Annotated in this window: 34 protein-coding genes and 1 pseudogene; 16 read left to right on the plus strand and 19 right to left on the minus strand. The window is 70.6% G+C overall.

Going from position 1 to position 41,272, the window contains the following annotated elements:
- Positions 1-46: 46 nt before the first annotated feature.
- From ACFC1R_RS32035 to ACFC1R_RS32055, 5 genes are all read right to left on the minus strand, one after another.
- Positions 47-943: an ABC transporter substrate-binding protein gene (locus ACFC1R_RS32035; RefSeq protein ID WP_375944646.1), complete on the minus strand. Its 897-nt coding sequence runs from the start codon at positions 941-943 to the stop codon at positions 47-49.
- A 371-nt stretch (positions 944-1,314) separates the two neighbouring features.
- Complete coding sequence (locus ACFC1R_RS32040) at positions 1,315-1,911, minus strand: AAA family ATPase (protein ID WP_375944648.1); 597 nt, start codon at positions 1,909-1,911, stop codon at positions 1,315-1,317.
- Between the two features lie 117 nt (positions 1,912-2,028).
- A complete protein-coding gene (locus ACFC1R_RS32045) occupies positions 2,029-2,925 on the minus strand; it encodes an acyl-CoA thioesterase (protein ID WP_375944650.1) in 897 nt (298 codons plus the stop codon).
- Positions 2,922-3,188, minus strand: a complete 267-nt coding sequence (locus ACFC1R_RS32050; RefSeq protein WP_375944652.1) for a hypothetical protein — start codon at positions 3,186-3,188, stop codon at positions 2,922-2,924. Before ACFC1R_RS32050 ends, ACFC1R_RS32045 begins: the two co-directional genes overlap by 4 nt.
- A 720-nt stretch (positions 3,189-3,908) precedes the next feature.
- Positions 3,909-5,360, minus strand: a complete 1,452-nt coding sequence (locus ACFC1R_RS32055; RefSeq protein WP_375944706.1) for an amidase — start codon at positions 5,358-5,360, stop codon at positions 3,909-3,911.
- 151 nt (positions 5,361-5,511) lie between these two features.
- On the opposite strand from ACFC1R_RS32055, the gene ACFC1R_RS32060 reads away from it, so the two are divergent.
- The gene (locus tag ACFC1R_RS32060; protein ID WP_375944654.1) at positions 5,512-6,120 is read left to right on the plus strand and encodes a TetR/AcrR family transcriptional regulator; all 609 of its coding nucleotides are present in this window, start codon (positions 5,512-5,514) and stop codon (positions 6,118-6,120) included.
- Here the strand turns inward: ACFC1R_RS32060 and ACFC1R_RS32065 are convergent.
- A complete protein-coding gene (locus ACFC1R_RS32065; RefSeq protein ID WP_375944656.1) occupies positions 6,062-6,700 on the minus strand; it encodes a transposase family protein in 639 nt (212 codons plus the stop codon). The genes ACFC1R_RS32060 and ACFC1R_RS32065 overlap by 59 nt on opposite strands.
- Here ACFC1R_RS32065 and ACFC1R_RS32070 point away from each other — a divergent pair.
- Both ACFC1R_RS32070 and ACFC1R_RS32075 read left to right on the plus strand, forming a co-directional pair.
- On the plus strand, positions 6,699-8,075 hold the full coding sequence (locus ACFC1R_RS32070; protein ID WP_375944658.1) for a phosphodiester glycosidase family protein: 1,377 nt from the start codon (positions 6,699-6,701) through the stop codon (positions 8,073-8,075). The genes ACFC1R_RS32065 and ACFC1R_RS32070 overlap by 2 nt on opposite strands.
- Before the next feature lie 944 nt (positions 8,076-9,019).
- Positions 9,020-9,583 carry a DoxX family protein gene (locus ACFC1R_RS32075; RefSeq protein ID WP_375944660.1) on the plus strand — a complete coding sequence of 188 codons (564 nt, stop codon included), beginning with the start codon at positions 9,020-9,022 and terminating at the stop codon, positions 9,581-9,583.
- 19 nt (positions 9,584-9,602) lie between these two features.
- Here ACFC1R_RS32075 and ACFC1R_RS32080 read toward each other — a convergent pair whose 3' ends face one another.
- A complete protein-coding gene (locus tag ACFC1R_RS32080; protein WP_375944662.1) occupies positions 9,603-11,471 on the minus strand; it encodes an ABC transporter ATP-binding protein in 1,869 nt (622 codons plus the stop codon).
- A gap of 383 nt (positions 11,472-11,854) precedes the next feature.
- Between ACFC1R_RS32080 and ACFC1R_RS32085 the strand changes: the two genes are divergently transcribed.
- The gene (locus ACFC1R_RS32085) at positions 11,855-12,409 is read left to right on the plus strand and encodes an RNA polymerase sigma factor (protein ID WP_375944664.1); all 555 of its coding nucleotides are present in this window, start codon (positions 11,855-11,857) and stop codon (positions 12,407-12,409) included.
- Positions 12,402-13,127 (plus strand): hypothetical protein, encoded by a 726-nt coding sequence (locus ACFC1R_RS32090; protein ID WP_375944666.1) that lies wholly within the window; start codon positions 12,402-12,404, stop codon positions 13,125-13,127. The genes ACFC1R_RS32085 and ACFC1R_RS32090 overlap by 8 nt, the downstream gene beginning before the upstream one ends.
- A gap of 54 nt (positions 13,128-13,181) precedes the next feature.
- Here ACFC1R_RS32090 and ACFC1R_RS32095 read toward each other — a convergent pair whose 3' ends face one another.
- On the minus strand, positions 13,182-13,337 hold the full coding sequence (locus tag ACFC1R_RS32095) for a DUF6131 family protein (protein ID WP_375944667.1): 156 nt from the start codon (positions 13,335-13,337) through the stop codon (positions 13,182-13,184).
- 148 nt (positions 13,338-13,485) lie between these two features.
- Between ACFC1R_RS32095 and ACFC1R_RS32100 the strand changes: the two genes are divergently transcribed.
- Entirely contained in the window at positions 13,486-13,719 is a 234-nt protein-coding gene (locus tag ACFC1R_RS32100) for a DUF6296 family protein (RefSeq protein WP_375944708.1), read from the plus strand.
- A gap of 152 nt (positions 13,720-13,871) precedes the next feature.
- Here ACFC1R_RS32100 and ACFC1R_RS32105 read toward each other — a convergent pair whose 3' ends face one another.
- Both ACFC1R_RS32105 and ACFC1R_RS32110 read right to left on the minus strand, forming a co-directional pair.
- A complete protein-coding gene (locus ACFC1R_RS32105; protein ID WP_375944669.1) occupies positions 13,872-14,216 on the minus strand; it encodes a DUF3040 domain-containing protein in 345 nt (114 codons plus the stop codon).
- Positions 14,217-14,286: 70 nt separating this feature from the next.
- Complete coding sequence (locus tag ACFC1R_RS32110) at positions 14,287-14,607, minus strand: hypothetical protein (RefSeq protein WP_375944671.1); 321 nt, start codon at positions 14,605-14,607, stop codon at positions 14,287-14,289.
- A gap of 163 nt (positions 14,608-14,770) precedes the next feature.
- On the opposite strand from ACFC1R_RS32110, the gene ACFC1R_RS32115 reads away from it, so the two are divergent.
- Positions 14,771-15,304 carry a ferritin-like domain-containing protein gene (locus tag ACFC1R_RS32115; RefSeq protein ID WP_375944673.1) on the plus strand — a complete coding sequence of 178 codons (534 nt, stop codon included), beginning with the start codon at positions 14,771-14,773 and terminating at the stop codon, positions 15,302-15,304.
- A 271-nt stretch (positions 15,305-15,575) separates the two neighbouring features.
- Here ACFC1R_RS32115 and ACFC1R_RS32120 read toward each other — a convergent pair whose 3' ends face one another.
- Positions 15,576-15,899, minus strand: a complete 324-nt coding sequence (locus ACFC1R_RS32120) for a plasmid stabilization protein (protein ID WP_375944675.1) — start codon at positions 15,897-15,899, stop codon at positions 15,576-15,578.
- A 365-nt stretch (positions 15,900-16,264) separates the two neighbouring features.
- On the opposite strand from ACFC1R_RS32120, the gene ACFC1R_RS32125 reads away from it, so the two are divergent.
- The 7 genes from ACFC1R_RS32125 to ACFC1R_RS32155 all read left to right on the plus strand — a co-directional run bounded on the left by ACFC1R_RS32125 (position 16,265) and on the right by ACFC1R_RS32155 (position 27,989).
- Positions 16,265-17,134 (plus strand): SigB/SigF/SigG family RNA polymerase sigma factor, encoded by an 870-nt coding sequence (locus ACFC1R_RS32125; protein WP_375944677.1) that lies wholly within the window; start codon positions 16,265-16,267, stop codon positions 17,132-17,134.
- A 241-nt stretch (positions 17,135-17,375) separates the two neighbouring features.
- Positions 17,376-19,859, plus strand: a complete 2,484-nt coding sequence (locus ACFC1R_RS32130; RefSeq protein ID WP_375944679.1) for a SpoIIE family protein phosphatase — start codon at positions 17,376-17,378, stop codon at positions 19,857-19,859.
- 227 nt (positions 19,860-20,086) lie between these two features.
- On the plus strand, positions 20,087-20,458 hold the full coding sequence (locus ACFC1R_RS32135) for an STAS domain-containing protein (RefSeq protein ID WP_375944681.1): 372 nt from the start codon (positions 20,087-20,089) through the stop codon (positions 20,456-20,458).
- Positions 20,458-20,892 (plus strand): ATP-binding protein, encoded by a 435-nt coding sequence (locus ACFC1R_RS32140; RefSeq protein ID WP_375944683.1) that lies wholly within the window; start codon positions 20,458-20,460, stop codon positions 20,890-20,892. Before ACFC1R_RS32135 ends, ACFC1R_RS32140 begins: the two co-directional genes overlap by 1 nt.
- Positions 20,893-21,084: 192 nt before the next feature.
- Positions 21,085-21,522, plus strand: coding sequence for a hypothetical protein (locus tag ACFC1R_RS32145; RefSeq protein ID WP_375944684.1), 438 nt, complete (start codon positions 21,085-21,087; stop codon positions 21,520-21,522).
- 187 nt (positions 21,523-21,709) lie between these two features.
- The gene (locus tag ACFC1R_RS32150) at positions 21,710-25,339 is read left to right on the plus strand and encodes a HAMP domain-containing protein (protein ID WP_375944686.1); all 3,630 of its coding nucleotides are present in this window, start codon (positions 21,710-21,712) and stop codon (positions 25,337-25,339) included.
- Between the two features lie 115 nt (positions 25,340-25,454).
- Positions 25,455-27,989, plus strand: a complete 2,535-nt coding sequence (locus tag ACFC1R_RS32155) for a SpoIIE family protein phosphatase (protein ID WP_375944688.1) — start codon at positions 25,455-25,457, stop codon at positions 27,987-27,989.
- A 136-nt stretch (positions 27,990-28,125) separates the two neighbouring features.
- Here ACFC1R_RS32155 and ACFC1R_RS32160 read toward each other — a convergent pair whose 3' ends face one another.
- The gene (locus tag ACFC1R_RS32160; RefSeq protein ID WP_375944690.1) at positions 28,126-28,500 is read right to left on the minus strand and encodes an immunity 22 family protein; all 375 of its coding nucleotides are present in this window, start codon (positions 28,498-28,500) and stop codon (positions 28,126-28,128) included.
- Positions 28,501-28,682: 182 nt separating this feature from the next.
- On the opposite strand from ACFC1R_RS32160, the gene ACFC1R_RS32165 reads away from it, so the two are divergent.
- Positions 28,683-29,330: a hypothetical protein gene (locus ACFC1R_RS32165; RefSeq protein WP_375944692.1), complete on the plus strand. Its 648-nt coding sequence runs from the start codon at positions 28,683-28,685 to the stop codon at positions 29,328-29,330.
- A 278-nt stretch (positions 29,331-29,608) separates the two neighbouring features.
- Here ACFC1R_RS32165 and ACFC1R_RS32170 read toward each other — a convergent pair whose 3' ends face one another.
- The 7 genes from ACFC1R_RS32170 to ACFC1R_RS32200 all read right to left on the minus strand — a co-directional run bounded on the left by ACFC1R_RS32170 (position 29,609) and on the right by ACFC1R_RS32200 (position 39,803).
- Positions 29,609-30,706, minus strand: a complete 1,098-nt coding sequence (locus ACFC1R_RS32170) for a hypothetical protein (protein ID WP_375944694.1) — start codon at positions 30,704-30,706, stop codon at positions 29,609-29,611.
- Positions 30,707-31,172: 466 nt separating this feature from the next.
- The gene (locus ACFC1R_RS32175) at positions 31,173-33,002 is read right to left on the minus strand and encodes a glycoside hydrolase family 15 protein (RefSeq protein ID WP_375944696.1); all 1,830 of its coding nucleotides are present in this window, start codon (positions 33,000-33,002) and stop codon (positions 31,173-31,175) included.
- Between the two features lie 224 nt (positions 33,003-33,226).
- Complete coding sequence (locus tag ACFC1R_RS32180) at positions 33,227-33,994, minus strand: SDR family NAD(P)-dependent oxidoreductase (RefSeq protein WP_375944698.1); 768 nt, start codon at positions 33,992-33,994, stop codon at positions 33,227-33,229.
- A gap of 561 nt (positions 33,995-34,555) precedes the next feature.
- Positions 34,556-35,251, minus strand: coding sequence for a type 1 glutamine amidotransferase domain-containing protein (locus tag ACFC1R_RS32185; protein WP_375944700.1), 696 nt, complete (start codon positions 35,249-35,251; stop codon positions 34,556-34,558).
- 352 nt (positions 35,252-35,603) lie between these two features.
- Positions 35,604-37,061, minus strand: coding sequence for a class II fumarate hydratase (gene fumC / locus ACFC1R_RS32190; RefSeq protein ID WP_375944702.1), 1,458 nt, complete (start codon positions 37,059-37,061; stop codon positions 35,604-35,606).
- Entirely contained in the window at positions 37,058-38,953 is a 1,896-nt protein-coding gene (locus tag ACFC1R_RS32195; RefSeq protein WP_375944710.1) for an NAD-dependent malic enzyme, read from the minus strand. The genes fumC and ACFC1R_RS32195 overlap by 4 nt, the downstream gene beginning before the upstream one ends.
- Positions 38,940-39,803 carry an SDR family oxidoreductase gene (locus ACFC1R_RS32200; protein ID WP_375944704.1) on the minus strand — a complete coding sequence of 288 codons (864 nt, stop codon included), beginning with the start codon at positions 39,801-39,803 and terminating at the stop codon, positions 38,940-38,942. Before ACFC1R_RS32200 ends, ACFC1R_RS32195 begins: the two co-directional genes overlap by 14 nt.
- A gap of 572 nt (positions 39,804-40,375) precedes the next feature.
- Here ACFC1R_RS32200 and ACFC1R_RS32205 point away from each other — a divergent pair.
- Positions 40,376-41,180, plus strand: a pseudogene (locus ACFC1R_RS32205) (IS5 family transposase).
- Positions 41,181-41,272: the final 92 nt, after the last annotated feature.

The raw sequence follows: 41,272 nt of genomic DNA on the forward strand, positions 1-41,272 counted from the left end.
GTCGGGCCTCCCCACGCCCGTTGCTGATGCCGCGTCAGGCGCTTTGTCACAGACCGCCGTTGACCACGGAGCTGGCCACCGCGCCGAAGCCGATGTTCCACTTGGCGAGGATCTTGTCGTACCGGCCGTCGCGGATCAGCTGGTCAAGTGCCTTGGCCAGCACGTACTGCAGGTCCGTGCTGTCCTTGTTCAGCGTGATCCCGTAGGGGCTCGACTGCACCGAGGTGCCGACCACCTCGAACTTCCCGGTGCTGTGGGAGGTGGTGTTGTACTCGGCCACCGGGAAGTCGTTGAGGTCGGCGACGGCCGTGCCGGCGGTCACCTCGGCCAGCGCCTGTTCGTCGCCCTTCACCTCGTGGATCTGCAGCTGCTTGTCGTTCTTGGCGCAGGCCCCGACCTGGCGCTGGGCGAGCTCGTCCTGGACGGTGCCCTGCTGGAGCGCGACGGTGTGGCCGCACAGGTCGTCCAACGAGCCGATCCCGGCCGGGTTGCCCTTCTTGACCAGGATCGAAGTCCCGGTCATGAAGTAGTCGATGAAGTCGACCCCGGCCGCGGAGGGCAGCCCGTGGTCGTCGGTCCCGTCCTGGCGCTGCTTGGTGTCGATCACGGCCGACATCGCCATGTCGACCTTCTTGTCCTGGACGGCAGGGATCACGCTCGCGAACGGCATGTCCTGGAACTCGACCTTCAGCCCGAGGTACTCGCCGAGCGCGGTGGCGAGTTCCGGGTCGAGACCGGCGGGTTCGCCGTCCTGGCCCCTGAAGTCGACCGGGGCGTAGTTGAGGTAGGAGGCGACCTTGAGGACGCCGGCCTTTCGGACGGCCTCCGGAATGCGGCTGCGCAGCTCCGAGGTGCTCGGACCGGCCCCGGCGGTGGGGCTCCCGCCGCAGCCGGACAGCAGCAGACCGCCGACGCCGACGGCCGCCAGGGTGCGTATGGGCATGACTGGTATGACGGTGTTTCTGGGCATGGTGATGCGTTTCCTGAGGGAGGGAAAGTGAGGGTGCGCCACCGGTGCTGCTGGGGTGCGCAGCGCGGACCTCGTCCCGTTGCCCTGGAGACCGTCGCGGGATGGGCGTACGGCCGGTCGGCTGAGGTCCGCCATCGGCAGGCGGGTCCGGCCATCCTTGCATCCCCTCGGCCGGACCGGGGGACCGGGAGGTCACTGTCCGCCCGGCCGTTCCACGGACTGAGACCGTGCTGTCCGCCCTGCCCTGCCTTGCTCTGCCCTGCTGCGCTTTGCCTCGCCTTGCTCTGCCCCGCCCTGCTGCGACTCGCCTCGTCCCGCCGCGGGTGGAGGGCCGGGGAGCCGGGTCAGCGCACGGCCTGTCCGATCCGCTGGGGGAGGGTGCCCCACGGGCGGCAGTCCACGACGGGCAGCGCATGCTCGACCGCCTGCTCGGCCAGCCACTGCGAATAGCGGACGCTGATGTCCGCCCGATCGCTCTGGATTCCGCTCCCGGGCTCGCGTTCGGCGTAGTTGGCGGTGACCTGTGCGGTGTCCTGCTCGTGGAGGAACACCGCCCGCACACGTCGGCCCGCCGCCGCGCCCTCCCGCATCGCCCTGGCCGCGGCGGCCGGGGTGAGGTAGTCACCCTCGACCACCGCGGGGACATCGACGGTCAGCCGGTTGCGGACCACGCCGAGCACGGCGAGCTCCAACGCGTTCGCGGTGGCGATCTGCAGTTCGAGCACCCGCGCGGTGTCGAGCGGAGAGGCGTCCGGAACGCCGTCGAAATGGTGCAGGCCGGGATGCTGCTCGGCGCTGGTGATGGTCTGGACGGCGCTGACCACGTCGTCGAACTCGACGACGAACGCCCCCGATTCCTGGGCCAGTTGCGCTGCCACCCGACTCTTGCCGACTCCCGAGGCTCCACCGAGAAGGAGCACGTCCCACTGCGTCGTGATCACCGTAGGACCGTATCGCACCGCCCGGGGACGCCCCCGGGCCGGCCAGCGGGATCGGCCGGCCCGGGGGCACGCTGCTGTTCGGCTCCGAGCATCGCTGTTCGGCTCCGAGCGCCTCGACTACGAGTACGGACTCTTCGACGGGCTGAGCGGCCGCTCCGCCCGCGCGGAGGGCAGCGCTCTGCCCCAGGGGCTCGGCGCATGGTCGCCGATCCGCCGGTAGTCGCGGTCGCGGTCGCGGTCGCGGTCGTGGAGCCGGGAGCGCTGCTGACCGTACTCGACCCCCGGGACGACCGGGACGGTCCCGGTGTGGAGGTCCTGAACGCGGTCCGCACTCAGGGGTTCGTGCTGCTGCTCCTGGCCGAGCCGGGCCTCGGCCTCGCCGTGCGGACCGGCCAGCACCGAGCAGCGGAGCCTGCCGCCGGGCTCGGCACCGACAGCGGCGGCCGCCGGTCTCTCCAGGTCCCGGACGTCCACCGGACCCTGCTCGCGGAGCGGCGCGACGGCATGCGGCGCGACGACATACGGGGTGACGGCGTGCGGGGCCACCGCGTGCGGGGTGACCGCGTGGGTGACGCCGTGCGCAGCAGCCGTCGGCATGTACTCGGACAGGAACTGGCGCTCCGACTGGCTCAGTCTGCGCGAGCGTCCGGAAGCCCGGTCGCGTGCGACCACGACCGTACGGGCCGTCATGTAGGTGAGCGGATCACGGCAGACATCCACCCGGACATGTGCGGAACTACGTCCGAGCCGTTCCACCGTCAGCCGGACCAGCAACGGCTCGGGCCGATGGTGCAGCTGTTCCAGGTAATCGATCTCATGGCGTGCGATCAGGAATCCGGCCGGGAAAAGCGATTCCCTGGCCGCTTTGGCGTGGTGGTGGAACAGGTCGTGAATTCCCTCCTGGATGTACGAGACCAGGCGGGCATTGTTGATGTGGCCGTTCTCGTCGACGTCACTCCACCGGGTGGGGCACCGCAGGACGTGTGGATTCGTATTCGTGTACGGTGTGCTCACTGCTTCTTCCGCCCGGAATTTCCCTTGCTGCCGACCGGAGAGGTCAGCAGCGCCCGCTCGAGCCGGGCGTGGTAGGCCGAGTGCTCGGCGGCCATCTCCCCTGCGGTCCAACCCTCTTCGGCCGCCTCGGCCGCGGTGCGGACGACCAGTGCGTCCAGGGCTCCGTCCACGGTCCGACAGAGCTCGGCCACGGCGGCGAACCGTTCCGGGACGCCTCCGCTCCCGGTCCTGACCCTGGCGGGGAACGCCGCGAGCGCGTCCACCGCGAACTGCAGACCGTCAGGGGAAGTCGAACCAATTCCCGGTCGGCAATTGTGCACGATGTCTCCCGAATTTATGAATAGTTGCTGCGGCTGGATCGGGGTGATTCACAGGCATCCCCCCGGACCCCGCCCTTACGGAAATGACGCTATCTCAATCCGGCGGCCTCCATGACGTTTTGTGCAAGGATTGGACAGATTGCCTACTTTTGGAGTAGTAGAATAGTTGTCGCGCTGACCGTTCGGCAGTCGGATCCGATGCGGTGGTCGATGCGTGGGCTGATTTTCTGGTTTTCTCGCGGGATTTCCCCTCGATCATTCGTCGAACGCGCGCCACGGCATTACGTCGTCCGTTCGAACATCCACACCTCGCGTCGACTCGCTCCAAGATCCCCCAGTGGACAACGCGGGAACGGCCCGCTGGTCGCGGCCTACGGCAAAAGTCGATCTCCGGCACGCGTCGCCGGGTTGACGTCCCGCCCCTCGCGGCGGCAGGGCGACGTCGTTCAGGTGATCCGCCCGGCTTGGTGTTCGATTCAGGTGGCTGCTGTGGCTGCCGAGTGTCGGACTGCAACGGCTCCCCGTCACCACCGCCGACGACGAGCACGAACCGGCCCGACTCGGCGACCAGGGGCGCCGACCGCTGCGGACCGTGGCCACGGACGACCCCGGAGCTGGCTTGCAGCGGCCGGTGTCCCTGATCAGAACAGGGTGGGCGCGAGGTCAGGAGTTGTGGTGACTGCCCGCCCACACGGCGGGGGTCCGCTGTGCCCAGGGAGCGGCCTGTTCCAGCTGTCCGGCGAGACGGAAGAGGACGTCCTCGCGTCCGTATCCCGCGGCGAACTGGATGCCGATGGGGAGTCCGGTGACGGGGTCGGTCTCCAGGGGGACGGACATGGCGGGGGTGCCCGCGACATTGAACGCGGCGGTGAAGGGCGAGCGGTGGAAGAGCTGCTCCAGCCAGCCGAGACCGTCGGCGCCCTCGGCACCCTCGGCGTACGTGCCCAAGGGGACGGGCAGTTCGGGCAGGGTCGGGGTGAGCAGCAGGTCGTAGTCGGTGAAGTACCGGCCGATCGCGCGCGCGACGCTGTTGCGCATCGCGAGCGCGTGGACGAACTCGGCCCCGCTGACCTGCTGTCCGTAGGCGTAACTGGCCAGTATCTCGGGTTCGACGGTGGTGGAGTCGACGGGGCGCTCGAAGGCCGCGGCGAAGCCGTCGATCCACGTCACCAGATTGGTGCTCCAGAGGCGGGCGTTGGCCAGGGTGAATTCCTCCCAGCTGACGCCGAGGTCGACCTGGACCTCTTCCACCCGGTGCCCCAGGGACTCGGCGAGTCGTGCGGAGCGGAGCGTGGCGTCGACGACGGTGCCGTCGACGGTCCGACCGCCCCAGGGTCGGGTGAGGAGGCCGATCCTCAGGCTGCCCGGGGAGCGGGTGACCTCCTGCGCATAGGGCCGCTCCGGCTGCTGGGCGAAATAGGGGTCACCGACCTCGGGGCCGTGGACGAGGTCCAGCAGCGCGGCGCTGTCGCGCACCGAGCGGCTGAGGACGCCGTGGACGGCGAGCCCGTTGAAGACCTCGTCCGCGTCGGGGCCCATGGAGATCCGTCCGCGGGTCGGCTTCAGCCCGAACAGGCCGTTGCTGGCGGCGGGGGCACGGATGGAGCCCGCTGCGTCGGTGGCATGCGCGATCGGGACGACGCCCGCGGCGACGGCGGCTCCCGAGCCACCGCTGGAGCCGCCGGGGCTGCGGGTCGGGTCCCAGGGGTTGCGGGTGGCGCCGTACAGGACGCCTTCCGTGGTGGTGCTGTACGCGAACTCCGGAGTCGCCGTGCGTCCGAGCGTCACCAGCCCGGCGCGACGGAAGCGCGCCATGAGCGATGAGTCGGCCCCGGCGACGTTTCCTGCGGCGATACGGCTGCCCAGCTCCACCCGCTTGCCGGCCATCGCGACGGCGAGGTCCTTGATCAGGAAGGGCACCCCCGCCAGTGGCGTACTGCCCGGAGCCGGCGTGTCCTGTGCGGGCCAGGTCTCGACGACGGCGTTGATCTGCGGATTCACCACGTCGGACGCCAGCTGGGCGGTCGAGGCGAGTTCCGCGGCGGTCACTTGGCCGCGAGCCACCAGGTCGGCCAGGCCGACGCCGTCGTAGTCCACGTACTCGGAGAGCTTCATTTCGTCCATTCAGGAGAATCGGTACCGGTTGGCAATACCGCTCGGTATCGTAAGAGACCAAGCGGTATCATGCGGGACTGGTCGGTACCGTAACATTGCGACCAGGGCGGTGCAACGCCCCACCGGACCGATGAGGGGCCGTACGGCGAGCATGGACAGAGTCAGCAGGCAGAGCAGGGTGGCCAAGTTGCCGCCCCGGGAGCGGATCCTTGACGCGGCGGAGGAGCTCTTCTCGCGCGAGGGGATCAAGGCGGTGGGTGTCCAGGTGATCGCCACCCGGGCTGAGACCACCAAGATGGCGCTGTACCGCCATTTCGCGACCAAGGACGCGCTGGTCGAGGAGTGGCTCCGCATCGTCGCAGCCGACTACACCGCTGCGTTCGACCGGTTGGAGGGCGCACACCCCGACGAGCCCCGGGCGCAGATCCTGGGGATGGCCCGGTTCATCGCCGACGGACTTCCCGAGATCTCCCACCGGGGATGTCCGTTCATCAACTCCATTGCGGAACTGCCCGACCGCACCCACCCGGCGCGTCGGCTGATCGAAGCCCACAAGGCCGGCCAGGTGCGCCGACTCACCGACCTGTGCGCCCGGGCCGGGCTGCCCGATCCGGACGAGGCGGCCGCGGAGATCACCTTCATCCTTGAAGGAGCCCAGGTGAGCGCCCAGAACGGAAGCGTCGAGCACGCGGGTGAGCGGCTCATGAGGATCGTCGAGGCCGTCCTGGACCGCCGCTCGGCCCCCGAGGCTGCCCTGTGAAGGGTCGCGCCACGGCGTGATCCTGGTGTGGACGAGCTGGACGGGGCGGTGGATGCGGTCGTCGGTGATCGGAACCGTCCGGCCGTGGCCGGTCAACTCGACGGCGACGTGGCCGGGGGTGCGGCCGGTCGCGGGCGGCGGGCCGGGTGCCGACCGCAGCGAGGGACTTCGTGCCGGTCGGCACCGCGCACGCGGCGAGCGCGAGGACGAAGGCGAGGGGATGGCGGCGGCCCTTGGCCCGGCGCGGATCGGGTACCGCTGCGGGACGTCCAGCAGCTGCGGGAGTTCCCCGGACCCGACAGCCGGGCAGCGGCGAGCCGGCGGCGGGTCCGCGCCGCCGGTGGCCGGCCCTGTTCGTGCGGCCCGTCGTCTGCTCCTGCGGGCTCCGGCGGGAGCCGGGGTGCGGAGCGTTGTACCGCCCGGTCTCGCACCCGGACCAGTGGCGCAGCGTCACCGTCCGCCGCTTCCAGGTCGGCCGCCACCGCCGTGCTACCTGCCACGCCTCCCACCGGGTGGAGCCGAGGGGGCGGGCGTCGTGCCTATGCGTAGTTCCATATGTTTTTCTGCACAGTGGCCTCATGAGGCCCGCCACCTATGCCGCTGCCGCCTTCCTCCTCGTCTGCCTGAGCACCTCCATCGACCCCTGGCCCGAGTCGCCCACCTCGACGTCCGATCCGGCAGCCCCGCAGGCCACCGACGCGACTCCCGCCCCGCTGGGTCCGCCCGTTCCGGTCTCCGTTCCCGTCGCCGCTGCACCCGCAGCGTCTGCCGCGTCTGCCGCCAAGCCTGCCGCGCCTGCCGTCGAGCCCTACGTGGCCCCGGACGAGGGCCGCTTCGGCTCACCGGAGCAGGTCGTTCCGGGCGTGGAGTACCGGTCGTTCACCGTGCCGACCTCCCACGGCAGCGCGCACGTCCACCTGTTGACGGCGGACCTGAACCACCCGGGCGTGCGGGCCGGAATGCTGTACCCCGGTGCGGTCGCCTCAACCGCGCCGGTGTCGGGGATGGCGTCGGAGCAGGGGGCGGTCGGCGGCATCAACGGTGACTTCTTCGACATCTCCGAGGAGCAGCACCCGGGGGTGGAGGCCACCGGGGCGACGTCGGGGCCGATGGTCCTGGACGGGCGCCCACTGAAGGGTGCGGTGCCGCAGGGCCAGCGCTTCGGCTGGACGCCCCCGGACGGCGACACCAGCGAGGACGTGTTCGGGGTCGGGACGGACGGCCGGGCGCGGACGGCCCGGCTCACCCTGCGCGGCCACGTCCGTACGCCCAAGGGCTTACTGGAGCTGGGCGGCCTCAACCAGTACGCCCTGCCGGTGGACTCGATCGGCGTGTTCACCCCCCGGTGGGGTTCCGTCTCGCGGGCCCGTGCCGTCTGCGGGACCGACGACGACCGGGCCGCGCCCTGTACGGGGGAGTCCTACGAGGTGACGGTCCGCCAGGGGAAGGTCGAGTCGGTCTCCGAGTCCCCGGGCAGGGGTGCGATCCCGGAGGACGCCGTGGTCCTGCTCGGGCGCGAGGCCGGTGCCCGTGCGCTGCGCGAGCTGACACCGGGCACTCCCGTCCAGGTGGACTACGCCCTCGAATCCACCGCGGGGGTGCCGTTCGCCTTCGCCCTGGGCGCGTACCCGGTGGTCCGCGGCCACGAGCCGCTGCCGGGCCTGGACACCGCCGTCGCCGAGCCCCGTACGGCGGTGGGCATCACCGCAGGAGGACGCGTGCTGCACCTGCTGTCCATGGACGGCCGGGAGGGGACCTCCAGCGGACTGACCGTCGGTGAACTCGCCGATGTGCTGCGCTCCCTGGGCTGCACGGAGGCCGTCTACCTGGACGGCGGTGGTTCCGCCACCCTGGCGACCCGTGACCCGGGCACCGGCATGGTGCGGGTCCGCAACAACCTCGACCGGGGCCAGGAGCGCTCGGTCCCGAACGGCATCGCGGTCTTCTCCGGCTGACGAATCGTTACTGCGGCCGGTCAGCCGGTCAGCCGGTCAGCCGGTCGGCCGGTCGGTTGATCGATTGCTCGGTTGATCGGTTGATCGATCGGACGGACGGCGGGTGGCAGGGCGACGCCGGTGGCCCGGTGGCCCGGTGGCCCGGTGGCTCGGCGGCCAGTGCGGAGCCCCGGAGCGACGGGTGCGTGGCTTTCGGCGTGAGGACCGAGCAGGCCGAGGACCGGGTGCGCGGGTTCGCGGGGCGGATCTCGGTATTGCCGGCCGGATGGCCTCCGTGCTCCGCCGCGAGGACGGCGTTTCGAGCCTGCTCGGTGCAGCGGCTGAAGCCCTGGCCGGGGCCGAGGCCCGACGGCCCGCCGGGCGCGCTCGGGAACGACCGCCTACCGTCGGCCTGCCCGGTGACCCCTCTTCCCCCGCCGATGTCGGATTCCCCGCCGATGTCGGTCCCGGGCACACCCGAGCAGCCGGCTGGGTGGTCGGGCACCGGCACCGAGGTGGCCGGCGTCGGGACGGTCTGGCGTCGGGATCGCCTGGTGTCGGGACGGTCTGGGGCAGTGACCGCGTCGCGCAGTCGGTCGAGCCTCGGAGCGGCTCCGCCTGGCGGCCCGAACAGCTCACCGCCGAACGGAAGTCGGCACCCCTTGCTGTAGAAATTGCGCTCGGGGCAATCCCTCCCGGGGGGTGCCGCGTAGTAGATACATATGCTGCTGGATCACGGCTTCCCTCCTCGGAGGGTTCGGTGAGACGTGCGGATGCCTGCGGGGGCGGAGCCGGTCGGGGCCCGCTCCCGCAGGGCCCCCGGTGAGGCGGAGTCGGTCCGGCTGTCCCTGGACTCGGCCGACGACAGCCAGAGCGCCGCGTCCGGCCGACCCGATGCGCGCGTCGGCGCCTCCGTGGCGACCGCTGTCCGCGGCGGTGGTGGCGGGTGGGAAGAGAGCTTCGCCATGAGACTGACCGTTGAGCGACTGCGGGCCTCTCCAGGCCGCGTCGCCGCTTCCCCCGCGCATGCACCGCCGGTCTCCGCTGCGGACGTCGGCCTGCTGGTGCTCCGGTTGGCCGGTTTGTTGCTGGCCGGCCACGGTGCCCAGAAACTCTTCGGCCTGTTCGGTGGGCATGGTCTGAGTGCCACGGCAAAGGGCTTCGCCGCCCTGGGCTACCATCCCAGCAGTCTCTTCGCCGGTCTGGCGGGGGCCTCGGAGATGGCGGGCGGCCTGGGGGTGGGTCTCGGACTGCTCACCCCGCTGGCGGCCGCCGCCATGATCGGGGTGATGATCAATGCGATGGCCGTCAGCTCGGGACGCGGCCTGTGGGCCGACAGCGGCGGCATGGAGTACCCGCTGTGCCTGACGTTGATCGCGATCGCCGTGGCCGCCGTCGGCCCGGGCCGCCTGGCGCTGGATCACCCGTTCCGCTGGGGCCGTGGCGGGTGGTTGAGTATGGCCACCGCCCTGGGGCTGGGCGGTGTCGGAGCCGTCATCGTGCTGTGCCTGAAGGGGGCGGCCCTGTAGCGGCCCAGGGCGGTGCGCCTCAGCCGGCGGACCGGTACCCGAGGGCCGTCGCGCCGATGGCGGCAGTCGCACAGGCGGGGGCGGCGCGGACGGGGGCGGTATGGACGGGGGTTGCGCGTACGCCGTCGGCCGGGCCGAGCCGCAGGACGAAGTCGGCGGTGTCGGCGAACGCCCGGTCGTGGGTGATCAGGACCGTGGTGCGCCCGGCCATCAGATGCCGCAGCGGGGCGATGACGTTCTCGGCGGACCGGTCGTCCAGGCCCGCGGTGGGCTCGTCCAGGACCAGGACGGGCGTGCCGCGCAGGAACGCCCTGGCGATCGCGATCCGCTGGCCCTGTCCGCCGGACAGCTGGAAGCCGTCGCGGCCGATCTCGCTCTGGTAGCCGTCCGGCAGCGCCGTGATGAAGCCGTGCGCGTCTGCGGACTCGGCGGCCCGTTCGATCTCGGCCTGCGTCGCGTCGGGCCTGCCGTAGGCGATGTTGTCGCGGATCGTGGCGTGGAACAGCCCAACCTGCTGGGGGAGCAGGGTCACGGCCCGGCGCAGTGAGACGAGGGTCAGGTCCGTGAGGTCCTCGCCGTCGAGGCGTACGGTGCCGAGGTCCGGATCCAGGAACCGGACCAGCAGCTTGGCCAGCGTCGACTTGCCGCAGCCGCTCGGTCCCAGCACTGCCAGGACCTGGCCCGGGCCGATGTCGAAGGTGACGTCCGCCAGCACCGGGTGTTCGTGGTCACCGGAGTAGCCGAAGCGGACGTTCTCGCAGGACAGGCGACCGACGACCGACCGGGCGTGATGGGCGGTCGGGCGTTCGTGGACCGGACTGCGGGTGTCCAGGAGCTCGATGACCCGTTCGGCCGAGGCGCCGGCCGCGCCCACCACCGAGGCGAGCTCCGAGAGCTGCTGGGCCGGTTCGAACAGCTGGGCCATGAACGCGGCGAAGGCGAGCAGTCCGCCGAGGCTCAGCGAACCGCGCTCCAGTTCGAAGGCGCCGATGCCCACCACGGCCACGCCCGCGGTCACTTCGAGCACGTTGAGGAACGGCGAGTACAGATCGGCGACGCGTGCGGTGGCGAGCTCGGCGTCCATCAGCGCCTTGCCCTCGCGCCGGACCCGTTCCACCTCGTGGGCCTCCTGGTTGCAGGTGCGGGCGAGAGCGGAGTTGCGCAGGCTCTCCTCGACGACCGCGGTGACGCCGCCCGCGCGGCGCTGGGCCACCCGTTCGCGGACCAGGATGTGGTGGCCGAAGAAGTGCGCGCCGGCCCAGAACAGTGGAGCCGCGGCGAGTGCTGCGAGCGCGAGCGGCCAGCTCAGGTACACTGCCGCCGCCGCGAACAGCAGCAGGCCGCACAGCGCTGCGCCGCCCTCGACCAGTCCGGAGGCGACCAACTGCTCGATGGCGGCAACGTCCCGGGTCAGCCGGGCCACCACGTCGCCGTGCCGCCGCCGCTCCAGCGTGTCCGGCGGCAGGGTGTGCAGATGGGCGACGGTGGCGGTGCGCAGCCGCAGTACGAAGCGCTCGGAGACCCGGCTGGCGCCGTAGCTGCCCGCGTAGGTCAGCAGCGCCGCGCCCACGGCCGTTCCGAGCATGGCCAGCGCGAGCGGCCAGAACGCGGAGAACCGCCTCGGGACCAGGACGCCGTCGATCAGATCCTTGAACAGCCAGACCGACACCACCTCGCCGAAGCTGCCGGTCACCAGCAGGCACACGGAGGCCGCCAGCCACGCTGCGTCGGGGCGCGCCCACGGCCAGAACCGCCGGAAGGCCTCCCGCACGGGGACCGTCGGCGAGGGCGAGACCGGGCCTTCCGTGCCGGACCAGCTGCTCGAGACCGCCGGATCCGCCGAGGACTCCAGGCTCCGTGCGGGCTTCGCGTTCCGTGAGGTCTGCATGCCCCGTGAGGGCTCCAAGGCGTCGCCTCCTCCGCCGAGCCGCTTCCCCGTCGCAGTGAGCAGGGGCCGACCGAGCGCGGCCGGCCCCCGAGGACAGGGATTACCTCCGTCTTCGCTCACCAGCGGTTGTGCCGGTGGTGTCCGTGGTGTCCGTGACGCCCGTGGCGTCCGTGGTGCCGCCGTCCGTAGCCGAATCGACCGAAGATGCTCATCCTGGCCTCCTCTCTGCGCTGTGACGGGTCAAGTCGGGGCCTTGCAAGTACTACGCAGAACTGTGTTCCAGGGATTGCCGCGGGCCGGTGAGCTGCGGAGCGGTGGGCAATCCCTCCGCCGGGGTGGTACGTACTGAAGACATGCACCGGATAGGCGCCCCCCTGGAGCGGATGCCTGACGAGGCACTGCTGGCAGGGCTGATGACGGGCGATCCCGAGATCGCCCTGGCCTTCGTGCGCCGGTTCCAGCACAAGATCTTCGGTGTGGCCATCGCCGTGACGGGCGATGTGCAACTGGCCGAGGACATCGCCCAGCAGACCTTCGAGCGGGCCTGCCGGTACGGCCAGGTGTACGACCCGCGCCGCGGGTCGGTCCGTACCTGGCTGGCGGCCATCGCCCACAACCTGGCGGTGGACACCATTCGCACCCGTAGAACCGTCCCGCTCGAACCCGACGAACTGGAGCACTGCCTGGAGGCCGTCACCCGGACGCCCGAATGCCTGGCGCTCGCTACCGAAACCTCGGAGGAGCTGCGAGAGGCCCTTGCCGATCTGCCACGGGAGCAGGCCCGGGCGCTGGTGATGGCCGGCATCTACGGGATGACCGCCCAGCAGATCGCGGAGTTCGAGCACGTGCCGCTCGGTACCGCCAAGACCCGGATCAGGGCGGCGATGGGAAAGCTCCGCGTCTCCCTGACACGGCAGAGGAGGACCGGCCATGAATGACACCGGTGGACTCAGCTGCGTCCAGCTCCGGGAGATGGGTCCTGAGCTCGCCCTCGGTGTGCTGTCCGCGTGCGATCGGGCCACGGCCATCGCCCACCTGCAGTCCTGCCCCGCGTGCCATGAGGAGATCCGTGAACTGGCGCTCACCGCCGACCGGTTGGTGGACCTGATCGCGGGCTGCGAGCCCCCCGTCGGCTTCGAGAGCCGGGTGCTCAAGCGGATCGGACTGTCGCCCGTGCGCCGGGTGCGGCGCCGCGTGGCGCGCTACCGGTTCGCCCTCCCCGCGGCGGCCGCGGCGGCGGCCCTCGCCTTCGGGGGAGTGGGCGGCTGGGTGATCGGCGCCTCCGAGCGTGTCGGTCCGCCCGCGGTGACCGCGCCCGGCACGTCCGCCGGCCACGCACTGCTCACCGCCAAGCTGGTCGCCGCCGGACGCACCGTCGGACAGGCACTGATCTCCACCGGGCCGTCGCCCTGGATCTACATGTCGCTGGATGCCGACGGGTCCACCCTCGGCAGCAAGGTCTCGTGCCAGCTCGAACGTGGCGACGGTTCCAGCGTCACCCTCGGCCCGTTCGCCGTCGCGAAGGGGTACGGGCACTGGGACGGCCCGTACCCGGCGAGCTCGTCTCCGGTCACCGGAATCCGGCTGCTCGCCGGGAACGGCTCCGTCCTGGCGGCCGCCTCGTTCGTCCCGATGTACCCGCCGTCGGACACGTGACGGCGTACACGTAGTGGCGGCACCGGCGACGGACGCGGGCGGCCCGGACGGCTGTCACCAGTAGTGGCGGCGGCCGCCGACGGCGTGCCCCACCGCGCCGAGGATCCAGAGGACCAGTCCGATGACGACGAGGACGATGCCGATCGTCCACAGGATGCTGATACTGGTCAAGAATCCGATGATCAGAAGGATGACTCCGAGGACGATCACGACGACCTCCCAATGGGTGACCCCCCTCGCCCCGGCGTGTGCCCAGCTCCGTGCGCGGTAATCACTCGGCTCGCCGGATGGTCGGCCGGGCGGTTCCCGACCCGGTGACAGGCTGGGCGAGAGTGGGAGGCGGGACAGAGTGACCGAGATGCCGCAGCGGTGGGTGCTGACGTTCCCCGGACGGCCGGGCGCGCACGAGGAGCAGGAGACCGTCGTCGTGCACCTGCAGGGCGGCGTGACGGGCCCGCAAGGCCACCCGCTGTACGCGGACGCCGAGCGCGGGGTCCGCGCGGAGATCACGGCGGAGGGCATGGTGTTCCTGCTCGACTGCGACGGCCTGCCCGAACCCCAGAACCCGGTCCACGCCCACCCGCTGCCCTGACGGCCGCCCCGACGTCCCGCCCGGCCGGTCGGCCACCGAACCGCACCCGGCGCCGGGCATCGGCGCGTGGCCGGACGCCGGACAGCGGCGGCAGCCCGCGCGCGCCGCACTCCGCCCGGGGCACAGGCCGGCCGGCGCAGCGCCCGGACCGGTCACCGGTCCCAGGTCGCCCGACGCCGGTCGCCGGAGCGCCACGTACCGAGCCGCCGCGCGCCCCGGGCCACCAGCAGCACCACGGTCGCGGCGCAGACCAGCGCGAACGCGCCGAGGGCCGGGTACGAGTGCACCCGGACACCGACCGACAGCAGCCCGAACGAGCAGGCGGCCAGCAGGACCAGCACGTTGACGGGTACCCGGCACAGCATCTGGACGGCGTGCCGCACACGGCCCAGCCGCATGCTCCGAAGGCGCCGGTCCAGTTCGGTGTCGGTCCGCAACTCCGCCTCGATCACGGCGAGTATCTGCCGCTCCCGCGCGGACAGGACGGGTCCGTCCATCGTCGCCACCTCCCTGCCTGCCAGCCGGTGACGGGACTCTGCCCCGCTGTTGCCCGGCGTACACCGGCTTCTAACGACGTCGCGCGGATTTCCGCCCGCCGCCGGGCAGGGAGTACAGCACCCCGAAGGCCACCACCAACGTTGCGCCCCACAGCAGGCCGAAGCCCCACAGTGCCGCCGCCGCCGACGTCCGCACGCCGGCCACCAGCAGTCCGCAGGAGAGTGCGGACCACACCAGAGCCTGGTACGGCCGCCGTCCGCTCAGTGTCTCCCACAGCCGAGTGCGCACCCGGAACCGCAGGCGGTTCAGCGCCAGGTCCCAGCTGGCGCCGGCCCGCGACGCACCTTCGACTCCGACCCCCGCCGGCCGGAACTCCTCACCGGGGTCCATGCCGCAACACCTCGTCTCCATCGCTGCGCCGCTCCACCGTCGAACGGCCTCGCCTGTCCGCGGTCGTCTACCCGGGTGCTCGGTGCCGACACCAGGCAACGGGTTTCGGCGTCGTCGGCACGGACAGACGCCCACCGTGACCACGGTCCGGAAGGAGAACGCCATGAGCTACGGCCTTGCGCTGGACGTCGACCGGATCCGCCGGGAGGCGCTGCAGACCATGTCCGCCGGTCCGGCGACCACCAGGTACGGGTTGGACACCGAGCGGGTGGTCAGCGTCCTCAACGACGTGGTCGCGGCCGAAGTGGTCGGCTGGCTCCGCTACACGCGGCACGCCGGCTCGGCCGAGCGGGTCGACCGGTCGGTGGTGAGCGAGCTCTTCACCAGGCACGCCGAGCGGGAGATGAGCCATGCGGTCGCCACCGCCGAGCGGATCGGCGAGCTCGGCGGGCAGCCGAACTTCGACCCCGCCACCCTCGCCCAACGCGCGCACACCGACTATGCCGCACCCGACGACGGTGAACTGCGGGCGATGCTGGAGCAGAACCTGCTCGCGGCCCGCATCGTGGTCTCCACCTACCAGGAGATCGCCCGCTGGCTCGGGGACCGCGACCCCACCACCCGGCGGCTGGTCGAGTCCGTCCTGGAGGAGGAGGAACAGAACGCGCACGCCCTGGCCGAGTTGCTGGACGCGTGAGACCCGGGCTCGGTGGTTGCGGCGACGCCGCCACGGCTCGGCGGGCCGCTACGGTGCGGGCATCGGCGGCGGCGCCGGGTCGGGCCCGGGCTCCGGCGGTGTGGGCGGCCCCGGGTCCGGATCGGGCCGCGGTGGTACGGGTACGGGGTCGCCGGGCCCGGGACCGGGGTGGGGGAGCGGGCCCGGAACGGGCGGGTGGGTGTCCGGGTCGGGCGGGACGGGGATGGTCATCGGGCTTCCTCTCGTCATCGGGTCGTCATCGGGCATCCGCTCAGCGGCCGAGTGCGTCGGCCAGCTGCTTCTTGTTCATCTTCGAACGGCCCTTGACGTTCCGGTGCTTGGCCTCGTTGTAGAGCTGGTCGTAGGTCGGACCCTCGGCGCCGCCGTGCGAGCGCAGCCCGCCGCGCCGACCGGAGGAGATGTCCTTCACCGAGCTCCGGCTGGCCGTCTTCGACTCGCCGTGCCGGGCGCGTTCCTTGTTCACCGTCCGGGCCGCGATCTCCTCGGCCCGTTCGGTGCTCTCACCGCGGTCCAGAGCGCTCTCCTTGATGTGTTCGTACTGGCGTTCGCGCTTGGGGCCGGAACCTCGGGGCATGGCCGCCTTCCTCTCGTCCGGGGCGTGCACCGGCCGGGTGCCGGCGGGCTCACCGCGCGCCTACCCGGCTTCCTCCGGGCGACACCCCGGAACCTGCTCCCGGGCCGACGGGTCCGGCTCCGGAGGGTTCGTGGTGCCGTGTGCGGGTACCACAGTGAGCGGAGTGTTCGGGCCGGCGGCCCGGCTCCGTTCCGGGGGCTTCGACCCCCGTCGATCCGACGGCACGCCTGGCGTGCCGGGATTCCGTCGCCTGAAGCAGCCGGGCGGAGCGGTCTCCCATCCCCCGCATCCCGTGCGACCACGCTTCGGGCGGCGATCCGCGCCCCGAGCTGCCGTACCGGTGCGGACCCGTGACACCCCGGGAGATGACCCAAGTGTCCGCCGCCACCGCCAAACCCGTCAGCGCCGCCCTCCCCGACACCAGCCGACGCCCCACCCGGCAGGAGATGCGCGCCATGGGCAAGGCCGAGGCCCGCGCGCTCAGCGACGCCCTCTTCGGCCGGCTCGCCGAACTGGCGCCCGAGACCCACGCCTACAGCTACGTCCGCGGCACCATCATCGAACTCAACATGCCGCTGGTCCGCTTCGCCGCCGCCGGCTTCCGGCACCGCGCCGCAGAGACGGAGGACATCCTCCAGGTCGGCACCATCGGCCTGATCAAGGCCGTCGACGGCTACGACCACCGGCGCGGTGTCGAGTTCCCCACCTACGCGTTGCCCACCATCACCGGCGAGATCAAGCGCTTCTTCCGCGACACCTCGTGGCCGCTGCGGGTGCCCCGCAGCACCCAGGAGCTCTACCTCCAGGTCGCCCGCGCCTCCGACCGGCTCGAACAGCAGCTCGGCCACCTCCCCACCCCCGAGGAGATCGCCGAGGACCTGCAGCTCACCACCGACCAGGTCACCACCGGACTGGGCGCCGGACGCGCCTACCGCTGTGACTCCCTGGACGCGCCCCACGACGACGGCGACGACAGCGGCACCGCCCTGGTCGACCGCCTCGGCGAGCGGGACCACGAACTCGAACTCGTCGTCCTGCGTGAGGCCGTCCGTCCCCTGCTGCCCGGCCTCACGCAGCGCGAGCGCACCGTCCTGCTGCTCCGTTTCTGGGGCGACCGGACCCAGTCCGAGATCGCGCAGCGCATCGGCGTCTCCCAGATGCACGTCTCCCGGCTGCTGAGTGCCACCCTCGCCCACCTGCGCGACCAGATCGAAGCCGGTGAGAGCGGTCACTGACGACGGTTGACCGGGCGGCACCGCGGTTCGGGCCGGGGCGACCCGAACCGTCCGTCGCGCCGCCTGCGCAGTTCCTCGCCGGACCCGAGGCCGTTGGGGGAGGACCGCGCCTTTGGCCAGGGACTCGGGACCCGGGACCCGGGAAGGCACCCCGTCGGTGGTCCGGACGGGACGACCCGTTCTACGCTGGTGCCGTTCTGTGGCAGGACGTTCTGTGACGTTTTGTTCCCGGAGGCTGCCGATGAGCGACGATTCGGCTGAGCGCGCCGTACTGCAGGCCACGGTGGACCGGCTGCGAGCCGAGGCGGACGGCCTGCGTGCGGCCATGCGGACCAGGGGCGTCATCGAGCAGGCCAAGGGGCTGCTCACCGAGCGGCTCTCGTGCACTCCCGACCAGGCCTTCGAGGAGCTGGTACGGCGCTCGCAGGAGAGCAACCGCAAGCTCGTCGAACTCGCCGCCGAGCTGCTCGGCCTCGCCGCACCGCCCGGTGCCGCCGACCCGGTGACCACCGCCGACCCGCTGCCCGAGTCCGACTCCGAGCCCCGGCCGCGAGCCGCCGACCCGACACCGCCGACGACCGGCGTCCGGGCGTCCGGGCACCCGCCCGCGGCCGCTTCCGAACCGGCCACCGAGGGCTTCGCGACCCGCTACCACCTGGCTGCCTCCGCGCTCGCCTCCGCCGCAGGACCGGACGACCTCGCCCGACAGCTGCACGAGTACGCCCTCGCCCCGCTCGGCGCCGCTGCGGTCGTCCTCGCACTGCTCGAACCGGACGGTGCGCTGCGCCTGGTCGGCAGCCACGGCGTCCCCGCCCACCAGCTGAGCCAGTGGCAGCGGATCCCGCCGCGCACCGCCGTCCCGCTCACCGAGGCCGCCCAGCTCGGCACCACCGTGTGGGTGCACAGCCGCGAGGAGTTCGCCGCCCGATACCCGGACCTGACCGGTGAGGACCTCATCCCCGGACGCACCGTCTGCGCCGAGCCGCTGCGCACCGGCCGACGGCTGATCGGTGCGATGAAACTCGGCTGGACCGATGACTTCCGGCCGGACCCGGGCACCACCCGCTACCTCTCCGCCGTCGCCCGGCTGACCGCCGCGCAGCTGCTGCGGATGGTCTCCGCCGACACCGGGGGCCCCAGCCCCCCGGAGCCCTCCGGCGAGCCCTGGTTCCGGGCGGTGCTGGACGCCCTGCTCGACCCCGTGCTCATCCTCGCCGCCGTCCGCGAACCCACCGGCGAGGTGACCGACCTCCGGGTGGAACACGCGAACGCGGCCACCGTCGACCTCGCCGACCGCACCGGAGAGGACATCGTCGGCCACCGCGTCACCGAGCTCTACCCGGGCATGGTGGCCTCCGGCACCTTCCGGCGGCTCCTGGACGTGGCCGCCACCGGAACCCCGTACCAGGGCCGGGTGGAGCAGTTCCTGGAGGTGGTCGGCGGCACCGTGCACGCCTCGACGATGACCCTGCACGCCACGCCCTTCCTCGACGGGGTGCTGGTCAGCTGGCGCACCCACGACGAGCAGGAACGGCAGCAGATCCAGCTCGCCCAGGCCCAGCGGCTCGCCGGTCTCGGCACCTGGAGCTGGCAGCGCGGCTCGACCCGGATCGGCTGCTCGCCCGAGTTGGGACGACTGCTCGGACTGCCCGAGGAGTCCGACGGGCTCGACCTCCGGACCGTCCTGGCGGCGATCAGCCCCGACGACCGGGACGGGGTCAGAGCGGTCGCCGAACGGCTGCTCGCCGGGCAGAGCCCCGCGACGGCCGAGTTCCAGGTCACGGGCTTCGGCGGGCTCGGCGGCCTGGGTGGTCCCGGTGGTTCCGGTGCTCCCAGGGGGCCGGCCGATGCCCGGCGCAGCCTGCGGGCGATGGCCGAAGCCGTACCCGGCGCGGTTCCCGGCGTCGTGGTGGCCATCCGCGGTGTGGTGCAGGACGTCACCGCCTGGCGCCGCACCGAGCAGGCGCTGTCCGACGCCCGCAGCCGGCTCGCCGACCAGCGGCGGCAGACCGCGGTCGAGCACCGCGCCGTCCGGACGCTCCAGCACGCGCTGATGGACGTGCCGCGCGGCCCGCACGAACCGGACCTGGAGGTCGCCGTCCGCTACCTGCCCGCCGAACGCGAGAGCAAGGTCGGCGGCGACTGGTACGACGTCCTGAGCCTCCCGGACCGGATGGTCCTGGTCGTGGTCGGCGACGTCTCGGGACACGGCCTGCGCGCCGCCGCCGGCATGGCCCAGCTCCGGCACGCGCTGCGCGGCATGGCGTACACCGGCCTCCCGCCCGACGAGGTGCTCGGGCGGCTCAACCGCATGCTCTGCCACGAGCGCAGCGAGTACATCGCGACCGCCGTCTGCGGCCTGCTCGACCCGGCCACCCGGACGCTCGGCTGGGCACGGGCCGGGCACCTGCCGCCGGTGGTGGCCCAGGACGGTGCCGTCCGCCTGCTGGACCTGCCCGACGGGCTGGTGCTCGGTGCCGAGCCCTCGGCGCGCTACGGCACCGCCCGGCTGCGCCTCCCGCCCGGGAGGACCGTCCTGCTCTACACCGACGGTCTGGTCGAACGGCGCGGCGACGACCTGGGCCGAGGCCTGGACCGGTTGCTCCGGGCGGTCGAGGAGTACCGGGCACCGGAACTGGAGGGCTGTCTCGACCACGTCCTGCGCCGCCTCGGTGCGCCGAACCCGCTGGACGACACCTGCCTGGTCGGCCTCCGCCTGCGCTGACCGGACGTCCTCGTCCCCGGAAGGCGCTCCAGAGCCTGCACCTGACCGGCACCTGTACCGGGCCGGCACGGGTCCGAGCGAGCAGCCCGACGCCTGGGGGCCGGGCACGGGGCGTCGGCCACCCACTCCTCGGGCCGCCCGCCACCGGGACCGGTCAGTGCGTGCGGACGGGTTGTCGATCTATCGTGGAGGGGCGTGGCCCCGCGTGTACGGGAGGAGCCCATCCGATGGATGCACACCCGGCGGACGCCGACCGGTTCACCGTCTCCGCCAGGCCCTGGGCCCGCGGGGTGCTGCTCGGGCTGCAGGGCGAGCTCGACCACGACAGCGCGGGCCCGCTGCGCGAGGCACTGGAGGCGGTCCTGCGGGAGTCCCCGGAACGGCTGGTGGTGGACTGCTCGGGCCTCGACTTCTGCGACTCGACCGGCCTCAACCTGCTGCTGCGGGCCCGGCTGACCTCCGAGGCGGCCGGTGGCCTGATCGTCCTCGTCGGGCCGCCGCCGGTGGTCGCCCGGATGCTGGAGGTCACCGGAGCACAGGACATCTTCCGGGTGTACGCCACGGTCGAGGAGGCAACTGCGGAACCGGGCGGCACCTGATGGGTGGCAGTCGGGAGTCGGCGGAGCCGCAGAGCCGCAGGCTGGTGCTGGCCGGGTCCCGGGGCGCCGTCCGCCGCTGCCGCGAGTTCACCCGCGAGACCCTGCGCGACTGGGGCTGGCTGCCGGCCGTCGGAGCCGAGCAGCGATCGGCGGCCGAGGACGTGCTGCTGATGACCAGCGAACTGGTGACCAACGCCTGCCTGCACGCGGGTGGTCCGAACGAACTGGTACTGCGCCGGAGCGGCCCGGTGCTGCGCATCGAGGTGTCGGACGACAACCCGTGCCCGCCGGTGCTCCAGATCACCCGGCCGCCCTCCCAGCCGGGCGGCCACGGGCTCAGGGTGGTCGACCGGCTGGCGCGGGCCTGGGGCAGTGAGCCGAACGGGGCGGGGAAGCGGGTCTGGCTGGAGGTCCGCTCCCCGCAGCCGCAGTGACCCGCCGTGCTGGTGCCTCGCGGTGCTGACGTCCCGCCGTGCCGGTGACCCGCGGTGTCGGTTGCCGTTGGAGCCGGTGGTCCGTGCTGAGCTGCCGGGATTCGGTCCGGACTCCGCAGGAGGTCGAAGGGTCGGCCGATCCGGCCGGTCGATGGCGGGTGTGCCGGACCCGGCCCCGGGTAGGCGTCCGGTATGACCGGAATGGACGAAACCGGCCCGAACGACCAGGAACCGGACCCGGAGTTGCCCGAGCTGTGCGACGAGTGCGGCACGGTGCTGGACGACGGGGAGGAGCTCTACGCACTCGTCCCGGACTCCTCCGCGCTGCACGCCTTCGACCCCGACTTCGACGGTAAGCGGGTGCTCACCGCCTGCAGTCTGGACCACCTGGCCGAACTGGTGGAGCAGTACCGCCGACGTCCCTACGTCGCCGAGGAGCAGTGGGCCGGCAAGGTGTGCCGGGCACTGGAGCACAGTGGCGAGGCGCTGACGCTGGAGGCGCTCGCACTGGCCAGCGGCCTCTCCAAGGACCAGGTCGGCCGCGCGGTGAAGTGGCAGAACGAGAGCGCCCGGCTCTGGTACGAGCGGTACGGCGACAGCGCCGGCAGCGCGGGCGGCGGCGAGCCGTAGGCGTCCTGCCGCGTCGGCACCGCCCGCACCGGCCGCTTGCCCCCCGCACCGGCCGTCGGCACCGGCGGGCGTCGGTACGCCGTGCCGGGAACAGTGGGAGAGTGGATCGGGCAGGCGTCGGTGCACGGCTCGACCCCGGTCCGGTGCGGTCGCCAGCAGGGATACCGAGTTCAGCCGAGGTCCGAGGATGCGAGAGCTCCCCCCACCACCCGCCGAGCGCGGGCCGCAGAGCGGTGCGCCGCACAGCGCGCAGACCCTGTCCGACAGCGGACTGCGGCAGCTGCTGGCCGGGCTGACCGCCGTCCGGGACGGTGACTTCGGCATCCGGCTGCCGCCGGGCCCGGGACTGCTGGGCGAGATCGCCACCGTCTTCAACGACATGGCCGACCAGCTCTCCCGGGTGAACTCCGAGGTGACCCGGGTGGCGCGCGAGGTCGGTACCGAGGGCAGGCTCGGCGGTCAGGCCGAGGTGCCGCAGGCGGTGGGCACCTGGCGGGACCTGACCGACTCGGTCAACTTCATGGCCGGCAACCTGACTGCGCAGGTCCGCTCGATCGCCCAGGTCGCGACGGCGGTGGCCAAGGGGGATCTGACGCAGAAGATCGACGTGGACGCGCGGGGCGAGGTCCTCGCCCTGAAGAGCACCATCAACACGATGGTGGACCAGCTCTCGGCGTTCGCCGGTGAGGTGACCCGGGTCGCGCGGGCGGTCGGCACCGAGGGTGACCTCGGCGGGCAGGCCACCGTCCAGGGCGTCTCGGGCACCTGGAAGGACCTCACGGACAACGTCAACGTCATGGCGTCCAACCTGACCGGCCAGGTCCGCTCGATCTCCCAGGTGGCGACGGCGGTCGCCAAGGGCGACCTCTCACAGCGGATCACCGTGGAGGCCAAGGGCGAGGTCGCGGCACTGGCCGGGGCGATCAACACCATGGTCGACACCCTGTCGGCGTTCGCGGACGAAGTGACCCGGGTGGCCCGCGAGGTCGGCACCGAGGGCATCCTCGGCGGCCAGGCGCGGGTCCCCAACGTGGCCGGGACCTGGAAGGACCTGACCGACAACGTCAACTTCATGGCCCACAACCTCACCAGCCAGGTCCGCAACATCGCCCAGGTCACCACCGCCGTCGCCCAGGGCGATTTGACCCGCAAGATCGACGTCGACGCGCGGGGCGAGATCCTCGCCCTGAAGACCACCATCAACACCATGGTCGACCAGCTCTCCGCCTTCGCCGCCGAGGTCACCAGGGTCGCCCGCGAGGTCGGCAGCGAAGGGCGGCTGGGCGGCCAGGCCGAGGTCGAGGGCGTCTCGGGCACCTGGAAGCGCCTCACCGAGAACGTCAACGGACTCGCCGGGAACCTCACCCGGCAGGTCCGGGCCATCGCGGAGGTCACCAGCGCGGTCGCCGAGGGCGACCTGACCCGCTCCATCACCGTCGACGCCTCCGGCGAGGTCGCCGACCTCAAGGACAACATCAACGCCATGGTCGGATCGCTGCGCGACACCACCAGGGCCAACCAGGAGCAGGACTGGCTCAAGACCAACCTGGCCCGCCTCACCGGCCTGATCCAGGGCCACCGCGAACTCGCGGTGGTGGCAGAGCTGATCATGGACGAGCTCACGCCGCTGCTCTCGGCCCAGTACGGCGCCTTCTACCTCGCCGAGGAGGGCGCCGAGCACACCGAACTCGTCCTGATCAGCTCCTACGGCCGCCAGGACGGCGCCGGTCCGACCCGGATCCGGCTCGGCAGTTCACTGGTCGGCCAGGCCGCCCGCAGCCGCCGTACCATCGCGGTCACCGACCTCCCGCCCGGCTACGCCACCATCTCCTCCAGCCTCGGCCGGGCCGCCCCGCGCGAGCTGGTCGTGCTGCCGATCGTGGTCGAGGATCAGCTGCTCGGCGTGGTCGAGGTGGCCGCACTGCACCCCTTCAGCCAGTTGCACCGCGACTTCCTGGAGCGCTTCGCCGAGGCGGTCGGCGCCAACCTGAGCACGCTGCTGGCCAACGCCCGCACCGACGAGCTGCTGGGGGAGTCCCAGCGGCTGACCGCCGAACTCCAGTCCCGTTCCGAGGAGTTGCAGGCCGGGCAGGAGGAGCTGCGCCGCTCCAACGCCGAACTGGAGGACAAGGCCGACCTGCTGGCCGCGCAGAACCGGGACATCGAGGCGAAGAACCTGGAGATCGAGCAGGCCCGCCGTGAACTGGAGGCACGTGCCCAGCAGTTGACCCGGACCTCGATGTACAAGTCCGAGTTCCTCGCCAACATGAGCCACGAACTGCGCACCCCGCTCAACAGTCTGCTCATCCTCGCCCAGCTGCTCTCCCAGAACCCGGTCGGCAACCTGACGCCCAAGCAGGTCGAGTACGCCGAGGTGATCCGGTCGGCCGGCTCCGACCTGCTGCAGCTGATCAACGACATCCTCGACCTGTCCAAGGTGGAGGCGGGGAAGATGGACGTCAGCGTCGAGACCTTCCCGCTGCGCGAGCTGCTGGAGTACGTCGAGTCGACCTTCCGCCCGCTCGCGGGGCAGAAGAACCTGGACTTCGAGGTGGTCACCGGGCCCGGGGTTCCCGAGGAACTGGTCACCGACCAGGCCCGGTTGCTCCAGGTGCTGCGCAACCTGCTCTCCAACGCGATCAAGTTCACCGACCGGGGCCGGGTGGAGCTGCGGATCGAGCCGAGCAGTCCGGGCGAACTCCCCGAGGAGCTCCGCCACTCGGCGGGCACGCTCGCCTTCCGGGTCACGGACACCGGCATCGGCATCGCCGACCAGCACCTGGAGTCCATCTTCGGGGCCTTCCAGCAGGCGGACGGCACCACCAGTCGCAGGTACGGCGGAACCGGGCTCGGCCTGTCCATCAGCCGGGAGCTCGCCCATCTGCTCGGCGGCACCATCACCGTCGTCAGCACTCCGGGCGGGGGCAGCCGCTTCACCCTGCACCTGCCCGTCGGCACCCGCCCGAAGGACGGGCCGGAGACCGACGGGCAGCGGCCCGGGCCGCCCGGACTCCTGGTCGTCGAGGCCGACTCGCCCGGCCTGCTGACCCTGCTCGCGGAGAGCACCACGGCGGGCCGGGAACCGGCGATCACGGTCCGCAGTGCCGACGGGGTGGCCGAGACCCTCGCGGCGCTGGCGGCCGAACCCTGCCGCTGCCTAGTCCTCGACCTCGCGCTCCCCGACGACGGGGCACGGCGGCTGCTGGCCGCTCTGGCGGAGGGCGGCCACACCGTTCCGGTGCTCGGTTACCCGGGCGGGCCGGGGGAGCAGCTCCGGCCCTTCCAGGCCGAGCACCTCGACGTGGTCGTCGGCCTCGACGACCTGCGCGAGCGGATCGTCCGCGCGATCGGCAGCGCGAGCTCCGCCCGGCCCGGCCGGCCCCGGCCCGGTCGGGCGGCCGAGCCCGGTCGGCCGGTGCCACTCGACCAGGGCGACGACCCGCTGTCCGGCCGGACCGTACTGGTGGTCGACGACGACGTCCGGACCGTCTACGCCATCACCGGGATCCTGGAACTGCACGGTGTCCGGGTGCTGCACGCCGAGAACGGGCGGGCCGGGCTGGAACTGCTGCGCGACCACCCCGACATCGGCCTGGTCCTGATGGACATCATGATGCCCGAGCTCGACGGCTACGCGGCGACCGCGGCGATCCGGGACACCGCGGAGTTCGCGACGATCCCGATCATCGCGGTGACCGCCAAGGCGATGCCGGGCGACCGGGCCAAGAGCCTCGCCGCCGGTGCCAACGACCACGTCACCAAACCGGTGGACGCGGAGTACCTGGTCAGCCGGATCCGGCGCTGGCTGGAGCGGTGATGAGCACGGTGACAGCCATGGTGACGGGCACGGCAGCAGCGGTGGTGACGACCACGGTGACGACCACGGTGATGGGCACGGTGGCGACCACGGAGATGACCAGGGAGGGGGCCGCATGACCGTGACCGGTTCGATGACGGCCGCGCAGCCGGACGGGCCGGAGCCGGGCGCCCGGGAACTGGCCGCCGCGGTGCGCAGGCTCCAGGCCGAGCTGGCCGGCCTGCGCTCCGCGCTGGCCGCCCGGCCGCTCGTCGAGGTCGCCACCGGCATCCTGGCGGAGCGCCTCGGCTGTCCGCCCGCCGACGCCGCCGAGCAACTCGCCGTACTCGCGGGGCAGGCGCACGTCCGGGTACCCGAGCTCGCCGCCGAGATCCTGGGCGAGCACGCGGACACCGGTGCACCGACCGGGGCCGGACCGTCCGGCGACGATTCCGCACCGCCGGCCACCGGTCTGGCCGCTGCCGGTCCAACCGCCGCCGGGCCGACTGCCGCCGGGCCGCCCGCGGCTGCGCCGACCGTCGACGGCCGGGCCGTCGCCGCCCCTGCGGCAGCCGGTACCGATCCGCAGGCCGCCGCCGGGGCGGTGCTCGAACACGTCGGCAGCCTGCTCGGCGTCACCGGCGTCGTGGTCTGGGCGGTCGAGCCGGGTGGTGGGCTCGGCCTGGCCGGGGCCGCGGGCTTCCTGGAGGCTGCGGTCAGAGGCTGGCGGCACATCCCGCCCGGAGTGGCCTGCCCGGCCCAGGAGGCTGTCCGTACTGGTCGGGAACTCATGCCGGACGCCCTCGCCGTAGGCGGCGCACCCACCCTCGGGCAGGCGGCGGCCCCCTACCGCGCCGTGCTGCCGATCCGCCGGCACGGCCGCCTGCTCGGTGCCCTGGAACTCGCCTGGCCCAGCAGCCCGTCCGAGCCGACCGAAGCAGTACGCCGCCAGCTGCGGGCGCTCGCCGATGTCTGCGCGCTGACGCTGCCGACGCCGTCCGCGCTGTCCGCTCCGCCCGCGCCGACTGCGCCGCCCGTACTGTCCGTTCGGCCCGGCCGGCAGGTGGCAGGGACGACGCCCGGCAGTGTGCCCGAGGCCGACCTCGGCACCGGGCTCGGCACCGTCCCGGACGCCGTTCTCGACGCCGTTCTCGACCCGGCTCTGCTGCTCGCTCCGGTTCCAGGGCCGGACGAGCAGCCTGCCGACTTCCGGATCCTGCGCGTCAACAGCCGTTTCGTCGACCCGGCCGGCCGGCCCGCCCACACCCTGGAGGGCGCCTCACTGGTCGAGACCTACCCGCTCGCCTGTGCCGAAGGGCTGCTGGAACGGCTGCACCGGGTGCACGCCACCGGTGAGCCGATCCGTGGCGCGGAACTGCGCCTGAGCTTCCGGGGCGGCGAACTGCCTTTGCCGGCCCGGCCGGAGATCGCCGTGGTCCGCCTCGACGGCCACCTGCTGCTCAGCTGGCGGTTCGCGGAGGAGGACGCCAGGCAGACCGCCCTGGTCCGCAACGCCCAACGGCTGGCCCGCCTCGGCGGTTTCGAGGAAGACCTGGTCAGCGGCGCCATCTGGTGGAACTCCGGGCTGTACGAACTGCACGGGCTGCCGCCGCACGCCACCCCGGTCCCGTTCGCCGCCCTGCCCGCCCACGTCCACCCCCAGGACGAGCAGACCGTCCGACGGCTGGTGCGCAGCGTTCTGGAACAGCACCGGGAGTCCTCCGCGGTCTTCCGCCTCGTCCGGCCCGGCGGACCGACCCGCTACACCCGGGTGGTCGCCGAACCTGTCACCGGCACCGGCACCGGCGCTGACTCCGACTCGGACTCCGGTGGACGGCTGATCGCGGTCCGCGGGGTCTACCAGGACGTCTCGACCCAGCACTGGACCGAGATCGCCCTCGCGGCCACCCGCGAACGGCTCGCCGACAGCGAACAGCAGGCCGCCGAGCGCCACCGCCTGGCACTGCGCCTCCAGCAGGCCATCCTGCCGTCCGAACCGCCGCCGCTGGACGCCGCCGGACTGCGCGCCGCCGTCCGCTACCGCCCCGCCGCCCAGGAGGAGCGGGTCGGTGGGGACTGGTACGACGTGGCGCTGCTGCCCGACGGCGCCGTCCTGCTGGCGGTCGGCGACATGGCCGGACACGGCGTGGAGGCCGCCACCGGCATGGTCGCGCTGCGCAACGCCCTCCGCGGCCTGGCGGTCACCGGGGCGGGCCCGGCCCGGCTGCTGGGCTGGCTCAACTCCGCAGCCGCCGGACTCACCGACCCGAACACCGCCACCGCCGTCTGCGCCCGCTACGAGCCCGCCCGTCGGGAGTTGTGCTGGGCCAGGGCCGGGCACCTGCCGCCGATCCTGGTCCGGGAAGGCCGGGGGCGGCTGCTGCCGATGCCGAACGGGATCCTGCTGGGCGCCGGACCCGAGGCCCAGTACGAGGAGTTCACCCTGCGCCTCGACCCCGGCGACATCCTGCTGCTCTGCACCGACGGACTGGTCGAACGCCGGGACCGCCCGGTCGAGGACTCGCTGCGCGACCTGGTGGACGGCTTCAACTGGCCCGGCGGCGACCTGGACGACCTGTTGGACCGCCTACTGGCCCGGAGCACCGCCGAAACCGACGACGACACCTGCCTGATCGCCGTCGAGGTGGCGCCGGAGTGCCGCACCGAGTGAGGCTCTGTCAGATCCGGTGGGGGTGGTCGCGGTGGCTCGGTCGACGGCGCTGCTCCTGGCCGCCGTGCTGCCGGAGTTGACGCCATGTCGGTCGGCCGAGGTCACCGGCCGGCCGGCTTCGGAGAGCGGGAGACCGTCAGCCCCGGATGGCGAACTGGCCGAGATAGCGCAGAGAGGTGCCGTACGGGTTGGTGACGATGTTGGGAGCGAAGACACAGATCGCAGCGTCGGCCGGCTCTGCTGACTCGACCTGTGGCAGCCACTGGTCGGCGTACGAGGCCTCCCGAAGGAGTACTGCAGGGGGAACCGGGGCGAGGTGGCCGATGTCCTGGGCGTGGATGACTTCGACGCACATCGGGTTGAACTCGGCGATTCCCGCCTCCCCCATGAAAGCGGATGGCTCTGCGTCCCCGTTCTCGGACCACCTCTGGTCGATGTAGTCGCGGACGGCCTCCTCCGAGGAGAACCGGCCGCGCGAGAGGAAAACGTGCACCACGCCGACTTCAGTCACCGGACGATTGTCGCCCACGGCCGAACCGGCGGGCGACCCGCCATGACGCTGCCGCTCGCACACCGGCTCCGCCGTCAACGAGTCGCCGAGGCCGCTTCTGGAACAGACCCCGTCATTCCGACCGTGGATCGTGCCCTCGGGGCCACTGGTTCCCGGGACGCCTCGTCTGGCAGTGTTGGCGGATGGCCGAGCGCGAGGATTCCAACCCTGACGACTGGTCGGCGCATGCGCTCCAGTCGTTCCTGACCGCTGTGTGGAGCATGGTCGTCGACGAGGACAGCTACACCGACGGCTACCCGTCGTGGATCGATTCCAGAGGCAGCCGGCGGGGCGGCGTTCCCGCCGACGGGGGGACGGACGCGTTGCAGCGGGTCCTGGCGTGCGGCGTGGACCCGGACGATCTGACCGATGTCGTGCGGGAGATGCAACACGACCTCCTCTACGGAGTCTGCCAGCTGATCGACGATCCAGGACTGTTGGGCATCGGGCTGGACGAGGACTGGTCCGAGCCGACGGACTTCCGCTGGGAGCTCGTGGCGGTCCGCACCGAGGAGCCGGCAGGACGGTCCCCGATCCACGGGCTGCACTCCTCGCTCGATGAGCTCGACCCCAGTGGCCGCGACGGTGCGACACGTGGCAGACCCGTTCCTGCTCGGCTGCCGGGCCACCCGCTGCATGCCAGGCTGGCCGTCGCCCACGCACGTGCGGGCGACCGAATCCAGGCGATCAACACCTGGCGGAAGGCAACCGGTGCGCCCGTGACGGAGGCAAAGGCAGCCATCGACCTCCTGCTCGACCAGGTGCGGCAAGATCCAGGAAGCGCGTCCTGATGCTCCGCCGGGCGGCGGGGATCCTGCCTGCGGGCGCCGGAGGACGGATGCGTACGGCGTGATCACCGGTTGTGTGGGCAGCCCGAGATCAGGACCAGCCTGCCGATCAACGTATCCACCCGTGCCGGAGCCAACCCCCACGGCCTGCAGCCGGATCCGCTCCCGTGCGGCCCTCCCGGCGCCGGTCGACCCGCCGCCCTGCGCGTGCCCCACATCCCAGGACCACCGGGCCCCGGCCGCTGCTGTTCGTCGAACGACCAGGGCGCCACCCGGCCAGGTCAGTTCCCTTCGGCCAGCTCCCACAGATGCACGGACGTTCCGTCCTCGGAGATCGTGTACCAGGTGCCGCCCCCCGCTCCGCGGGCAGGCCCCGAGACGGGAACGGGGTAGGAGATCTCGCCACGCAGGGTCATCCCGTGCACGTCGACCAGCCAGTGACGGGCCGTGCCGTATTCGGCGTCGCACTCGGACGTCCCGGCAACCAGGGTGTCCTCGTCGACGAAGGCCGCGTCAAAGTCCCAGTAGGTCCTGGACTCGCCAGTGCTCCCCGGGTGTGCCGGCACGGTGTCCTGGGCGTCCAGTTCCCGCAGGACCGAACCGTTCCCCACCTCGTGGAGGGAGAGCGACCACTGCCCGATGTCAACGGTCAGGAGGCGCCGGCCGGACGGGCTCACCGCCAGGAGGACCTGCTCGATCCCGATCTGCTCGGTGGTCAGCTGCTGCCCGTCCCAGCGGCCCCACAGCGCAGGCGACCCTTCCTCGCCCTCGCCCACACTCAGCCCCATCTGCGCAGGGTCCGGGTGTGGAGTGTGCTCGGATTCGGAGGCCACGGTCATGGTGTCCACACGTCCCAGGACCCTTCCGTCCCCGGCGTCCAGGACCACCCACAGTTCCTGGTAGTCCTCCGTGTCCCCGTCGCCGCCCAACGGAGCGCGGACGTGGGCCCACACGAGCCCGCCGTCCGCACTGACCGCGACTGAGCCGCTGTCAGCGTAGCGGTGGTCCTGGTCGTGCGCGTATTCGTCGAACGAGGGGTGCAGGAGGGTGCAGCCGCCGTACCAGCAGCCGTGCTGCACTTCCCAGCGCGTCGTACCGGTCGCCTTCACCGAACGCACCGCGTGCACGCCGGCGAACACCGCGGCGTCCCGCTCCGGTGACACCGTCACCGATCCGAAGTGGCGCGGCCAGGGCGCCGGGAAGCGGACCTCCGACGTTCGACCCGTACCCGGCACGTCCAGGTCGAGGGCCACCACCTCGGTGTCACCACGCTGCACGAGGATCCTGCGGTCGGGCCAGTGCAGTACCCGCGGAGCCTCTGCTGCCGCCGGCTCCAGCGGAGCGGCGATGGTGGTGACGAGACGAGCGGTGATGGTCACGGTTTCTTCCAGCCACAGACGACGGACGGTGCGACCCCAACCCTATGGGGGGAACGCAGACGTCGCCGGGCGGACCCGGCACCGCGACACGACGACCCCGACGCTCGCCGGCTCGCCGCCCGCGTTCCACTGAGCTGGCTCCGGCCGGCGACATTGCCAATGGGACGAGGACCAGGTGTGGACCGGTGCGCGGGTGGCGACGCTGATCGGCCGGAAGTTCCACGTGTCCTCATGGGGGGCGAAGCCGGCGGATCGCTGTACGTCTCCCGGTCCGACGAGACCTTGCTGTAGACCGCGGCCGCCGACTTCACCTCGGCGGTGATCAGCTGTCGCCCGGTGACCATAACCACCCCCCCGGAGCCTTTGAGTACTTGGTCGAGATCTGGCCCCAGGCGTCAGCCGACCGCCGCCCGCCGCCTCAAGTGATCCATGTGCCGGTCGGTCTTACACGATCTTCCAGACACGCTCATCGAGGCTGCATGTGCGTGGATTGCCTCTCGGCATCGCGGATGGCGCGGGCGGCGTTGATCAGGCCGATGTGGCTGAAGGCCTGCGGGAAGTTACCGAGGGCCTCCCCTGTGGCGGAGTCGGTTTCCTCGGCCAGCAGCCCGACGTTGTTGGCATGCGCGAGGGCGGTCTGGAAGACGTGCCGTGCGCGGGTGGTGTCGCCGGTGAGGGCGAGGGCATGGGCAAGCCAGAAGGTACACAGCAGGAAGGCGCCTTCGTCTTCCGGCAGCTCGTCGCTGAGGTAGCGGCGGACCAGGCCGCCGCGGTCGGTCAGGTGGGTGGCGATGGCCAGCACGGTGGACTGGACGCGGGGGTCGTCAGGCGGCAGGAAGCCGACGATGGGCAGCATCAGCGTCGAGGCGTCGAGTTCCTCAGTGCCGAATGCCTGGGTGAAGGCGCCCAGGCGGGGACTCCAGCCGCGCTCTTCGATGGCTTCGCGGATCCGGTCGCGCTCGTGCCGCCAGTAGGGTGCGCGGGCTTCGGCCTGGAGCGTGGGTGCCATGGCGATGGCACGGTCCAAGGCGACCCAGCACATCAGTTTCGAGTGCAGGAAGTGTCTGCTGGGCCCGCGTCGCTCCCAGATGCCCTGATCCGGTTGGGACCACCGCTGGGCGGCTGTCTCCGCCGCCTGGACCAGGAGTGTGCGGGTGACTGGGTCCAGACGCTCGCCGGGCGGGAGGGTCTCGTGAGCGGCGTCGAGGAGTTCGCCGTAGACGTCGAGTTGACGTTGGCGCCACGCGTCGTTGCCGCTCCGAACGGGGCTGCTGTCGCGCCAGCCGGTCAGGTGGGGCAGGAGCCGCTCGCTCAGATCGCGTTCCCCGCCGATGCCGTACATGATCTGCAGGTCGACGCCGCGGTCGAGCTGGTTCACCGCGGCTCGGGCGAGGAAGTCGAAGAACTTCTCCTTCTCCTTGTGGCAGGCGGCCGTGGCCAGCGCCTGAAGGGTGAAGCTCGCGTCGCGGACCCAGGTGTACCGGTAGTCCCAGTTGCGTGTTCCGCCCACTCGCTCGGGCAGGGAGGTGGTGGCCGCCGCGACGATGGCGCCGGTCGGCGCGAACGTCAGGGCGCGCAGCACCCGTCCGCTGTGGCCCACCTCGTCCTGCCAGGGGCCGACATACGCGCGATGGAGCCGCGACCACGAGCGCCAGCCGTTGACGGTGTCGCCGAGGCGGCGTCGGATACGCCCGGCACGCCAGCGCATCGGCTCGCGCTCCCAGGCCGGCACGACGTTCAGGGCGAATCCCAGGCGGTGCCCTGCCCGCAGCGGGATCCGGCCGTGTGCCGTGGAGCCGCTGACCCGCAAGTCTACGGGGCTCGACAGGAGCAGGATGTGGGCGCCCCCGTGCGCGGCGAGTCCGCCCCGCAGGGGTGAGAGGAGCGGGTGGACCAGTCCGAACTCCGGGCGCGGCGCGTAGGCGATCTCGATGGTCACCTGTCCTTCGGTGCAGGTGATCTGGCGCAGGAGCACTCCCGGGGAGGTGCTGCCGAGTGCGTGGCCGCGTTCGCGCCGTCCCAGGGCGAGGGCGTCGCGCAGCACCGCCGTGCCGTCGGCCGTGCGGAAGGTCGTCTCCAGGACGAGAGTGTCTTCGAGGTAGCGGCGGCTGGTGTCGGCAGGTTCGGTGGGGCGGATGGACCAGTGGCCTGCGCTCTCGTCGAGGAGGCGGGCGAAGATCGCCGGGCTGTCGAATCGGGGAAGGCACAGCCAGTCCACTGAGCCGTCGGAGGTGACCAGGGCGGCCGAACGGCAGTCGGAGAGCAGGGCGTGGTCACTGATCGGTCGTGCGCTCATTCGTCGCATCCCGTCCATCTCGGGCCGGGCGAGGCGGTCCGGTGAGGACGACGTGAGGATCGGTCGCCCGCGCCGCAGGTTGCTTCAGATGCCTGAGGAGCATTGATCCCGAAGCCTCCGTTCACAGCGGATTCACCCAACGTCATACCTCGGCTGTAGGAGGAGCCAAGAGCTGCCGTCCGTGCCCCCGATGGCCGCATGCACGCCGTGGCCAGCCTCGCGGTTCACGAGCTCGGGAACAGGGGACCGCCCGCCATCAGGCCGCCGTCGGCCAGGAGGATGTGCCCGGTGACATAGCTCGCCCCGTCCGACCCCAGGAACTGGACGGCCTGGGCGATCTCCTCCGGGGTGCCCGCACGGTGCATGGGCAGCACCGAATCGACCGCTTCACGCGCCGTGTCGTCGCCGGTGAACCGCTCGTACATGGCGGTCCGGGTGTAGCCGGGCGCGACCGCGTTGACCCGGATACCGTGAGCGGCGCCTTCGAGCGCGGCCGCCTTGGTGATGCCTACGACGGCGTGCTTGCTTCCGACGTACAACGTCGCCCCGGGGTAACCCATCAGGCCGAAGCAGGAGCTGACGTTGACGATGCTGCCGCCGCCCTGTTCCCTCATGACCCGGAACTCGTGCTTCAGGCACAGCAGCGTTCCCTTGACGTTGGTGTCGAAGACGGCCTGGTAGCGTTCGTCGGTCACCTCGCTGACGGGGCTGGGCGTTCCCTCGGTGCCGGCGTTGTTGAAGGCGACGTCGAGCCGTCCGAACCGCGCGACCGCGCGGTCGACGAGCTCCTCCACCTCGGCGTCGAAGCGGACGTCGGCACGCACGAACTCGGCCTGGGCGCCGAGGTCGGCCAGTTCCCTGGCAAACTGCTCACCCACGTCCTCGTGGCGGCCGGAGACCACAAGGTTCGCGCCCTGACGGGCGTAAGCCAAGGCGGTGGCACGACCGATACCGGTGAGTGCGCCCGTGATGAGGACGACGGGATCAGACACGTCGACCATCCCTTTCTGTGATCGTGCAAGTGCACGACAGGTGCGCGGTTGGAACCCGCACGACACTGGGTTCCTCTTCGGGCAGGGGCGTATCCCCCAGTACCCCTGCGAAAAAGGTGTCCCAGCCGGACGACCGGCCGCATCGGACCCGACTGCCGCATCCATCGAACGGCGGCACGTGATGGCCCTTATGGCCCGCGGCCTGGACAGACAACCCGAAGGCAGCCCCATACAGGATGCCCTGCAGACAGCACCGATCGTCCACCGGACGCGGCCCCGGCGACCGCTCCGGTCAGGCCGGCAGCAGCGGCTCATTCCGGGCCCACAGCTCGTCGTCCACGATCCACGGCTTGTTGCTCACACCCTCACGGACGGACGAATCGTCACATCCGTCACGCCCCACCAGCAACAACCAGCAAGATCCTGTTACGAGTTCTAGGGGAGTATCTCGAGCAGTCGATTGCCAAGGACACCGCTTCGTCGGCATCGGGACTGAAAGGACACGCGGAAGGCTGCGTCGGTAGTGCGTGCTGGCGCGCGGCGACGCGATTGGTGCCGTGCCTACGAGAGGCTTTTGAGCATGATCGTGGCCAGGGGGCCAGAGGACGCCGGATTCTGCCCGGTGTACAGGTTGCGGTCAACCATCGTGTATGACTCCCACATCGGGCCGCGCGAGTAGTCTGTGGGAAGGTTCCTGACCTCGTCCTCCATGAGCCACTTGGCCTTGTCGGCGAAGCCGACGCCCGCCTCCTCGTCGTTCGTGAAGCCGGTGACGCGGTAGTTGGCAAACGGTGTGTCACCCTTTTCGTCCCGGGTGGCGAGCAGTGCCGCCGGGGCGTGGCAGACGAGGCCGAGTGGTTTGCCGGACGCGAGGGCTCTCCTCAGCAGCAGCCCGGAATCGGCATCGCACCAGAGGTCCTCCATGGGGCCGTGGCCTCCTGGGTAGTAGACCGCGTCGTAGTCATGGAGGTCCACGTCCTTGATCGGGATGGCGTGGCGAAGCTGCTCGGCCTCTTCGATGATGCCTTCCTGTTCGACGGATGCATCTTCTCCCCCTGTGAAGCGGGGGCGCAGGCTCATGGTGTCGCAGACGGGTACGACACCGCCTGGGGTGGCGATGGTGACCTCGTGGCCGGCCCCGGTGAACACTCTGTACGGACTTGCGAACTCCTCAGCCCAGTACCCGGTGGGGTGGCGGTGACCGTCCTTGAGCGTCCAGTAGCTTGCTCCGGTCATCACGAAAAGGATCTTGGCCATGAGAGCACGCCTTTGAAGGTCGGAGGAATCTGATGCCAGCGAGAGCGGTTCAGGTCGCGATCGGGAGGGAATCGGCCGCGGAGTTGGTCAAGAGCAGGTGGGATCAGTGATGAGGTGGCGGCAGGGATGGTCTTCCAGCAGGGGCACGGGGCGTCGAGAACTCCGTGATCCTGGAAGTCTGTGCTTGTCTCATGTGCGGGCTGACTCACCCACCGCAGACCGTGACTGATCGCACGATCTGTCACTTTGCCGGAGCCCTGTCCCGCCCACAGCGACCGCGGTGATGAAACAACGAGGTCAAAGCCTCCAGAGACCTCGGAACAGTTCAGCCTCCACCCGGGGCACGCTGGAATCAGGCACCGGAAGGGCCCTGGCCAACCATGGAGAGCGGATCGACAATGGAGTCGAATGTTTTCTCGTCGACGTGACCGCTTGCCAGAGCGGCCTCTTTCAGCGTCTGGTCATTGGCCAGCGCGGACTCGGCGATGTGTGCGGCGTTCTGGTAGCCGATGACAGGGCTTAGCGCCGTGACCAACATCAGGCTCTCGTTCACGTACTGCGCGATTTTTTCCTTGTTGAGCTTCGTGTCATTGACGGAGAACGTCCGGAACTTCTGCATCCCGTCGGCGAGGATGCGCGCGGAGTGGAGGAAGTTTTTAATGATCACCGGGCGCATCGCGTTCAGCTCGAAGTTGCCCTGACTGCCGGCGAAGGCCACCGTGGAGTCGTTGCCGAGTACCTGAATCGCGATCATCACGATGGCTTCGCACTGGGTCGGATTGACCTTGCCGGGCATGATCGAGGAGCCGGGCTCGTTCTGGGGAAGCAGCAGTTCGGCGAGCCCGGTGCGCGGACCCGAGGCCAGCCATCGCATGTCGTTGGCGATCTTCATCAAGGCCACGGCAAGTCCGCGCAGTGCCCCGTGCGCCCGTACCATCGGGTCCAGCGACCCCTGTGCCATGAACTTGTTCTCGGCCGTGACAAACGGTTTGCCGGTTAGCTTGGCAATCTGCGCTGCTACGTCACGACTGAATCCCTTGGGCGCGTTCAGTCCCGTGCCGACGGCCGTTCCGCCTAGGGCCAGTTCGAGCAGGCCATGGCGACAGTGCTCGATCTCCGCGATGCAGGCGCGCAATTGCGCGGCATAACCGGACCACTCCTGCCCGACCGTAAGCGGTACTGCATCCTCGAGGTGCGTACGGCCGATCTTGACGACCTCGGCCCACTCCTCGACCTTTGCCTCGATGGAAGCGGCAAGATCGCGGGCCTGGGGAAGGAGATGGTCGTCGACCTCCTGCACGGAGGCAATGTGCATGGCGGTCGGAAAACTGTCGTTGCTGGACTGCCCCATGTTGACGTCATCGTTCGGGGCAACCGGCTGTTGGGTCCCGAGCGTGCCGCCGAGCAGATACGACGCACGGTTGGAGATGACCTCGTTGACGTTCATGTTGCTCTGGGTGCCGGACCCCGTCTGCCACACGAAGAGGGGAAAGTGCTCGTCAAGCTCTCCCGTGATGGTCTCCTCCGCGGCCCGCACGATGGCCAGCTTCTTCCACTCGGGCAACCGCCCGGCGCTGGCGTTGACAAGTGCTGCCGCTTTCTTCACGTAGCCGTAGGCGTGGTAGACCTCCTTCGGCATTCGGTCATCGCCGATGGAGAAGTGGATGAGCGACCGCTGCGTCTGTGCCCCCCAGTACCGGTCCGCCGGCACCTCGACCGTGCCCATGCTGTCGAATTCCTGTCGCTTTCCGCTGGCCTGGATCCTGATCGGCAGGTCTTTCATCGCGGGAGTTGACTGGTTGTCGCTCATCGCCGGTCCTCCGGATCGCTCGCGGGGTAGACCGGCTCCCACATCGCGTCCTGGACGGCCTGAGTGAGGTTGGCGGGGGACCTCGTTGCGACACCGTCCTTCGCTGCGGCGCGGGCGACGGCGAGCGCGACCGTCGCGGACGAGGCCCTGAGGTTTGAGACCGGCGGCAGGAGTGATGCCCCAGGCCGTGACACATCGACCTGGCTTGCCACCGCTTCGGCGGCAGCGAGCAGCATGTTGTCCGTCACGTGGCGGGCACCGGACACGATCGTGCCGAGGCCGAGTCCGGGGTAGAGGAGGGCGTTGTTGGCCTGCCCGATCTCGTAGGAGACGCCGTTGTACTCCACCGGTTCGACGGGGATGCCGACTGCGATCAGAGCCCTGCCCTCGGACCAGGGCAACGCGTCCGACGGCATGACCTCGATGCGACTCGTCGGGTTGGACAGCGGCAGGAGGATGGGGCGCTCGACGCTGGCGGCCAGCGCCCTCACGACCTCCTCGGTGAACGCGTTGTGAGCGGTAGAAGTACCGATAAGGATGGTTGGCTTTGCGTGCTTGACGGTGGTGAGCAGATCGATCTCACCGTCGGACCACTCGCTGACCTCGGACTTCGGCCGTGCATACACCTGCTGATAGTCAGGCAGGTCCTGCATGTCGTCGGTCACCAAGCCGTCGATGTCCACGAGCCAGATGTTGCTCTTCGCCTGTTCGGGCGATGCGCCGTCACGCAGCATGGCTGCGTGGATTTGGTCGGCCATACCGGTCCCAGCGGTTCCTGCGCCGAAGACCACCAGGCGCTGCTCGCACCAGCGTCCGCCGGTCACCTTCAGAGCCGAGAAGACCGATGCCATGACGATCGCGCCGGTGCCCTGCATGTCGTCGTTGAAGATCCGATACTTGTCGGCGTTTTCCACCAGGATCCTCCGGGCGTTCGACGGCCCGAAGTCTTCGAAGTGCAGGAGCGCGTTCGGGAACAACTCGGACGCTGTCTTGAGGTAGAGAGCGATGAAGTCGTCGTACCGCTTTCCGGTCACCCGTGCGTGCCGGTTTCCCAGATAGGAGGGGCTGTTGAGCAACTGCTCGTTATCTGTCCCCACGTCAAGGTTGACGGCGATGACCCGGTTCGGGTGGATGCCAGCCGCGGCGGTGTAGACGGCAAGCTTGCCGATGGAGATGTCGGTCCCGTTGACGCCCCAGTCCCCGATACCCAAAATCTCCTGGGCGTCAGATACGACGACCAGATCGACGTCGTCCGCACCAAGGCCGAGCGACTCGAACGAAGCTCTCACGTCCTCGGGACGGTCGATCGACAGGTACACCGCGCGCGAGTCGCGGTAGTCGACGGACCACTTCTCGATCGCTTCGCCGACGGTGGGGTCGTAGACCACGGGCAGCAACTCGTGCAGGTGGTCGGCGAGCAACTTGAAGTACAGCACCTGATTGCGGTCGTGGACCTCATTAAGGTAGATGTACCTGTGCAGGTCGGAAGGCTGCTGCTGGAGCTGTGTATAGGCCCGGTCGGCCTGCTCGTCGAGACTCTCGACAGCTGCTGGCAGTCGCCCGGTGATCCCAAGCCTCGCCCGCTCCTCCAGGGTGTACGCGGTGCCGCGATTGCGATAGCGATCCTGCAGCACGGTCGGCTTGACAGACATTGATGTCCTTTCGGCGTTTCGTGAGTGTCGTGCGCTCGTGGCAGTGCATGGCTCGGAGTGTGACCGCCCGGTCCACCGTTGGTCTTCACGAAATGACTGCTGTTGCTTTCCACAACCCGGCCGTCCTCGGGCACGAGCACTCCTGCAGCAGGGGAGGACGGGCGGTGCGCGACCGCCGGTGCAACTCAGGAACCTCTTCTGCCCGCGGTCACCTGCGGAGCGGGGGTCACTCGGCGACAGGAGTCTCCGGTTTCATCTCGTAGGAATGCCGGATGGCCGGGTGTCGGGTCCCAAGGCCGTCCGTGATCTTGCGCTCCCACGGAACCTCCTGAAGATGCTTGGTCTCTTCAAGCATCGACTTGGGCTCCAAATTGCGGTAACTGTCCACTTCGCCGGCAGCGACGGCCGTCAACGTCGCATGGACCGCTTCAGGGTCGAACTGCGCGCGGGGGAAGGAGAGCTTGGAGTAGTCAAAGAGCCGCTGGGACGGGTCATCTTCCCAGCTCTCCCAGGTCTGGAACATGCGGTCGTTGAACCCGGTCAAGAAGGGCCCAGGGTTGACCGTGGCGACTTCGATGTTGTGCTCCTGCAGCTCGTAGGCCATAGTCTCGGCGATCGCCTCGACTGCGTGCTTGGAGGCGGAGTAGATGCCGGTGAACGGGTTGACGTTCAGGCCCTCCCTCGAAGAAACCCAGACGATGCGGCCTGCCCCGCGCTTGACCATCTGCTTGGCGATCCCCTGAGTGAGGACCAGGGGCCCGGTGACGTTGACCTCGAACTGGTGCCGAATGTTCGACTCGGGAATGTCAACTGTGGAGCCGCCTTCGCCGACTCCGGCGTTGTTTACGAGGATTTCCACACCCCAGTTGAGAGCCTTGCGACGGTCACCGTCGTTCGTGACGTCGAGCTTCTCGACCTGAAGCTTGACTCCGCGCTCAGCCGCCTGCCACTTCAGTGTTTGCACCTGGGCGTAGATCTCCACCCCCGCAATCACGTCGAAGCCCTTCTCTGCCAGGCGCATAGCGGCTTCGAACCCGAAGCCGGTGCCCGCTCCCGTGACAAGGACCTTCCTGAGTTCCGCATTCGCCATGCCGAGTGCATCCTTTCATGGTGTTGGTCCCGCAGTCGTCGACGCTTTGACCGTTCACTGAGAGTCGACTGAGGCACGCCGACACGCTGGCTGTCGTGCGCGAGGACGCTCCCTTTCGGGGTAGTAGGCGAAGAATTCTGGCCGGGAGCGTTGCACGATTATGATCGACGCATTCCACCGGGGACGGCAATCCAAGTAGCCCAATCGGGTATTGGCCGCGCGGGAGGGAGCAATGCTCAAGAGCTAAGAGCAGCGCGCACAGTGATTGATGACTTCCACTCAGAACTTGGACAGGCTAGGAAAAGTGACGGATCGTCCGATTAGCGCCACTGTCTGCGGCGGGTTGGTCGACCCAGACGTAAGGCAGGCATGGTCTTCCAAGATCGTGGACTTTTCTTCGCCCCGTGAGCCCGCTGGAAGACCGTTCCGATCATGATCCGGACGCGACCTGAAGTTATGCCTAGCGCTGTGACCGCATAGAACTCGTAACAGGATCTTGCTGGTCGTTGCTGGTAGGGCGTGACGGATGTGACGATTCGTCCGTTCGTGAGGGTGTGAGCAACAAGCCGTGGATCGTGGACGACGAGCTGTGGGCCCGGAATGAGCCGCTGCTGCCGGCCTGGCCGGAGCGGTCGCCGGGGCCGCGTCCGGTGGACGATCGGTGCTGTCTGCAGGGCATCCTGTTCGTCCTGTACACCGGGACCACCTGGCAGCAGCTGCCCATGGAGCTGGGCTTCGGCTCGGGGCAGACCTGCTGGCGCCGTCCGGGTCGATGGCAGGAAGCCGGGGCGTTCGAGGCCCTGCACCGCACACTCCTGGCCGAGTTGAACGCGGCCGGGCAGATCGACTGGACGCGCGCCTGTGTGGACGCCTCACACGTGCGCGCGAAAACGGGGACGAGGCCACCGGCCCGTCGCCGGTCGACCACCGCAGGACCGGCAGCAAACACCACCTGATCAGCGGCGGCATCCCGTTCCACGTGATCACCACCGCGGCCAACGTCAACGACGTCACCCAGACCCTCGCCCTGGTCGACAGCGTCCCACCGCTCGCCGGCCGGATCGGCCACCCCCGCAAGCGCCCCGACGCCCTGCTCGGCGACAAGGGCTACGACAGCAACCCCAACCGCCGTGAGCCGCGCAGACGAGGCATCCTGCCGGTCATCTCCCGCAACCGGGGGAACGCGACATCATCGACCTCGGCGAGCTCCGCTACGCCGTCGGGCGGACCTTCGCCCAACTCCACCAGTTCGAGCGTCTCGCCGTCCGCTGGGAACGGCGTCTCGACCTCCACAACGCCTTCGTCTCACTCGCCCACGGACTCATCTGCCGGCGACGACTCAACACCCAGTCACAGCGATCGTGTTACGAGTTCTAAGAACTCGTAACACGATCTTGCTGATCGTTGCTGGTGGGGCGTGACCGATGTGACGATTCGTCCGTTCGTGATGGCGTGAGCAACAAACCGTG

This window comes from Kitasatospora sp. NPDC056138, from assembly GCF_042264695.1.
In the GTDB taxonomy this organism is placed as follows: Bacteria; Actinomycetota; Actinomycetes; order Streptomycetales; family Streptomycetaceae; genus Kitasatospora.

What these genes read in the sequence shown, in the direction of transcription:
- ACFC1R_RS32120 (WP_375944675.1), bottom strand. Translation starts at nt 15,899, where the DNA reads ATGCCCCGAGGTTCCGGCCCCAAGCGCGAACGCCAGTACGAACACATC.
- ACFC1R_RS32110 (WP_375944671.1), bottom strand. Translation starts at nt 14,607, where the DNA reads ATGGACCCCGGTGAGGAGTTCCGGCCGGCGGGGGTCGGAGTCGAAGGT.
- fumC (WP_375944702.1), bottom strand. Translation starts at nt 37,061, where the DNA reads ATGAGCGACAACCAGTCAACTCCCGCGATGAAAGACCTGCCGATCAGG.
- ACFC1R_RS32135 (WP_375944681.1), top strand. Translation starts at nt 20,087, where the DNA reads ATGGATGCACACCCGGCGGACGCCGACCGGTTCACCGTCTCCGCCAGG.
- ACFC1R_RS32105 (WP_375944669.1), bottom strand. Translation starts at nt 14,216, where the DNA reads ATGGACGGACCCGTCCTGTCCGCGCGGGAGCGGCAGATACTCGCCGTG.
- ACFC1R_RS32175 (WP_375944696.1), bottom strand. Translation starts at nt 33,002, where the DNA reads ATGAGCGCACGACCGATCAGTGACCACGCCCTGCTCTCCGACTGCCGT.
- ACFC1R_RS32070 (WP_375944658.1), top strand. Translation starts at nt 6,699, where the DNA reads ATGAGGCCCGCCACCTATGCCGCTGCCGCCTTCCTCCTCGTCTGCCTG.
- ACFC1R_RS32200 (WP_375944704.1), bottom strand. Translation starts at nt 39,803, where the DNA reads ATGGCGAATGCGGAACTCAGGAAGGTCCTTGTCACGGGAGCGGGCACC.
- ACFC1R_RS32060 (WP_375944654.1), top strand. Translation starts at nt 5,512, where the DNA reads ATGGACAGAGTCAGCAGGCAGAGCAGGGTGGCCAAGTTGCCGCCCCGG.
- ACFC1R_RS32185 (WP_375944700.1), bottom strand. Translation starts at nt 35,251, where the DNA reads ATGGCCAAGATCCTTTTCGTGATGACCGGAGCAAGCTACTGGACGCTC.
- ACFC1R_RS32140 (WP_375944683.1), top strand. Translation starts at nt 20,458, where the DNA reads ATGGGTGGCAGTCGGGAGTCGGCGGAGCCGCAGAGCCGCAGGCTGGTG.
- ACFC1R_RS32125 (WP_375944677.1), top strand. Translation starts at nt 16,265, where the DNA reads ATGACCCAAGTGTCCGCCGCCACCGCCAAACCCGTCAGCGCCGCCCTC.
- ACFC1R_RS32085 (WP_375944664.1), top strand. Translation starts at nt 11,855, where the DNA reads ATGCCTGACGAGGCACTGCTGGCAGGGCTGATGACGGGCGATCCCGAG.
- ACFC1R_RS32075 (WP_375944660.1), top strand. Translation starts at nt 9,020, where the DNA reads ATGAGACTGACCGTTGAGCGACTGCGGGCCTCTCCAGGCCGCGTCGCC.
- ACFC1R_RS32115 (WP_375944673.1), top strand. Translation starts at nt 14,771, where the DNA reads ATGAGCTACGGCCTTGCGCTGGACGTCGACCGGATCCGCCGGGAGGCG.
- ACFC1R_RS32155 (WP_375944688.1), top strand. Translation starts at nt 25,455, where the DNA reads ATGACCGTGACCGGTTCGATGACGGCCGCGCAGCCGGACGGGCCGGAG.
- ACFC1R_RS32130 (WP_375944679.1), top strand. Translation starts at nt 17,376, where the DNA reads ATGAGCGACGATTCGGCTGAGCGCGCCGTACTGCAGGCCACGGTGGAC.
- ACFC1R_RS32080 (WP_375944662.1), bottom strand. Translation starts at nt 11,471, where the DNA reads ATGCAGACCTCACGGAACGCGAAGCCCGCACGGAGCCTGGAGTCCTCG.
- ACFC1R_RS32090 (WP_375944666.1), top strand. Translation starts at nt 12,402, where the DNA reads ATGAATGACACCGGTGGACTCAGCTGCGTCCAGCTCCGGGAGATGGGT.
- ACFC1R_RS32055 (WP_375944706.1), bottom strand. Translation starts at nt 5,360, where the DNA reads ATGAAGCTCTCCGAGTACGTGGACTACGACGGCGTCGGCCTGGCCGAC.
- ACFC1R_RS32145 (WP_375944684.1), top strand. Translation starts at nt 21,085, where the DNA reads ATGACCGGAATGGACGAAACCGGCCCGAACGACCAGGAACCGGACCCG.
- ACFC1R_RS32035 (WP_375944646.1), bottom strand. Translation starts at nt 943, where the DNA reads ATGCCCATACGCACCCTGGCGGCCGTCGGCGTCGGCGGTCTGCTGCTG.
- ACFC1R_RS32065 (WP_375944656.1), bottom strand. Translation starts at nt 6,700, where the DNA reads ATGAGGCCACTGTGCAGAAAAACATATGGAACTACGCATAGGCACGAC.
- ACFC1R_RS32165 (WP_375944692.1), top strand. Translation starts at nt 28,683, where the DNA reads ATGGCCGAGCGCGAGGATTCCAACCCTGACGACTGGTCGGCGCATGCG.
- ACFC1R_RS32100 (WP_375944708.1), top strand. Translation starts at nt 13,486, where the DNA reads ATGCCGCAGCGGTGGGTGCTGACGTTCCCCGGACGGCCGGGCGCGCAC.
- ACFC1R_RS32150 (WP_375944686.1), top strand. Translation starts at nt 21,710, where the DNA reads ATGCGAGAGCTCCCCCCACCACCCGCCGAGCGCGGGCCGCAGAGCGGT.